Origin of the sequence: Stappia sp. P2PMeth1, assembly GCF_900185735.1 — a bacterium.
Taxonomy (GTDB): Bacteria; Pseudomonadota; Alphaproteobacteria; order Rhizobiales; family Stappiaceae; genus Stappia.
Map to the genome: position 1 here is coordinate 281,913 of NZ_FYAW01000009.1, position 55,338 is coordinate 337,250.

General features: G+C 68.7%; 55 protein-coding genes (2 of these 55 running past the window's edge). 39 read left to right on the forward strand and 16 right to left on the reverse strand.

Features of this window, described 5'->3' with window-relative positions:
- The 3 genes in view from P2PM1_RS04315 to P2PM1_RS04325 are tightly spaced (at most 25 nt apart) and all read left to right on the forward strand, a layout consistent with a single transcriptional unit that may run on beyond the window.
- Positions 1–544, forward strand: partial view of a gluconate 2-dehydrogenase subunit 3 family protein gene (locus P2PM1_RS04315; protein ID WP_186398248.1) — the 3' portion only. 191 nt of this gene lie to the left of the window's left edge; only the last 544 of its 735 coding nucleotides appear in the window; its start codon lies beyond the left edge, outside the window; its stop codon occupies positions 542–544.
- A 25-nt stretch (positions 545–569) separates the two neighbouring features.
- Positions 570–2,330, forward strand: a complete 1,761-nt coding sequence (locus P2PM1_RS04320; RefSeq protein WP_186398249.1) for a GMC family oxidoreductase — start codon at positions 570–572, stop codon at positions 2,328–2,330.
- A complete protein-coding gene (locus P2PM1_RS04325) occupies positions 2,327–3,568 on the forward strand; it encodes a cytochrome c (protein WP_186398250.1) in 1,242 nt (413 codons plus the stop codon). Before P2PM1_RS04320 ends, P2PM1_RS04325 begins: the two co-directional genes overlap by 4 nt.
- Before the next feature lie 98 nt (positions 3,569–3,666).
- On the opposite strand, the gene P2PM1_RS04330 is transcribed toward P2PM1_RS04325, so the two are convergent.
- From P2PM1_RS04330 to P2PM1_RS04340, 3 genes are all read right to left on the reverse strand, one after another.
- Positions 3,667–3,876: a hypothetical protein gene (locus P2PM1_RS04330; RefSeq protein ID WP_186396692.1), complete on the reverse strand. Its 210-nt coding sequence runs from the start codon at positions 3,874–3,876 to the stop codon at positions 3,667–3,669.
- Between the two features lie 284 nt (positions 3,877–4,160).
- Positions 4,161–5,531 (reverse strand): trehalose-6-phosphate synthase, encoded by a 1,371-nt coding sequence (locus P2PM1_RS04335; RefSeq protein ID WP_186398251.1) that lies wholly within the window; start codon positions 5,529–5,531, stop codon positions 4,161–4,163.
- A 127-nt stretch (positions 5,532–5,658) separates the two neighbouring features.
- Entirely contained in the window at positions 5,659–5,895 is a 237-nt protein-coding gene (locus P2PM1_RS04340; protein WP_186388204.1) for a hypothetical protein, read from the reverse strand.
- Positions 5,896–6,214: 319 nt separating this feature from the next.
- Here P2PM1_RS04340 and P2PM1_RS04345 point away from each other — a divergent pair, with 319 nt between their 5' ends.
- Positions 6,215–6,481: a hypothetical protein gene (locus P2PM1_RS04345; protein WP_186398252.1), complete on the forward strand. Its 267-nt coding sequence runs from the start codon at positions 6,215–6,217 to the stop codon at positions 6,479–6,481.
- 115 nt (positions 6,482–6,596) lie between these two features.
- On the opposite strand, the gene P2PM1_RS04350 is transcribed toward P2PM1_RS04345, so the two are convergent.
- Positions 6,597–6,875 carry a BON domain-containing protein gene (locus P2PM1_RS04350; protein WP_186398253.1) on the reverse strand — a complete coding sequence of 93 codons (279 nt, stop codon included), beginning with the start codon at positions 6,873–6,875 and terminating at the stop codon, positions 6,597–6,599.
- A gap of 12 nt (positions 6,876–6,887) precedes the next feature.
- Positions 6,888–7,082, reverse strand: a complete 195-nt coding sequence (locus P2PM1_RS04355) for a DUF3008 family protein (RefSeq protein WP_186398254.1) — start codon at positions 7,080–7,082, stop codon at positions 6,888–6,890.
- 221 nt (positions 7,083–7,303) lie between these two features.
- On the opposite strand from P2PM1_RS04355, the gene P2PM1_RS04360 reads away from it, so the two are divergent.
- The 4 genes from P2PM1_RS04360 to P2PM1_RS04375 all read left to right on the forward strand — a co-directional run bounded on the left by P2PM1_RS04360 (position 7,304) and on the right by P2PM1_RS04375 (position 10,232).
- Positions 7,304–8,413, forward strand: a complete 1,110-nt coding sequence (locus P2PM1_RS04360; protein WP_244301401.1) for an AI-2E family transporter — start codon at positions 7,304–7,306, stop codon at positions 8,411–8,413.
- Positions 8,410–8,898, forward strand: coding sequence for a hypothetical protein (locus P2PM1_RS04365; RefSeq protein WP_186398392.1), 489 nt, complete (start codon positions 8,410–8,412; stop codon positions 8,896–8,898). The genes P2PM1_RS04360 and P2PM1_RS04365 overlap by 4 nt, the downstream gene beginning before the upstream one ends.
- 111 nt (positions 8,899–9,009) lie before the next feature.
- Positions 9,010–9,738 (forward strand): cytochrome c oxidase assembly protein, encoded by a 729-nt coding sequence (locus P2PM1_RS04370; protein ID WP_186398255.1) that lies wholly within the window; start codon positions 9,010–9,012, stop codon positions 9,736–9,738.
- Entirely contained in the window at positions 9,738–10,232 is a 495-nt protein-coding gene (locus tag P2PM1_RS04375; protein WP_244301402.1) for a CopD family protein, read from the forward strand. The genes P2PM1_RS04370 and P2PM1_RS04375 overlap by 1 nt, the downstream gene beginning before the upstream one ends.
- Here P2PM1_RS04375 and P2PM1_RS04380 read toward each other — a convergent pair.
- A complete protein-coding gene (locus tag P2PM1_RS04380) occupies positions 10,213–10,704 on the reverse strand; it encodes a DUF2231 domain-containing protein (RefSeq protein ID WP_244293109.1) in 492 nt (163 codons plus the stop codon). The two genes, P2PM1_RS04375 and P2PM1_RS04380, sit on opposite strands and share 20 nt — an antisense overlap.
- A 72-nt stretch (positions 10,705–10,776) precedes the next feature.
- Between P2PM1_RS04380 and coxB the strand changes: the two genes are divergently transcribed.
- The 7 genes from coxB (at position 10,777) to P2PM1_RS04415 (ending at position 16,886) form a co-directional block, all read left to right on the forward strand.
- Positions 10,777–11,445 (forward strand): cytochrome c oxidase subunit II, encoded by a 669-nt coding sequence (gene coxB, locus P2PM1_RS04385; protein WP_244301403.1) that lies wholly within the window; start codon positions 10,777–10,779, stop codon positions 11,443–11,445.
- Positions 11,442–13,964 carry a cytochrome c oxidase subunit I gene (gene ctaD, locus P2PM1_RS04390; protein ID WP_186398257.1) on the forward strand — a complete coding sequence of 841 codons (2,523 nt, stop codon included), beginning with the start codon at positions 11,442–11,444 and terminating at the stop codon, positions 13,962–13,964. Before coxB ends, ctaD begins: the two co-directional genes overlap by 4 nt.
- On the forward strand, positions 13,961–14,290 hold the full coding sequence (locus P2PM1_RS04395) for a hypothetical protein (RefSeq protein ID WP_186398258.1): 330 nt from the start codon (positions 13,961–13,963) through the stop codon (positions 14,288–14,290). The genes ctaD and P2PM1_RS04395 overlap by 4 nt, the downstream gene beginning before the upstream one ends.
- Before the next feature lie 18 nt (positions 14,291–14,308).
- Entirely contained in the window at positions 14,309–14,485 is a 177-nt protein-coding gene (locus P2PM1_RS04400) for a hypothetical protein (RefSeq protein WP_186398259.1), read from the forward strand.
- Positions 14,486–14,566: 81 nt separating this feature from the next.
- Positions 14,567–14,986 carry a hypothetical protein gene (locus tag P2PM1_RS04405; protein WP_186398260.1) on the forward strand — a complete coding sequence of 140 codons (420 nt, stop codon included), beginning with the start codon at positions 14,567–14,569 and terminating at the stop codon, positions 14,984–14,986.
- Positions 14,987–15,039: 53 nt separating this feature from the next.
- Positions 15,040–16,161, forward strand: coding sequence for a DUF3182 family protein (locus P2PM1_RS04410; RefSeq protein WP_186398261.1), 1,122 nt, complete (start codon positions 15,040–15,042; stop codon positions 16,159–16,161).
- Positions 16,158–16,886 (forward strand): S9 family peptidase, encoded by a 729-nt coding sequence (locus P2PM1_RS04415; protein ID WP_186388192.1) that lies wholly within the window; start codon positions 16,158–16,160, stop codon positions 16,884–16,886. The genes P2PM1_RS04410 and P2PM1_RS04415 overlap by 4 nt, the downstream gene beginning before the upstream one ends.
- Positions 16,887–16,916: 30 nt before the next feature.
- Here the strand turns inward: P2PM1_RS04415 and P2PM1_RS04420 are convergent, their stop codons facing one another.
- Entirely contained in the window at positions 16,917–17,216 is a 300-nt protein-coding gene (locus P2PM1_RS04420; RefSeq protein ID WP_186398262.1) for a hypothetical protein, read from the reverse strand.
- A 149-nt stretch (positions 17,217–17,365) separates the two neighbouring features.
- On the opposite strand from P2PM1_RS04420, the gene P2PM1_RS04425 reads away from it, so the two are divergent.
- From P2PM1_RS04425 to P2PM1_RS04445, 5 genes are all read left to right on the forward strand, one after another.
- The gene (locus P2PM1_RS04425; RefSeq protein WP_186398263.1) at positions 17,366–17,911 is read left to right on the forward strand and encodes a superoxide dismutase family protein; all 546 of its coding nucleotides are present in this window, start codon (positions 17,366–17,368) and stop codon (positions 17,909–17,911) included.
- Positions 17,912–18,319: 408 nt separating this feature from the next.
- The gene (locus P2PM1_RS04430) at positions 18,320–18,898 is read left to right on the forward strand and encodes a sigma-70 family RNA polymerase sigma factor (RefSeq protein ID WP_244301404.1); all 579 of its coding nucleotides are present in this window, start codon (positions 18,320–18,322) and stop codon (positions 18,896–18,898) included.
- Positions 18,899–19,072: 174 nt separating this feature from the next.
- Positions 19,073–19,294, forward strand: a complete 222-nt coding sequence (locus P2PM1_RS04435; protein ID WP_186398264.1) for a hypothetical protein — start codon at positions 19,073–19,075, stop codon at positions 19,292–19,294.
- Positions 19,291–20,838 carry a phospholipase D-like domain-containing protein gene (locus tag P2PM1_RS04440; protein WP_186398265.1) on the forward strand — a complete coding sequence of 516 codons (1,548 nt, stop codon included), beginning with the start codon at positions 19,291–19,293 and terminating at the stop codon, positions 20,836–20,838. Before P2PM1_RS04435 ends, P2PM1_RS04440 begins: the two co-directional genes overlap by 4 nt.
- A 5-nt stretch (positions 20,839–20,843) precedes the next feature.
- On the forward strand, positions 20,844–21,602 hold the full coding sequence (locus P2PM1_RS04445) for an endonuclease/exonuclease/phosphatase family protein (protein ID WP_186398266.1): 759 nt from the start codon (positions 20,844–20,846) through the stop codon (positions 21,600–21,602).
- Positions 21,603–21,667: 65 nt separating this feature from the next.
- Here the strand turns inward: P2PM1_RS04445 and P2PM1_RS04450 are convergent, their stop codons facing one another.
- Positions 21,668–22,357: a BON domain-containing protein gene (locus P2PM1_RS04450; protein WP_244301405.1), complete on the reverse strand. Its 690-nt coding sequence runs from the start codon at positions 22,355–22,357 to the stop codon at positions 21,668–21,670.
- Positions 22,358–22,643: 286 nt separating this feature from the next.
- On the opposite strand from P2PM1_RS04450, the gene P2PM1_RS04455 reads away from it, so the two are divergent.
- Positions 22,644–23,078, forward strand: a complete 435-nt coding sequence (locus tag P2PM1_RS04455; RefSeq protein WP_186388187.1) for a CBS domain-containing protein — start codon at positions 22,644–22,646, stop codon at positions 23,076–23,078.
- 158 nt (positions 23,079–23,236) lie between these two features.
- On the opposite strand, the gene P2PM1_RS04460 is transcribed toward P2PM1_RS04455, so the two are convergent.
- Complete coding sequence (locus P2PM1_RS04460; protein WP_186398267.1) at positions 23,237–24,202, reverse strand: SDR family oxidoreductase; 966 nt, start codon at positions 24,200–24,202, stop codon at positions 23,237–23,239.
- Positions 24,203–24,500: 298 nt separating this feature from the next.
- Between P2PM1_RS04460 and P2PM1_RS04465 the strand changes: the two genes are divergently transcribed.
- Complete coding sequence (locus tag P2PM1_RS04465; protein ID WP_186398268.1) at positions 24,501–26,144, forward strand: sensor histidine kinase; 1,644 nt, start codon at positions 24,501–24,503, stop codon at positions 26,142–26,144.
- Between the two features lie 51 nt (positions 26,145–26,195).
- Here the strand turns inward: P2PM1_RS04465 and P2PM1_RS04470 are convergent, their stop codons facing one another.
- The 5 genes from P2PM1_RS04470 to P2PM1_RS04490 all read right to left on the reverse strand — a co-directional run bounded on the left by P2PM1_RS04470 (position 26,196) and on the right by P2PM1_RS04490 (position 31,478).
- The gene (locus tag P2PM1_RS04470) at positions 26,196–26,384 is read right to left on the reverse strand and encodes a hypothetical protein (RefSeq protein ID WP_186388184.1); all 189 of its coding nucleotides are present in this window, start codon (positions 26,382–26,384) and stop codon (positions 26,196–26,198) included.
- Between the two features lie 255 nt (positions 26,385–26,639).
- Complete coding sequence (locus P2PM1_RS04475) at positions 26,640–28,328, reverse strand: ABC transporter permease subunit (protein ID WP_186388183.1); 1,689 nt, start codon at positions 28,326–28,328, stop codon at positions 26,640–26,642.
- Complete coding sequence (locus tag P2PM1_RS04480; protein ID WP_186398269.1) at positions 28,325–29,377, reverse strand: putative 2-aminoethylphosphonate ABC transporter ATP-binding protein; 1,053 nt, start codon at positions 29,375–29,377, stop codon at positions 28,325–28,327. The genes P2PM1_RS04475 and P2PM1_RS04480 overlap by 4 nt, the downstream gene beginning before the upstream one ends.
- A 183-nt stretch (positions 29,378–29,560) precedes the next feature.
- The gene (locus P2PM1_RS04485) at positions 29,561–30,568 is read right to left on the reverse strand and encodes an ABC transporter substrate-binding protein (RefSeq protein ID WP_186398270.1); all 1,008 of its coding nucleotides are present in this window, start codon (positions 30,566–30,568) and stop codon (positions 29,561–29,563) included.
- A 136-nt stretch (positions 30,569–30,704) separates the two neighbouring features.
- Complete coding sequence (locus P2PM1_RS04490) at positions 30,705–31,478, reverse strand: DeoR/GlpR family DNA-binding transcription regulator (protein ID WP_186388180.1); 774 nt, start codon at positions 31,476–31,478, stop codon at positions 30,705–30,707.
- 380 nt (positions 31,479–31,858) lie between these two features.
- On the opposite strand from P2PM1_RS04490, the gene P2PM1_RS04495 reads away from it, so the two are divergent.
- From P2PM1_RS04495 to P2PM1_RS04550, 12 genes are all read left to right on the forward strand, one after another.
- Entirely contained in the window at positions 31,859–33,262 is a 1,404-nt protein-coding gene (locus P2PM1_RS04495; RefSeq protein ID WP_186398271.1) for an ABC transporter substrate-binding protein, read from the forward strand.
- 8 nt (positions 33,263–33,270) lie between these two features.
- The gene (locus P2PM1_RS04500; RefSeq protein ID WP_186398272.1) at positions 33,271–35,379 is read left to right on the forward strand and encodes an ATP-binding protein; all 2,109 of its coding nucleotides are present in this window, start codon (positions 33,271–33,273) and stop codon (positions 35,377–35,379) included.
- A complete protein-coding gene (locus tag P2PM1_RS04505) occupies positions 35,366–36,733 on the forward strand; it encodes a sigma-54 dependent transcriptional regulator (protein WP_186398273.1) in 1,368 nt (455 codons plus the stop codon). The genes P2PM1_RS04500 and P2PM1_RS04505 overlap by 14 nt, the downstream gene beginning before the upstream one ends.
- Before the next feature lie 200 nt (positions 36,734–36,933).
- Complete coding sequence (locus P2PM1_RS04510; protein ID WP_186398274.1) at positions 36,934–38,277, forward strand: ABC transporter substrate-binding protein; 1,344 nt, start codon at positions 36,934–36,936, stop codon at positions 38,275–38,277.
- Between the two features lie 94 nt (positions 38,278–38,371).
- A complete protein-coding gene (locus tag P2PM1_RS04515; protein WP_186388175.1) occupies positions 38,372–40,102 on the forward strand; it encodes an iron ABC transporter permease in 1,731 nt (576 codons plus the stop codon).
- A gap of 14 nt (positions 40,103–40,116) precedes the next feature.
- Positions 40,117–41,214, forward strand: a complete 1,098-nt coding sequence (locus P2PM1_RS04520; RefSeq protein ID WP_208985175.1) for an ABC transporter ATP-binding protein — start codon at positions 40,117–40,119, stop codon at positions 41,212–41,214.
- 323 nt (positions 41,215–41,537) lie between these two features.
- Positions 41,538–42,602, forward strand: a complete 1,065-nt coding sequence (locus tag P2PM1_RS04525) for a LacI family DNA-binding transcriptional regulator (RefSeq protein WP_186398275.1) — start codon at positions 41,538–41,540, stop codon at positions 42,600–42,602.
- Between the two features lie 64 nt (positions 42,603–42,666).
- Complete coding sequence (locus P2PM1_RS04530) at positions 42,667–43,629, forward strand: ABC transporter substrate-binding protein (RefSeq protein WP_186398276.1); 963 nt, start codon at positions 42,667–42,669, stop codon at positions 43,627–43,629.
- Positions 43,630–43,733: 104 nt separating this feature from the next.
- The gene (locus tag P2PM1_RS04535; RefSeq protein ID WP_186398277.1) at positions 43,734–44,537 is read left to right on the forward strand and encodes an ABC transporter permease; all 804 of its coding nucleotides are present in this window, start codon (positions 43,734–43,736) and stop codon (positions 44,535–44,537) included.
- Between the two features lie 4 nt (positions 44,538–44,541).
- Positions 44,542–45,333: an ABC transporter permease gene (locus P2PM1_RS04540; protein ID WP_186398278.1), complete on the forward strand. Its 792-nt coding sequence runs from the start codon at positions 44,542–44,544 to the stop codon at positions 45,331–45,333.
- Positions 45,330–46,358 carry an ABC transporter ATP-binding protein gene (locus P2PM1_RS04545; RefSeq protein ID WP_186398279.1) on the forward strand — a complete coding sequence of 343 codons (1,029 nt, stop codon included), beginning with the start codon at positions 45,330–45,332 and terminating at the stop codon, positions 46,356–46,358. Before P2PM1_RS04540 ends, P2PM1_RS04545 begins: the two co-directional genes overlap by 4 nt.
- 27 nt (positions 46,359–46,385) lie before the next feature.
- The gene (locus P2PM1_RS04550; protein ID WP_186398280.1) at positions 46,386–47,195 is read left to right on the forward strand and encodes a phosphodiesterase; all 810 of its coding nucleotides are present in this window, start codon (positions 46,386–46,388) and stop codon (positions 47,193–47,195) included.
- A gap of 10 nt (positions 47,196–47,205) precedes the next feature.
- Here the strand turns inward: P2PM1_RS04550 and P2PM1_RS04555 are convergent, their stop codons facing one another.
- Both P2PM1_RS04555 and P2PM1_RS04560 read right to left on the reverse strand, forming a co-directional pair.
- Positions 47,206–48,693, reverse strand: coding sequence for an aldehyde dehydrogenase family protein (locus P2PM1_RS04555; RefSeq protein ID WP_186398281.1), 1,488 nt, complete (start codon positions 48,691–48,693; stop codon positions 47,206–47,208).
- 2 nt (positions 48,694–48,695) lie between these two features.
- Entirely contained in the window at positions 48,696–49,802 is a 1,107-nt protein-coding gene (locus P2PM1_RS04560; RefSeq protein WP_186388167.1) for a mandelate racemase/muconate lactonizing enzyme family protein, read from the reverse strand.
- A gap of 153 nt (positions 49,803–49,955) precedes the next feature.
- On the opposite strand from P2PM1_RS04560, the gene P2PM1_RS04565 reads away from it, so the two are divergent.
- From P2PM1_RS04565 to P2PM1_RS04585, 5 genes are all read left to right on the forward strand, one after another.
- Positions 49,956–51,434 (forward strand): PLP-dependent aminotransferase family protein, encoded by a 1,479-nt coding sequence (locus tag P2PM1_RS04565; RefSeq protein ID WP_186398282.1) that lies wholly within the window; start codon positions 49,956–49,958, stop codon positions 51,432–51,434.
- 145 nt (positions 51,435–51,579) lie between these two features.
- Entirely contained in the window at positions 51,580–52,650 is a 1,071-nt protein-coding gene (locus P2PM1_RS04570) for an extracellular solute-binding protein (RefSeq protein WP_186398283.1), read from the forward strand.
- 187 nt (positions 52,651–52,837) lie between these two features.
- Positions 52,838–54,001 (forward strand): ABC transporter ATP-binding protein, encoded by a 1,164-nt coding sequence (locus tag P2PM1_RS04575; RefSeq protein WP_186398284.1) that lies wholly within the window; start codon positions 52,838–52,840, stop codon positions 53,999–54,001.
- Positions 53,998–54,870: an ABC transporter permease gene (locus tag P2PM1_RS04580; protein WP_186396730.1), complete on the forward strand. Its 873-nt coding sequence runs from the start codon at positions 53,998–54,000 to the stop codon at positions 54,868–54,870. The genes P2PM1_RS04575 and P2PM1_RS04580 overlap by 4 nt, the downstream gene beginning before the upstream one ends.
- 4 nt (positions 54,871–54,874) lie before the next feature.
- Positions 54,875–55,338, forward strand: partial view of an ABC transporter permease gene (locus P2PM1_RS04585; protein WP_186396731.1) — the 5' portion only. It continues 397 nt past the right edge of the window; 464 of the gene's 861 nt are visible here — the first part of the coding sequence; it begins with the start codon at positions 54,875–54,877; its stop codon lies off the right edge, out of view.

Consider the following 55,338-nt stretch of genomic DNA (forward strand, 5'->3'; position numbering starts at 1 on the left):
GGCGGCCATCTGTGCCCGCCTCATTCCCAGCGACGAGGACGGGGCCGGGGCGGCGGAAGCCGATGTCGTCACCTTCATCGACCGGCAACTGGCCGGCTTCTACGGCCGCGGCCAGAACTGGTACATGAAGGGCCCCTTCGGCGAGGGGACCTCGACGCAAGGCTATCAGAGCGAGCATCCGCCGGCGATGCTCTACCGCCTGACGCTGGCGGAGCTCGATGCCTACTGCCGGGCGGAGCATGGCGCGCCCTTCGCGGAGCTCGGCGCCGACGACCAGGACGCCATCCTCGCCGGCCTGGAGGACGAGGAGATCGAGTTCGATCGCGTCTCGGCCAAGACGTTCTTCGACCTCATCCTTGAAAACGCGATCGAGGGCTTCTTCGCCGATCCGATCTATGGCGGCAACCGCGACATGGTTGGCTGGCGCTATGTCGGCTTTCCGGGCACCCGCTACGACTACCGCGATTTCATCAACCACAACGGGGCGGCCATCGTGCTGGAACCGGTCGGCCTTTCGGGGCGGCCCGGCTGGTCCGGTCCGTAGATGCGCGCCCGGCAGAGGGAGACCCATGACCAAGCAACGTCCACGCGTCGATGTGGTGCTGATCGGCTTCGGCTGGACCGGCGCGATGTATGCCGAAAAGCTGACGGCCGCGGGGCTTGAGGTGCTGGCGCTCGAACGCGGACCCTGGCGCGACACCCACAGCGATTTCGCCACCACCTTCGCCCAGGACGAGCTGCGCTACTACTGGCGTCACGCCATGTTCCAGGAGGCCTCGCAGGAGACGCTGACGTTCCGCAACAACAGCGCCCAGACGGCGCTGCCGATGCGGCGCTGGGGCTCGTTCCTGCCCGGCAACGGGGTGGGCGGCGCCGGCGTCCACTGGAACGGCCAGACCTATCGCTTCCTGCCGTCCGACTTCGTCGCCCGCAGCCATAACGAGGAACGCTACGGCCCCCTGCCGCCGGACATGACGGTGCAGGACTACGGCGTCACCTATGACGAGATCGAGCCGCATTTCGACCATTTCGACAAGATCTGCGGCATCGGCGGTCAGGCGGGAAACCTGCGCGGCGAGATCCTCCCCGGCGGCAATCCCTTCGAGGGCCCGCGCAGCGATCACTATCCGAACCCGCCGATGCAGATGACCTTCTCGCAGGACCGGTTCGGCGAGGCGGCGCGGCAGCTCGGCCTGAGCCCGTTTCCGGTGCCGTCGGCGAACATGTCGCGCGCCTATGTCAATCCGCTCGGCATGCAGCTCGCCCCTTGCACCTATTGCGGCTACTGCGAGAAATACGGCTGCGGCAACTACTCCAAGGCCTCGCCCCAGACCACCATCCTTCCCGCCCTGATGCAGCGCAGGAACTTCTCCCTGCGCACCAACTCGGAAGTGCTGTCGGTGGAGAAGACGGCCGACGGCTCGCGCGCCTCCGGCGTCACCTATGTCGACACCAGCGGCGAGGTGATCTTCCAGCCCGCCGAGATCGTCGTCCTGTGTGCCTATCCCCTGCAGAACACGCGGCTGCTGCTGCTGTCGGAGATCGGCACGCCGTACGATCCGCGCAGCGGCGAGGGCGTCGTCGGCAAGAACTACTGCTATCAGGTGATGTCGTCGGTCACCGTCTTCTTCGAGGAGGAGCACACCAACGGCTTCGTCGGAGCCGGCGCGCTGGGCATGGCTGTCGACGACTACAACGGCGACAATTTCGACCATTCCGGCCTCGGCTTCATCGGCGGTGGCTACATCGCCTGCAACACCACCAATGCGCGCCCGATCGAGAGCCATCCGGTGCCCGACGGCGTGCCGAACTGGGGCTCGCGCTGGAAGCGGGCGGTGCGCGAGAACTTCCTCAAGACGGCCGATGTCGGGGTGCATGGCGCCTCCATGGCGCATCGCGGCAACCATCTCGATCTCGATCCGACCTATACGGATGCGCGCGGGCGGCCGCTGCTGCGCATGACCTACGATTTCACGCTGAACGACCGGCGGCTGACCGCGCATCTGACGCCGGTTGCCGAGGAGATCGCCCGCGGCATGGGCGGGCGCGAGATCAAGGTCAACGCCCGCCGCGGCTCCTACGACACGATGCCCTATCAGACCACGCACAACACGGGAGGCACCATCATGGGGACCGATCCGGCGACGAGCGTCGTCAACCGCTATTGCCAGAGCTGGGACCTGCCGAACCTGTTCGTCAGCGGCGCCGGGCTCTTCCCGCAGAACGCCGGATACAACCCGACAGCAACCGTGGCGGCGCTGGCCTACTGGTCGGCCGAGGCCATCGTCAGCCGCTATCTCCCCGATCCGGGACCCTTGGTGCGGACATGAGGCGGCTGCGCGACATGCTGCTGGCGAGCACGCTCGCCGGCGGGCTCGGCCTTGGTGCCGTCCCGCCCGCGCCGGCGCAGGAACTCGCCTTCTCGCAGGTGGAGCGCGGCCGCTATCTGGCGACCGCCGCCGATTGCATGGCCTGCCACACCAATATCGAGGAGGATGGCGAAGCCTATGCCGGTGGCCGCGGCCTGGAGACGCCGTTCGGCGTCATCTATTCGGCGAACCTGACGCCGGACGAGACCACGGGCATCGGCCGCTGGTCGCGCGACGAGTTCCACCGCGCCCTCAACGAGGGCGTCGGCCGGGACGGGGAGCATCTCTACCCGGCGATGCCCTATACCCATTTCACCTTGATCTCGCGCGCGGATGCCGATGCGATCTACGACTATCTCTTCACCCTCGAGCCGGTGAGGAACGAGCGGCCGGAGAACGAGTTGCCGTTTCCGCTGACCCTTCGCCAGACGCTTGCCGGCTGGAAGATGCTGTTCTTCGAGCAGCGCGAATTCGCCGTCGATCCGGACCGCCCGCAGGAGTGGAACCGCGGCCGCTATCTCGTCGATGCCCTTGCCCATTGCGGCGCCTGCCACACCGGCAAGAACGTGCTGGGGGCGGACAAGGACGACGAGTATCTGAGGGGCGGCACGCTGGAGAACTGGTTCGCGCCCAACATTCGCGGCGGCGTCAACGGCGGCATCGCCGACTGGGAGGTGGAGGACATCGTGCGCTTCCTGCGCGACGGACGCGCCCGCCACACCGCGCCGATGCAGCGCATGGGCGAGGTCGTCGGCCTGTCGACCCAGCACCTGGCGGAGGACGACCTGCGGGCGATGGCGGTCTATCTGAAGAGCCTCGACGACCGGCCGCGAGAGGCGCCGGAGGCACCGGACCAGGCGCGGCTGGAGATCGGCGCGGCGATCTATTTCGACAATTGTGCCGCCTGTCACGCGGCCGATCGGGCGGGGGTGCCCTATATCTTCGCGCCGCTCGGCAGCTCCAACAAGGTCGCGGCCGAGGACCCCTCCACCGCCATCCGCATCATCCTTGGCGGCGCCCGCGCGGAGGCGACCAGGGCCGCCCCGAGCCAGCTCGCCATGCCTCCCTTCGCCTGGAAGCTGAGCGACCGGCAGGTCGCCGATGTTCTCACCTACCTGCGCCATGCCGGCGAGCGGAAGGCGGGGCCGGTCTCGGCCTCGCAGGTGGAGGACATGCGCCGCTATCTGGAAGAGAAGTGAGGGACCCCATGACGTCTTGGCCGTCTTGCGGAACTGACGCTGCAACATTGCAAGGAGGCGGGGCTGGTCCCCTGACGGAGCCGGCGACAGGTCCCGGATCATTCGTCGCCGAGCAGGGCCAGTCCCGTGCCCACCGCTCCCATGCCGGTGCTGGCGGCAAAGCTCCACAGCAGCATCGCCGCCGCGAGCGGCTCGCGAAACAGCAGGCCGACATCGCCGATCCAGTGCAGATAGGCGGCGCCGACCAGCACCCCGACCAGCATGCCTGTCGCCAGGTTGACGAGAACAAAGCGCGAGATGCGGTTCATCCCTTTCGAAGGGCGAGATCGGCGGTCTGGTTTTCGCGGGTCAGGCATTGCCTCCTCCTGTGGGTGGGGCGTTGCGATCGACCGGGGGCCGGTCGGCCGGAGGCGGAACGACCTCGCCCTTTATCGGAGGGCGTGGAGAGGCACGCCGGCGCCGCAGCGCCCGTTTCCGTGCCCAGCCGGGCAGCAGTTCGCTCATGAGACCCTGAAGCCTGTTCCACATGGCGCGTCGCCTCCTTGAAGGCCCAACACGCGGGCGGTGCGTCTGTTCCCTGGGGCCCGGCGGTTTAGCGCCGGTGCGCGAGCGCGCTCAGGAAGGCATCGAGCCAGGCTTTCGAATCGTGCCGCAAAACCTGCTCCAGCAGGGCCGCATGGCGCTGCCGCCGTTCGGCCAGCGGCATGGTCAGGGCGCGGTGGAGGCTTCGGGCCATCTCGTCGATGTCATAGGGGTTGACCAGCAGCGCCTCGTCCATCTGCTCGGCGGCGCCGGCGAAGCGCGACAGGACGAGGACGCCGGGGTCTTCCGGATCCTGCGCCGCGACATATTCCTTGGCGACGAGGTTCATGCCGTCGCGCAAGGGGGTGACGAAGCCGACCTGGCTGCCGCGCATCAGGGGGGCCAGCTTGCTGCGGTCGACGCTGCGGTGGATGTAGCGGATCGGCGTCCAGTTGAAGTCGGCGAGCCGGCCGTTGATCGCGCCGACCAGCGCCTCCAGCTCGGCGCGGATGTCGCCATAGGCGCCGACCTCCTCGCGGGTCGGCGGGGCGACCTGCAGATAGGTCACCGATTTCTCCAGCTCCGGGTGCTGCGCCATCAGCCGGTCGAAGGCCTTCAGCCGCTCGGGCAGGCCCTTGGAATAGTCGAGCCGGTCGACGCCGATGATCTGGCGGCGGCCCAACACCCGCCGGCGCATCAGGTCGATCTGCACCTCGTCGTCGGCCTGCCGGGTCATGGCCGCGAAGCCGCGCGCGTCGATGCCGATCGGGAAGCAGTCGATCGTGACGCTGCGGCCGCCGACCTGGAAGCGGGTGTCGCCGAGCTGCACCGCCGACAGGCGCTCGCCGAGATAGGCCTTGAGATTGCCCGCGTCGGTGTGGGTCTGGAAACCGACGACATCATAGTCCAGCAAGGCGTCGACCAGTTCCGCATGATTGGGCGAGGCGACGAGAATGTCGGGCGGAGGAAAGGGAATGTGGAGGAAGAAGCCGATCCGCTGGCGGCAGCCGAGCTTGCGCAGGCACCGGGCGAGCGGGATCAGGTGATAGTCGTGCACCCAGATCAGGTCGTCGGCCTTGAGCAGCGGCGCGAGCTGCCGCGCGAAGGTCTCGTTGACCCGCTGGTAGCTCTCGAAAAACGCCGGCCGGTAGTCGACGAGGTCGAGCCGGTAGTGGAACAGCGGCCACAGCACGCTGTTGGCATAGCCGAGATAGTAATTGGCGATGTCCTCGGGCGACAGGGGAACCGTCACCTGCTCGGCGCGGCCGACCCTTTCCACCTGCGCTTCGCCGCCGGTCACCCCGTCGGCGGCGCCGTTCCAGCCGAACCAGATGCCCTCCCGCTGCTTCAGCGTGTCCGCCAGCCCGACGGCGAGGCCGCCGGCCTGGTTGGTGCTGCGCAGGTTGGCGACGCGGTTGGAGACGACCACCAGTCTGCTCATGGCCTCGTCCTCGCGGGCGCTCGCAAATCGTGGCGGCGCAGGCCCCGTCATCGGCGGAGCAGGCCGTGCCGCACTGGGCTGCGGGCCCCGTGGGTCGGCCATGTCGGGCGCCATGTCGGGCGCCATGTCAGGGGGCCCGGTCGGCGAGCTGCGTCGCGCCTTCCCGGGCGGCGCAATGGGCACAGCAATAGATGGTGCCGCCCGCCTCGACGCCGTGGCCGATCACCCTGCAGCCGCAATGGGGGCAGGACGGCGCCAGCGCCTGGATGGCGCATTCGAAGCTGTCGAAGACATAGGTCGAGCCCGCCATCGTCACCTCGAAGGCCTTGTCGTAGTCGTTGCCGCATTGGTGGCACGTGCCCATGGGTCTCTCCTTTCGCGTTTCTCCCCGAACCCGCGGCGCGCGCCGAGGTTCCGACCGGCGTCCGGAAAAATCGCCGGCACCGGGAACCATCGCGGCGCGTGCGGGTTGGAGGGACGTGGAGGGCGAAACCCGGATGGCGAGACATCCTGACGGAGCATGGCCCTTTCACGACGCAGCCCGACCGGCATCGCTCGTCGGGCTGATCGTCGTCGTCCCGGCCATCCTGTCCTTGCTGGGATCCGGATTGGCCTTGGGACCGCGCGGCCCGCAGGGGTCGCCGCGACGATCTTGCCGCCAATTTTCATGGGAAGGACGCAGGATGAACGACAAACGGGACACCAGGGACGAACCGGTCGAACTGCCGCCCGGCAAGGCAAGACAGGGGACGGGGTCGCCCCGCATCCTGATCCTGCTCGTGGTCTCGCTGCTGCTGGCGCTGGTCTACTGGTGGGGCGTCGACCTCTATCGCGGGATCGCGCTGGCGCCGGACGAACCGGCGCAGGAACCCGCCACGACCCAGCAGCCGGACTATCCGCCGTCTTCGCCGGTCCTGCCGGACGAGTCCCTGCAGAGGAGCCCCGACTAAGCAATTCCAGGAAAAGCGGGAACCGGTTTTCCGTCCGGAATTGCGTGAAAAAAACCGATGAAGCTTTTCCGCGGTCGAGGGAACATGAAACGCCCCAGCGGGTCCTCCGCGGGGGCTACATCTTCGAGCCCCAGACGCCGATGACGTTGCGAACGCTGCCAACGCCGTCCACCCGCAGCGCGATCCGCGAGCATCGCCCGATTTCCTCGGTCCGCGTGACCGTGCCGGACAGGGTGATCTCATCCCCGCTGGCGGTGACGGCAACGTCGGAGGCATCGACCTCGCCGTCATCGGCAAGGGCGCAGGCTACCTGTGCCTCGAGTTCGGCGGCGGGGGCGCGGGGCGCCCGGTGCTCGGCGGGGGCGCCGAAGAAGCGCCGGTCTTTCAGAACCATCGGGATGCCCTCCTAGGATTTCGACTTGGACACGTGGTCCGGTTTGCCCTTGCGGGAGGTGGAGGCCATCTCCTCGAGCTGCTCCTCGCTCATCGAGTCCAGCATCTGCCTCGATGCGCCTTTCAGATCGCTCTTCTTCGTCTCGCCCCGTTTCGCCGACAGGGCCGCGCCGGCGGCCTTCTGCTGGGACCTGGATTTCGCGGGCATCGCGCGTCTCCGATTCTGGTGGTGCTTCGCGTTCAACTGCGCGCGCGGGCGGATGTTCCCTGCCGGGATCGCAGGGGTTCTCGGGAAGAGGCGGCGAACAAACGGCGCGTTCGGCAGTTGGGCTGCGACGAGAAGCAGACCGGAGACGCTTGCATGCGCGCCACCGACATCCCGTTTTGCGATCCCGCCGCGACGCGCGGTCGCCTGATCCGGCGCCGCGGATGAACGGCTCGATCTCTCCGCCCGCTCTCGGCCCCTTCGCGCAGCGGCTGCTGGCCGTTGCCTTCGTCGTGATTGCGGCGCTGGCGCTGTGGTGCCTGCGGCACCTGCTGCTGCTGGTCTTCGCGGCGATCCTGCTCGCCGTGGCCCTGCGCGGCCTCGCCTCCCTCGTCTCCCGGGTCACCGGCACCGGCAACGGCTGGTCGTTCGCGGTGGCGAGCCTCGCCGCGGCCCTGGCGATCGTCCTGTTCTTCGCCATTCTCGGGTCCCAGCTTCAGGCACAGCTCCTGCAGTTGCGCGACCAACTGCCGGAGCTGCTGGCGCCGCTCGAACACTGGCTCGGCGGCGGCAATCTCGGCGACTGGCTGGTCGAGCGGGCGGAAGCCATGATGTCCGAAGTGGACGTGATGAGCCGGATCGCCGGCCTGTCGGGATGGGCCCTGACGCTGCTGGCGAACGGGGTTCTGGTCATCGTCGCGGGGCTCTATATGGGCTCCCAGCCGGGCCTCTACCTCCATGGCTTTCTGCTCATGTTTCCGCGCCGGTTGCGGGCCGGTGCCGCCAGCACCCTCGATGCGCTGGGCACTGCGCTGCAGCGCTGGCTGATGGGCCAGATCGCCTCGATGCTGGTGGTCGGCACGCTCACTTTCCTTGGCCTGTGGGCGCTGGGCATCGAGGCGGCGCTGGCGCTCGGCTTCATCGCCGGCATCCTCGAATTCGTCCCCTTTGTCGGGCCGGTGCTGGCGACCGTTCCCGCGCTCGCCATCGCGCTGTCCGTCGATACCGCCACGGCGGTCTGGGTCCTGCTGCTGTATCTGGCGATCCAGCAGATGGAGGGAAACCTGCTCAACCCGCTGATCCAGCAGCAGACCGTCGCCCTGCCGCCGGCGGTGACGCTGTTCGCGCTGCTGGCTTTCGGCATTCTCTTCGGCCCGCTGGGGATCCTGCTGGCAACGCCGCTGGCGGTCGTCTGTCTCGTTGCGATCAAGCAGGTCTGGCTGCGCGGGACGCTGGGCGAAGCCGTTCCGCTGCCGGGAAAGGGGACCGGCTCCGATCTTGCGGAACACGGCGGCACCGGACGGGGTTTGCGGCAAAAGGAGACCTTGCCATGACCACGCCCCGTCCTCTTCCCGACCCGGACACGCCGCCGCTGCCGTTGCCGTTTCCCCCGCAGCCGGTGCGCGAGCCCGATCCCGAACGGCTCCCCGACGAGGAGCCGCTGCCCAACCCGGACGAGCAGGACAACCCGCCGCAGCAGGCGAGGAGGGCGGTCCGCCCCGTCTCGCCCTGGTCGGTCTGTCCGGGCGGGTGGGACACCGTCGGATCCGGCGATGCGGATCCGCCTCGGCCCGGCATCGGGATCGAGGCACGGACAGCGACACGTAACGAGAAAGCCACGGTGACAGGAATGCAGGACACGGATGATCCCCGCAAGGAGCGCCGGCGCGCTCGCAGGGGCGACTATCGCAGCCTGCTCCGGCAGGTCGAGAGCGAGCCGGTGCCGGAGCGTCTTCTCGACCTTGCCCGCAAGCTGGAGAGCGCGCTCGCCGAGCAGCGCCGGCGGCAGCACGGCGACGGCGGTCCGGCCGACAGGTAGAGGCCTTGCCGCCGCCTGCCGGGGCAGGGGCGCGAGCGCGGCGAAGGGCGGCGGGAGGGGAACTTTTGCCGGGGCGGGGCGTTACGGTCCCGATCGCGAGGGGGAACCGTCATGCCCGAATTCTACTGTGGGGCGGCGCCGGAGCCGCAGAACTTGGCCCTTGCCTGGAATGTCGATCCGGTGGCGATCGCCCTGTGCGTCGCCCTCGTCGCCATCCATGCAAGGGTCGGCCGCCGGCGTGGCCGGCCGGCGCTGCTGGCGGGCACCGGCCTTCTGCTGCTGCTGTTCGTCTCGCCGCTCTGTGCGCTGACGGTCGCGCTGTTCTCCGCGCGGGTTGCCCATCACACCCTGTTGATCGGCGTCGCGGCGCCGTTGCTGGCCCTGGCCTTTCGCGAGGTGCGGATCCCCGGCCCCGCGCTGCCGCTGAGTGTCCTTGTCGCCGTCAACGCGGCGATCCTGTGGTTCTGGCATGTCCCGCAGGTCTATGAGGTCGCGATTGTCGGGGCGCTGCCTTACTGGGCGATGCAGGCCAGCCTGCTGGCGGCCGCCTTTCTCCTGTGGCGCGGCGTCCTGGCGCGCGAAACGCATCCGGGGCTCGCCCTGTTCGCCCTGCTTGCGACCATGGTGCAGATGGGCATGCTCGGCGCGCTGCTGACCTTTGCCCGCCGGCCGCTCTACACGCCGCACTTCGCCTCGACCGAGCCCTACGGATTGTCGCCGCTTGCCGACCAGCAGCTTGCCGGGCTGATCATGTGGGTGCCGGCCTCGCTGCCCTATCTCGCCGCGGCGGTGCTGCTGCTGGCGGCATGGGGGGCGCCTGCGTCGCGGCCGGTCCCCTGATGCTCTGGGTGAAAGGCCTGCATCTTGCCGCCATTGCCGTCTGGGTCGCCGGGCTCGTCTGCCTGCCGGGGCTCTATCTCCGCCGCACGCGGGTCCGCGACCGCGACAGCTTCCACCGGCTGCATGCCCTCGTGCGCTTTCTCTATGTCGGGATCGTCTCGCCGGCCGCCTTCCTCGCCATCGCCAGCGGCACGGCGCTGGTGTTCCTGCAGCAGACATTCGACGTCTGGTTCTTTCTCAAGCTCGCCTTCGTCGCCGTGCTGGTGGTGCTGCATGTGCTCGCCGGCACGGTCATCGTCAGCCTGTTCAGACGGGGGCGCACCTATCCGCTGTGGCGCAGGATAGTCGCCGTGACGGCGGTCCTGCTGGCGTCCGGCGCGATCCTGCTGCTGGTGCTGGCCAAGCCCGATCTTGCTGGCCTGCTCCCCGCCATCCTTTACGAGCCGGGCGGGCTGCGACGCCTTGCCGGCGCTCTCAATCTTCTTCCGAGATGATGAGGCCGATGCCGTGATCGAACACCAGTTTGCCGCCATGCCAGCCTGCCAGCCCGGTGAAGATGCTCGCCAGCAGCGACAGCATCAGGCCGTAGGGCAGCACGGCAGCCGGGTCCGTCAGGCGCAGGCCCCAGTTGGTTCCCGCGATGGCGATCAGCATCATCGCGGCAACCGCATGGGTCCAGCTCGCCACCCGGATGCGGATGCCGGCGACCAGGAGGAGTTCGGCCGTGCCGACCAGTCCCGCGCCGACGCCGGCCAGAAAGGCGATGCCGGCCGACCACAGGCCGGCGCGCAGCCAGAACGGGTCCCCCGTCCACCACAGCAGCAGGTCGCAGCCGAGCGTGGCGACGACCAGGGCAATCGGAAAATGCACGCTCATCGCATGCAGCGGGTGCCCGGCAACGGCGACGGCGGAGGCGACGGATTCTTCCGCGACCTTCTCGATGACCGGACTGTCGCTGGGTTTCATTTCGTTCATCGTGCGGCTCCCTTCTGGCAGGAAAGGCCCGGCCCCGGCGTTTGGTTCCGATCGGCCGGCGTTTTGGCCGGCTGCCTGGTCCTGTCCGCCTGTTCGGGGCCGCTGTCGGTGCTGGAGCCGGAGAGTGCGTCGGCGCGCAACGCCACGACGCTGTGGTGGGTCATGGCCTATGCCGGCACGGGGATCTTCATGGCCACCGCCTCGGTGCTGGTGCTGGCCGTCGTCCGCCCCGCCTGGCTGCGCGCCTTCGGCGAGGCGCGGCTGATCCTGTGGGGCGGGCTCGTCATCCCCCTCGTCCTGCTGGCGGGTCTGGTGGCGGCCGCCTTCGCGCTGGGGGAGCGGGGCATCGCCGCGGCGCGGGAGCCGGCGGCGCTGCGCATCGAGGCGGTGGCGCGCCAATGGGTCTGGCAGTTCCGCTATCCCGGCGGCCATGTCACGACCAATCTGCTGCATCTGCCCGCCGGGCGCGATGTCGATATCGTGCTGACCAGCGAGGACGTCATCCATTCGTTCTGGGTGCCGCGCCTCGCCGGCAAGCTCGACGCCATTCCCGGGCACACCAACATCCTGCGGCTGCATGCCGACAGGGCCGGAAAATACGGCGGCGTCTGCACTGAGTATTGCGGCATCGGCCACGCGCCGATGCGCTTCGACGTTGAGGTGCACGAGGAGGAGGCCTTCCGCCGGATCCTCGCCTCCGAAGCGGCGACGGCCGGGGAGGGCGGAGAATGAGCACCACCCCGCCCCCCGCCAACCCGCTCCGCCTCCACCGGGAGCTTGCGGCGCTGTGGGACACGCCGGCCGGCTGGCGCCGGCTGTCGGCGGTCAACCACACGGTGCTCGGCAAGCGCTTCATTCTCGCCGCCTTCTTCTTCTTCGCCGTCGGCGGGCTGCTCGCCATGCTGATCCGCGTGCAGCTCGCGACCTCGGGCACGGCCTTTGTCGGGCCGGAGGTCTACGGCCAGATCTTCACCATGCACGGCACGGTGATGATGTTCCTGTTCGCGATCCCGATGTTCGAGGGCTTTGCGATCTACCTGCTGCCGAAGCTGCTGGGCGCGCGCGATCTCGCCTTCCCGCGCCTCACCGCCTATGGCTTCTGGTGCTACATCTTCGGCGCCTCGATCCTGCTTCTCGCGATGGTCGCCGGCGTTGCCCCCGACAGCGGCTGGTTCATGTACACGCCGCTGTCCTCCTCGACCTATTCGCCCGGCATCAATGCCGATGTCTGGCTGCTCGGCATCACCTTTGTGGAAATCTCGGCGCTGTCGGCGGCGATCGAGATCACCGTCTCGGTGCTGAAGGTGCGCGCGCCCGGCATGAGCCTTGCCCGCATGCCGATCATGGCCTGGTACCTGCTCGTCACCGCCCTGATGATGCTGTTCGGCTTCCCGCCGCTGATCCTCGGTTCGATCCTGCTGGAGCTGGAGCGCGCCGCCGACCTGCCGTTCTTCGATCCGCTGCGCGGCGGCGACTCGCTGCTGTGGCAGCACCTTTTCTGGCTGTTCGGCCATCCGGAGGTCTACATCATCTTCCTGCCGGCGGCCGGGGCGATCTCGATGATGATCCCGACCTTCGCCCGGCACGAGCTGATCGGCTACCGCGCCATCATCGTCGCGGTGATCGCCATGGCCTTCCTGTCCTTCGGCCTGTGGGTCCACCACATGTTCACCGTCGGCATCCCGCACTTGGCGCTGGCGTTCTTCTCCGCCGCCAGCGGGCTGGTGGCGATCCCCACGGCGGTGCAGATCTTCGCCTGGATCGCGACGCTGGCGGCCGGGCGGCCGCGCTTCGACGTGCCGATGCTCTATCTCGGCGGCTTCTTCTTCATTTTCGTGATCGGCGGGCTGACCGGCGTCATGCTGGCGATGGTGCCGTTCAACTGGCAGGCGCATGACACGCATTTCGTCGTCGCGCATCTGCATTATGTGCTGGTCGGCGGCTTCGTCTTCCCGATGATGGCGGCGGCCTATTACTGGCTGCCGCATTTCACCGGCCGCCGTGCCGAGCACCGGCTGTCGAAGCCCGCCTTCTGGGCGATCTTCCTCGGCTTCAACCTCACCTTCTTCCACATGCATCTGACGGGCCTGCGCGGCATGCCGCGCCGGGTCGACACCTATCCGGTGGAGGCGCGGCTCGACTGGCTCAATCTCCTGTCCTCGGTCGGCTCCTTCGTGATGATCATCGGCTTTGCCCTCTTCGTCATCGATCTCGTCGTGCAGATGCGCTTCGGCCAAAGGTTCCGGCGCAATCCCTGGGCCGCGCGCACCCTGGAATGGGCGATGCCGACGCCGCCGACCTCCTATGGCTTTGCCTCGCTGCCGCATGTCACCGAGCGCGGCGACCGGCTTTCGCCCGACGCGGAAGGGGCCCGGCTTGCCGGCGGGCACGGCTATCTCGGCTTCACCCGCAACGGCTGGATGGAGACGCTCGGCGTCGACATGACCAGCGGCCGGCCGGACCAGCTCATCGTCCTGCCGCGCCAGTCCTTCCTGCCGCTGTGGAGCGGGCTCCTCACCGCCGCCTTCGTGCTGTGCCTGCTCGCCAAGCTCTACTGGCTGTCGCTCTTCGCCTTCGCCGCCATCGTCGTCTCGCTGCTGGCCTGGACCGGCGGCATGGGCGCGCGGCGTGACATCGGCGCGCTGCCGATCGGCAACGGCGCCTCCGCCCGTCCGCATTGGGAGACCGCCGCCCCGCCCTCGTGGTGGGCGATGGTGCTTGCCTGCGCCGCCGAGGCGACGCTGTTCTCCTCGCTGCTGTTCGGCGGGCTGTTCCTGTGGCTGGTGGCGCCGGCCTGGCCGCCGCCGCAGCCGGCGATGCCCGATCCGCTGCTCGCCGCGGCCTGTCTTGTCCTCATGCTGCTGGCGGCACTGCTTGGCCGGGATGCGGTGCGGGCGCTGACGCGTGGCGGTCCGCCCGCCCTGCGCCTTGCCCTTTGCGCGCTCGCCCATGCCGGGGCGGCGCTTCTGCTTGCGGTGATGGCCGCACGCGTGCCGGTGCCGACCACCCATGCCCATAACGCGACAGCCCTCGTGCTCTTTGTCCTGTGCGGCCTGCGGGCCGGTTTCGGTGCGCTGCTCGCCGCTTTCGGACTTTGGCGGGAGCGGGCCGGCTACCTGTCGCCGATCCGCAGCCTTGACCTTCGCATCGGCCGGATCTGGCACGACTATGCCGCCGCCACCGGGATCGTCGGGATCGGTGCCGCTTTCGTCTTCGCCTGGCTGGCGTCATCCGGGGGGGCGGCGCCATGAGACCGCGCTCGCTCCTCCTTCTCGGCGCCGGCTTCACCATCTGGGCCTCGGCCTTCGTCGCGCTCTACGCCATGCTGTCGGTCGGCTGCCGCTTCGGCTGGCACGAGGTGGCGCTCGTCGGGGCCGGCGGCCTGTCGCTGCAACGCTTGCAGCTCGTCGCGATCTTCCTGGTGCATCTGGCCGCGGGAGTTGCGCTGGTCGCGCTGCTGCGGCGGTGGCGGGACCGGGGCTTCCTCTACCCGCTCGCCTATTTCGCGGCGATCGCGGCGCTCAGTGCCAGCGTCTTTTCCTTCGGCGCCGTCTTCTTCCTGTCCACCTGCGCCTGAACCGAGAGGTAACGCACGATGCCGAAGGCCCCCGCCATCCCGGCCAGACCGCATGTCGTCATCGTCGGCGGCGGCTTCGCCGGCCTTGCCTGCGCCCGCGCCCTGGGTGGCGCGGAGATCGACGAGCCGGTGGATCTTGCGCCGCCTGCCGATCCGAAGAGCCGCCAGACGGACCGGCACGAGAACGGCGGGTGATTTGCGCGGCAGCGCGGCCCGCCGGGGAACATAACCGCCTCCCGCGGGTTGGCAGGCGTCAACAAACCAGGAGGACTGTTCATGACCTGCCACAAATTGCTTCTCGCCGCCTCGCTGTCCCTCGGCCTCGCCACGGGGGCAGTCGCCCAGACCAGCACCGATCCCGCCATCGGCGGTGCCGGCAATCTGCCGATGGGCTGGGACGGCGCCATCGGCGATGCCTTCTTCAGCGACACGCAGACCGGCACGCTGCGCTCGGAAGACGAAGCCCGGGCCAACTGGGATACCCTGTCCAGCGAGCAGCAGGCCCAGGTCCGCTCCCATTGCGTCAGCGTCGACACGGCGGGCGCCACCACCCTGCCGGACACCGGCAGCGACGTGACCGGGTCGACCGGCGCCACCGGCGACCAGCCGCCGGCCGGGACGGACCTGCCGGGTGCGGGTGCCGGCGCCGACTACACGGCGTCGATTCAGCAGGTCTGTCGCTGGATCGAGCAGTAACCGCTGCCGGCCGGACCGGCCGGCCCTGTCTCCGGCGCCGGGAGTGATGGTCCATGGGATCCGGTTGCGACGTTGACGGCGCCTCGAGCCGTGGCCCGCTGGTCACCTGGGGCTGCGAGGACATGCCCGGCCATGCGCTGCACACCCATGTGGCGCTGGCCCGGCATGCGGCCGACCTGCTCCAGTGCCGCTATGACGGGCGGCTGGAGGACTTTTGCGGCGAAGAGCTGCCCTACTGCATTCCGCGCGGCACCCTGTGCGGCGCGGAGTGCCGTCAGGTGTTCGCAAGCGCGCGCCCCGACCCGCGCCGGTTCCTCGGCGGATGGGTGCCCGCGCGCCTGCTCGCGACCAAGGCCATCGTCCATCCGCTGGCGCCGGGGGAAGAGCCGCCGGACGGCTGGCCCACGGGCTTTGCCGAGGCGGCGCGCGACATCGTCCTCGACGGGGCGACCGCGTTCACGGCCGAGGGGGCGGCCCGGGCGGGAGAGGGTCTGCTCGCCAAGGGGCCGGTGCGGGTCAAGGCGGTTGGGGCGAGCGGCGGCAGCGGGCAGTTCGTGGCGAGGTCGGCGGAGGACCTCGACCAGGTTCTGGCGCGGGCGCAGGACGACGGGCTCATCGCGGGCGGCCTCGTCCTGGAGGAGCACCTGGAGGACGCGAAGACCTACAGCGTCGGCGAGATCGTGCTCGGCGATCTCAGCGCCGCCTATGTCGGCCTGCAGGAAACGACCGACAACAACCACGGCGAGCGGGTCTATGGCGGTTCGCGGCTGTTTCTCGTCAGGGGCAGGTCTCCGCAATTGCTGAAACTGGTTTCGCCGGAGGTGGCGACCCTGTGCCTGACCGGGCTGAAGTTCGACCAGCTTGCCGAGCGCGAGTTCGGGCTGGTCGCCTCGCGGCGCAACTACGACGTGATCGTCGGCACGGACCACGGCGGGCGGCGGCGCTGCGCCGTGCTCGAACAGTCCTGGCGGGTCGGCGGGGCCAGCCCGGCGGAACTGGTGGCGCTGGAGGCCTTCGCGAAGGATCCGGCCCGCCGGCATGCCGTCGCCGCCTCGGTGGAACGATACGGCGCGACGGCGGTTCCCCCGGAAGGGGCGAGACTCTATTTCCACGGCACCGATGCCGCTGTCGGGCCGATGCTGAAATATGCCGTGGTGCAGGGCGAAGAGCGTTGAGAAAGACCGATACCCGGATCGAGGTGGCCGGTGTCCGGCTTGCCGGCCACATCTTCGAACCGCGCACCGGCTGGCCGGGCGTGCTCTTCGTGCACGGCTGGGCCGGCAGCCAGACGCGCGACGAGAAACGCTCGCGGGCGATCTCCCGGCTCGGCTGCATCTGCCTGACCTTCGACATGCGCGGCCATGGCGCGACGGATCTCGACCAGGCGCGGGTCAGCCGCGCCGACAATCTCGCCGATATCTGCGCCGCCTATGATGTCCTCGCCGCGCATCCCTCCGTCGATGCGTCATCGATCGCCGTCATCGCCAGCAGCTACGGTGCCTATCTCAGCACGTTCCTGATCTCCTCGCGCCCGGTGCGCTGGCTGGCCCTGCGCGTTCCCGCGCTCTATCGCGACGAGGACTGGGACACGCCCAAGCGGTCGCTGGACCGGCGCGACTTGCAGGATTATCGCAGCCGGCAGGTGCCGCGCCACGCCAACCGGGCCTTGCGCCACTGCCAGGACTTCGCCGGCGACGTCTTGATCGTGGAATCGGAGAACGATCACCTGGTGCCGCATCCGACCATCGCCAGCTATCTGGCGGCCTTCGGCAATGCCTGCTCGATCACCCACCGGATCATCAAGGGGGCCGACCACGCCCTGTCCGACGCCGAAAGCCGGCGCTCCTATGACGAACTCCTGATCCGCTGGATCCGGGAGATGGTGCTGAGCGCGCGCTGACCGGCCTCGGCAAGGCCGCCCCGCGGCGCGTCAGTCGGCGTCCTGCTGGTCCGGCAGGCGCTCGGGCGGGATCACCGGCGTTTCTCCGATGTCGGGCGGCGGCTGGATGATCTCGGCATCGCCGGTGGGCGGCGGCTCGAGCACGCCGTCGCAGGCGCCGAGACGGTCCGACAGGGTCTTCTCGCCCTCGCCGGGCACCAGCCGGCAGCGCTCCTCGTTCTGAGCCTGCGCCTGCGTCTCCGGCTTCGGTTTCGGCTGGCCGCTCGCCGGCATGGCGAAGGCCAGAAGCAGCGCCAGGCCGAGGGCTGTCGCGGCTGTCCTGCAGGTCATGGCCGGTCTCCTTCGTGTCACGGCTTTTGCCCTTCCATCCTCCCAACGCCCCCCCTCCCAACGTCCCGCCGCCGCGCGGTGTTCCGCCGACCCGGAACAAGTCCGGCCGCCGGCGGTTGGGCGGCATCCCACCACCGCAGGAGATCCCGATGAAGACCCTCATGATAGCAAGCCTGCTTGCCGCGACGGCGCTGCCGGCCTTCGCCCAGGATCAGAACCAGAACCAGAACCAGAACCAGAACCAGGGTCAGGATCGGGCGCAGGCGAGCGCGACCTTCGTCAACCAGGCGGGCGAGGAAAACGGCAAGGCGACGCTGACCGAAACGCCCGGCGGCGTGCTCATCGAACTCGAGGTCACCGGCCTGCCGGCCGAGCAATGGGTGGCGTTCCATGTGCACGAGACCGGCACCTGCGATGCGCAGACCGGGCACGAGTCCGCCGGCGGCCACTTCAACCCCACCGACGCCAGTCACGGCTATCTCGCCGAAGGCGGACCCCATGCCGGGGACATGCCCAATCAGTGGGTGGATGCGGGCGGCACGCTGCGCGCCCAGGTCTTCAACGCCATGGTGAGCCTCGACGGCGACAACGCCATCCGCGGCAGGGCGCTGATGATCCATGGCGGCGAGGACGATTATATCAGCCAGCCGACCGGCGATGCCGGCGACCGTCAGGCCTGCGCCGTCATCGACTAGCCGGCCGGGGCGGGGCGGGCCTGTCGGGAGTGCGGAGGCCGAACGGAAATCGGGGGCGCGGGGAACCATGACCGCGGTGCCACGTTGGGTTGGGGAGGGCGTAAGGGGGCCAGCCAGCTAGGTCGTGAACTCATGATTGTGCCGGAAACGGCGTCTGGCCCGGCAAGGATATGCCAGGAGGAGCGCGATGGTCGGGGCAGGTCCCCCGGCCGAGCGGTCCGACGCCGCAGATCAAAGCCGGGCAGGCGCCCTTCGGGTCTGTGCGAACCCGTCGGCAACGGCGTCGGAAGCCCTTGAAAATCTGATGGTTTCCTGAGGTCTTGCTGCTTGTATCCAGACAGGTTCGCGCAGACCGTTTCTCGCCGGAATTATGAGTTCACGACCTCGTGCAGACGAGGAGGGAACCCGATGCCGGGGATGCCCAAGCGTGCCGGCCTGAGTGGTCCGCAAACCGAGATCGTTCACCTCATTCCCGCCTTGCGGGCCTTCGCCAGGACCTTCTACCGCGAACCCAGTCCCGCCGATGATCTCGTCCAGGAGACGCTGACGCGGGCGCTTGCCAGCATTCACCAGTTCAGGCCAGGGACGAGCATGAAGTCGTGGCTCTTCACGATCATGCGGAACACGTTCTACACCAAGATCAAGATCGAGACGCGCGAGGCGCCGGGCGCGGCCGACTGCGTGTCGCTGCGTCCGGCCGCCGATCCGACGCAGGAATGGTCCTGCCGGGGGCGCGAGATCGCTCAGGCGATCGAGCGCCTGCCGGAGCAGCAGCGGCAGGTGCTGGTGCTCATCGGCCTGCGCGGCGTCTCCTATGAAGAGGCGACGGCGATCTGCGGCTGCGCCATGGGAACGGTCAAGAGCCGGCTCAACCGCGCCCGCCACCGGCTTCTGGAAGAGCTGGGCGAGCGGTCGCCCAATTCCTCGCTCGAACACGACGCCAGCCATCCGGTCGCCTCTCTCGACGGCCTCTCGCGCCACGGCTGAGGCGGCGGAAGGGGACAGCCTCCGGCGGCAACAGCCGGCAATGGGCGCCGCGGCACAGGTCTGCCCTGGCTGCGCCGGAACCATTTTTCCTCCCGATGGTTGATCATAAGGGCTGGCGGCGGCGTGCCGCGAACCGGCCGCGACCGGTTCGCAGGAGAGAAGGGGAGAGACCCGATGGCAAACGCGAGCAGGAAGCACATGGGCGTCGGTGCCCAGGGCAAAGGCAGCGGCAGCGGCGCCCGCACGCTCACCGACAAGGATCGCCTCGGCGACAACATGGTCCTGTCGAACCGCGACAAGTCGCGCCACGCCAGGACCCGTGGTCTCGACAGCAAGCAGGTGCAGACCGACCAGCGGCATGACCACAAGGCCAACAGGATCGGCGGGGAGCCTTGAGAGCAGGAGAAGGCGGCCCCGGCCGCCGGCACGACGAACCGGAGCCCCTGGCGCGGACGGAAGCCTTTCGCGCTGCGCCGGCGCCGATCCTTGCCGAGGGGCGCAACGTCTGGCGCCGGGCGCAGGCGCGCCGGCTGGCCTTCCTGATCGATGGCGAGGCCTATTTCCGGTGGCTCGACGCCGCCTTGCGGGCCGCTCGTCGCTGTATCTGGATCGTCGGCTGGGACTTCGATCCCGAGATCCGCCTGCGCCCCTGCGACGAGGCGGCGGGCTCGCTCGGCAGCCGGCTGCGGTCATTGGCCGAGTCGGTTCCCGGGATCGAGATCCGCATCCTGGTCTGGGGCGAGGGGCCGGTCTATTCGAGCGGCCGGATCCCGCTGTTGCAGGAAACCGACTGGCACGAGCATCCCCGCATCGGCCTCGTCTACGACTTCTCCCATCCCCTTCGCGCCTCCCATCACCAGAAGCTGGTGGTCATCGACGACGAGATCGCCTTCGTTGGCGGCATCGACCTGACGGGAGGGCGCTGGGACACGCGCGCGCATCTGGCGAGCCACCCGTCCCGCCGCCGGCCCGACGGCACGCCGTATGGGCCGCTGCACGACATGCAGGTCGCGGTCGCGGGGGAGGCGGCCCGGCTGGTCGCGGAGGTGGCCTGCCGCAGGTGGCGCTCTGCCACCGGCACCGAGGTTGCGCCCGGCACGGCCGGCGCGTCCCTCTGGCCGGCGGATCTTGATCCGGATCTGCGTGACTGCGAGGTCGGCATCGCCCTGGCGGAGCCCGGCGACGGCGAGCGGGCGCGGCGGACCGATACCGTGCAACTGACCTGCGATGCCATCGATGCGGCGCGGCGGTTCATCTATATCGAGACGCAATATCTCGCCTCCTCGCGCGTCGTCCGTCACCTGTGCGCGCGCCTGCGCCAGCCCGATGGTCCGGAAGTGGTCATTCTGGTGACGCGCGACACGCGCGGCATTCTCGAGCAATGGACGATGGGCTACGGGCGCACTCTGGCGATCCGCCGGTTGCTCAGGGCGGGCGGCACCGAGCGGCTGCGCATCGGCTATGCCGTGGTGCCGGACGGGGAGGGGAAGGATAGCGAAGTCCTCATCCACGCCAAGCTGATCATCGTCGACGATCGCTTCGCCCGGGTGGGCTCGTCCAATCTCAACAACCGGTCGGGAGGGTTCGACACCGAATGCGACGTGGGCGTCGAGGCGCACGGCGAGGAGGCCCGGCGGGCCATCGCAAGGCTTCGCAACTCTCTGCTGGCGGAGCATCTGGATGCCGATCCGGACGTGGTCGAGGGCATCGTTGCGCGAACCGGGTCGGTCGTTGCCGTGATCGACGAACTCAACGTCAAGCCGCGCGGCCTGCGGCCCTATTTCGCCGATCCGCGCAAGCGGGCGGGCCTGCTGCATCTGGGATCGGGCATCCTTGATCCGAAGCGGCGCTACTGGCCGTTGCAGCGGGTCGGCGAGGTCGGGCGCTCGGCCGCCCTGCGGGTCGCCGGGGTGCTGAAGACCTGGTTCGGGATATCGTGATCGGCATGACCCGTCCCTTGCGCGTCCTCTCCTACAATGTGCATGGCTGCGTCGGCGGCGACCGCCGTCTCGATCCGGGGCGGGTGGCGGAGGTGATCGCCGAGGCCCGCCCGGACATCGTCGCCCTGCAGGAGCTCGATGTCGGCCGCTCCCGCAGCGGCGGCATCGATCAGGCCCACCATATCGCCGCCGCGCTGGAGATGACCTCGGTGTTCCATCCGGCGATGCATGTCGCCGAGGAAAAATACGGCGACGCCATCCTGACGGCGCTGCCGATGCGCATCGTCCGCACCGGTGGGCTGCCGTCGGTCGGCGAGCCGCGCGGCGCGATCTGGTGCGAGATCGAGGCCGGCGGGCGGTCGCTGTTCGTCTTCAACACTCATCTCGGGGTCCTGCGCCGCCAGCGGCGGCAGCAGGTGGCGACCCTTCTCGGCGAAGACTGGCTGGGCAATGCCGCCTGCGCCGGGCGGGACCTCATCGTGATGGGGGATTTCAATTCGATCCCCTCCTCGCCGGCCTTCGCGCGGCTGGCCTCGCGCCTGGACCTCGCGCGCCGGCCGGACGGCCGCCTGGCGGGGCCGACCTTTCCCGCCCGTCTGCCGCTGCTGCGGCTCGACCATATCTTCCTGTCCGGGGGGCTGCGCTGTCTCGACGTGGAGGTGCTGCGCACGCCGCTGGCGCGGATCGCCTCCGATCACCTGCCGCTGCTGGCGAGGCTGGAGAGTGTCGGAGAGGCGGGAGGAGAGGCCGGGGAAGACGTCTGAGAGCGGCCGGCGGCCTGAGACCGCCAGCCGTTTCCGTGATGCGCTTGCCGTCAGGCCACTTGCCGTCAGGCCACGTCGCTCTGCGCCGGCACCGGATGCGGGCGGACGCGCAGGTTGTTCTGGACATGGGTCACGCCGGAGACCGATTCCGCGCAGTCCTCGGCGCGGCGCTTGTCGTGGCGGTGATCGACGAGGCCGCTCAGCGTCACCTCGCGGTCGTTGACCTCGACGGCGATGTTGGTGGCGTCGAGATAGGGATCATCGCTCAGCCGGTCGTGGACGTCCTCGCTGATCCGGGCATCCGAGCGCTTGTAGCCGCGCGGGCCCTTGCCGCGATGCTTGTCCCTCTCGCGCCGCCGCTCGGCGTCCTCGTCGCCGAACCACGAGGCGACCTCGTCGGTCGCCCGCTCCAGGAAGGCGCGCCGGTCGCCCCGCTCGCGCGCGTCGTCGTCCCGGCCGCGCCCGTATCGGTATCCGCCGCCGCGCCAGGGATCGTCGCGCCGGTAGTCGTCATAGTCGCGGGCGTCATAGTCGCGATAGCGCGGATGCGGATAGAGCGCCTCGCCGATCAGCGGCGAGGGGCCATAGAGCGCGCCGATGCTCGGATACGGCACCCGGTCATCCCGCTCGTCGGTTCCCCAGACTTCCCTTGCCCAGTTGTCCTTGGCCCAGTTGTCCCTGGCCCAGTCGTCGCGGCGGGAGGGCCCACGCCACCTGACGTCCCGTCGCATGTCGCCATTGGGATAATACGGCATCCTTGCCTCCTTGGTTGCTGCGCGTTGGTTCGCGGATAGTGGAGAAACCCGCCAGGGCGGCGGATTGTTCCTGCGCGGCGCACGCAGAACAGGGCGTTCGGCAGCGCCGCCGGGTGCCCTCGGCTCGCCCCCCCTCTCCCGTCCTCCCGGGACCGATGGCCGCGCGGAGGCCGCGGAGCGGCCTTGCGGAACAATCGGCGCGCGCCGGCGGTTCGTGGGTAGGCGCAGCCGTGCTCCGCCTGGCTGCGGCCCTCCCTGTCACGGACCGACAACCCCGGAGAACGAGATGAAGATTTCAGAGATCATGACCAGCGACGTGGAAATCGCCAGCCCGGAGGACACGCTGGAACAGGTTGCCCGGCGGATGGCGAGCCAGGACATCGGCTTCCTGCCGGTCGGCGAAAACGATCAGCTCGTGGGAATGGTGACGGATCGCGACATCGCCGTGCGCGGCGTCGCCCGCGGTCTCGACGGGGGCGGGCGCGTGCGCGACGTCATGTCCCGCGACGTGAAATACTGTTTCGAGGACGACGAGATCGAGGACGTCATCATGAACATGGGCGACATCCAGGTCCGCCGCCTCGTCGTGCTGAACGCCGACAAGCGGCTGACCGGCGTGGTCTCGCTCGCCGATGCGGTGCGCCAGGATCAGGCGATCACCGGCATCGGTCTCAGCGGCGTCGTCCGCCCCGGCGGCTCGCACAACCAGGCGGCCAACTGACCGGCCTGAACCTGAAGCGGGGTGGGAACCGGGCGGGAACGGATCCGTCTTCGGCGCCGGCTCCCCCCAGGTCTCCCCCCAGTCTCCCCCCCCAGTCTCCCCCCAGGTCCCCTTAGCCCCCCCCAGTCCCGATATCCGGTCTCCCCCCCCCTCTTGCGTCAGCCGCCGACGACCGGAAGCACTTCCCCGGTGATGTAGCTGGAACAGTGCGGCGAGGCGAGGAACACATAGGCGGGGGCCAGTTCCTCCGGCTGCGCCGGCCGCTTCATCGGCACCGAGGCGCCGAACTCGGCGATCCTGTCCGCCGGCTGGTCCGACGGGTTGAGCGGCGTCCATACCGGGCCGGGGGCGACCGCGTTCACCCGGATGCCGCGCGGCAGGAGCTGGGCGGCCAGCGACTTGGTGAAGGCGTGGATGCCGCCCTTGGTGATGGCGTAGTCGAGCAGTTGCGCCTTGCCTTCCAGCCCGACCACCGAGCCGGTGTTGATGATCGCCGCGCCGGTCTTCATGTGCGGCACCGCCTCGCGGCACATGTGGAACATGCCGTGCAGGTTGGTCTGGATCGTCTCGTCGAAATGCCGGGTCGACAGGTCCTCGATCGCCTCGGCATGGATCTGGAACGCCGCGTTGTTGACGAGGATGTCGAGACGGCCGAACGTGTCGACGGTCTTTGCGACCAGTTGCGCGCAATAGTCGGGATCGCGGATGTCGCCCCGGCTCATCAGGCAGCGGCGGCCTTCCTTCTCCACCATCGCGGCGGTGTCCTTCGCGTCCCTGTCCTCCGTCAGATACGAAATGACCACATCGGCGCCTTCGCGGGCGAACAGAATGGCGACGGAGCGGCCGATGCCGGAGTCCCCGCCGGTGATGATCGCCACGCGGTCCTGCAGCTTGCGCGAGCCCTCGTAATAGGGGGCATCGCACATGGGGACCGGATCGAGCGCCCATTCGGCGCCGGGCTTGGGCTGGTGCTGTTCGGGCAGCGGCGGCTCGGGATAGCGCCTTGCGCCGGCCTGCATCGCCCCGTCGCGCCCTTCAGGCGTCGTGCCGCCCGGCTCGTCCTGGATTTCGCGCTGACGCTGCGCGGTTGCCTCGGTGGTGGTCCTGCGGTTCGGTGTCGCCATGTCGTGCTCCTGCGGATCGGGTGTTCACGACCTGGAACCGCAGGGTGTGGGCCGATGTTCCCTTGCTCGCCAGACTGGAAAACGAGCCTATGGAAAGAAGAGGATTCTGTAGTACATTTCAGCGGGGTTGGGGGGTGAACGTCCAGAGAGAGGGGTGCCGACTGCCGATCGCGCGGGCTGCAAGGCGCGCCTCGGCAGGCACTGGGATCGTTTGCGCAAGCTGTCTTCCGGATGGCCGTTTCGAATTCCGACGGCGTCGATCACGTCCTATCTGACGTTTCTGGCGGCGGCGATCGCCATGCCCTTGATCGCGTTCGCAGCGTTCCTGTTCACCGAAATCGAGACCAGCGACCGCGACGCGCTGCGCGCCAAGACCGCGGCCGACGCGCGCACCCTCGGGCGCATCGTCGAGCGCCACCTGCACGACATGACCTCGACACTGCGGCTGCTGGCCGTCTTCCCCGAGCTCGAGCAGGGCGACCTTGAGGGTTTCCAGAGCCGCACCCAGCACATTCTGTCCTCGCACTTCCTGTATCTGCTGCTGGTCGACGAGAGCGGCCAGCAGCTCCTCAACACCCGGGTGCCCTATGGCGCGCCGCTTGGCCCGATGTCGGACATGCTGTCGCTGGAAGCAGCGCTCGCCAACGGCCAGGTCTCCGTCTCCAACATGTTCTTCGGCCAGACCGGCCAGGAATGGGTGTTCAACGTCACCCTGCCGCTGCCCGAGACGTTGCGGCATGTCGGCGCTGCCCTGATCCTGACCCAGGGCACACAGCAGATTGAGGCCGTGCTGTCCCGGGAACTGATCCCGGCCGGGTGGAATGTGACCGTCGTCGACCAGAAGGGACTGGTCATCGCCTCCAGCGGAACGGATGGCCCGCCCTCCGCCACGCCCTTCCCGCACCATCCGCATGACGGCTTCCGGCGCTTCAGCGACGCGGTCGAGTACCGGCAGGACGGCGAGGTGATGGTGAGCGGCTATGCCCGGCTCACCGCCTTTCCCTGGGTGATCGTCCTGTCGGGGCCGCTTGCCGCCGTGCAGTCATCGGTCGTGACCTGGAAGCTGCTGGTCTTCGGCAGCATCGCCCTGATCGCGCTGAGCATGCTGATGGCCTATCTGGTGGCCCGGCATCTCGGCCGGTCGATCACCGGCCTGTCGCGGATGGCGGAGCGGATGGGGCGCGGCGAGGTCGTCGCGCCGCTGGAAACCCGGGTGATCGAGGTCAACCAGATCTCCATCGCGCTGTGCAACGCCTCCTTCGACCGCAGCGAGGCCGAGAGCCGCGTCCATCTGCTGCTGCGCGAACTCGTCCATCGCACCAAGAACGTGCTGACCCTGGTTCAGGCGATCCTGCGGCAGATCGCGCGCCAGTCCGCCACCAAGGAGGAGTTCCAGGAGGCGGCCGACAGCCGGCTGCAGGGGCTGGCCCAGTCGGTCGAGCTGCTGGCCCAGGAAAACTGGTACGGCGTGTCGCTGCGGGAACTGATCGACCAGCATCTGTCGACCGTCGGCGTCTCGCTTGAGCAACGGGCGATCGCGGGCGAGGATTTCGTCCTTGGCGTCAGCGCGGTTCAGAATCTCGGGCTGGTGCTGCACGAGCTTGCCACCAATTCCATCAAATACGGGGCGCTGCAGAGCCCGCAAGGGTGCATCCACATTTCCTGGTCCTGTGCCGGCAGCCGCAGGGACGAGCCGGCGGTGCTGCTGGAGTGGCGGGGGGGGGGCGGCCCGCCCGTCGCGCCGCCGCAGCGGAGCGGCTTCGGCTCGATCATCATCGAGCGCCACGCGGCGGCTGCCTTCTCCGCCGGGGTGACGCTGGAATACCGGCCGGAGGGCCTTTACTGGGCGCTGCATGCGCCCTGGTCGGCGCTGCGCAAGGAGGGGACCACCAATCCGCTCGACGCGGTAGCGGAGAACCTTGCCTCCAAGGCGGCCGAGTAGCGGCGGGGGGCTGAACCGGCCATCGCGCTCCTCCCGGCGAGCGTCTCCGACCTAATGCTCCGGCGGACGGGTCCGGTCGCCCTCGGTCGCGGACTTCTCATAGAGCTCCTGCGTCGCCTGGTCCCTCTCCCGGCGTTCGCCCCGCGACAGTCTGCGCCGGCGAAGCAGCACACGGATCAGAAGCGCTGCGATGATGACGGGTCCGCCCAGGACCACGAGAAGCCAGAGGGTTTCGGCCATATCGATCTCCACGGTGGAGCCGATCCAACCGGCGTCCGGTCGGAATGTTCCCTCGCATGGCGCCCGGAAGAGGGCGGCGCGGCGCGTTTGGCGCCGCCGTCGCAAAATTGGCGGAAATTGAGACGGGTTTTTGCAAAATCCGTCTCAATTTTTGCAAGCCGCCCAAAAGCCGCCGCGAGCTGTCTGCAGGCCGGAAAGGGTACCTCCCAGGGCGCCGGGCAGTCGAACTAACTTTTTGCTTTTGCTGATCTTTTCCTAGCGGATCAGCGTCACGTTCTTGGCGCCGGCGAGCCACAGGATGGTGCGCACGATCAACAGGCAGGCGACGACGATCGCCATGATGCAGACCGAAAACGCCGCCGCCTGGTTGAGCGCGCCGCGGTCGGAGAGCTGCAGAACCGAGACGGCGGCAAGTTGCGTCGACGGCGTGACCAGGAAGATCACTGCCGACAGCGAGACCATCGTTCGCATGAAATAGAAGACGCCGACGCCGAGCAAGGTCGGCCACAGAAGTGGCAGCGTCACCTTGCGCAAGGTTGTCAGAGTACTTCCGCCGAGCGTTGTCGAGGCCTCGTCGAAGACGGGGCCGATCTGTTTCAGGCTGGTCGAGGAGATCAGGAATGCATGGGCGTGATTGTAATAGACGCTGAGAATGACGATCAGCGCGAAGCTGCCATAGAGAATGTTCAGCGGATTTGCCGGGTCGTTGAAGGTCAGCACATATCCCAATCCGAGCACCATTCCGGGCACCGCCGCGGGCAGAATCGCCAGCATCGACAGCGGCCCGGTCAGCGGATTCCTGAACTTATGCACCACGATGGCGGTGAGGCCGGTGATCGCGACGCCGAGGATGGCGGTGGCCAGCGAGACGCCGACGCTGTTCCACAGCGGCGCGGTGCCGTTCTGGACGTCGAACTGGTAGTGCCTGAGGGTAAAGCTCATGTTGTAGGGCCACAGCCGGACGAAGCTGGCGAGGACGACGATGGCCAGGACGCTCAGGATGAGAGCAACGATCACATAGGCATAGACGGAAAAGGCGATGTCGCGGCCGCGCGACGGCTTGACCTCGAGCGGCTTCGACTGGGCGGTGACAAGGGCGTGCTGGCGGGCGGAAATCCGCTTCTCGATCAGCTTGGCGAGCACCGCCGGCACCAGCAGGACGATGCCGATCACCGCGCCGAGGCCGAACTGCGCCTGGCCGATCACCTGGTTGTAGACCTCGGTGGCAAGGACGCTGAAATCCCCGCCGATCACCATCGGGTTGCCGAAGTCGGTCATCACCAGGGTGAACACCACGAAGATCGCCGCGGCGAGGCCGAAGCGGGTCGCCGGCAGGGTGACGTCCCGGAAGATCCGCGCCGGTCCCGCGCCCAGCGTCTCGGCGCTCTCGTAGATGCGGGCATCGGCCACCGCCAGCGCCGCGGACAGGATCAGATAGGCGTAAGGGAAGGCGTAGAGCGCATTGGCGATGGTCGTGCCCCAGAAGCCATAGATATCAATGTCGAAGCCGAGGAAGCGGTTGAGCGCGCCGTTGCGGCCGAGCAGGAGGATAAGTCCCTGCGCCTGCACCAGCGAGGGGGCGAACAGCGGCGTCAGCACCGCGATCCGCAGGAAGGGTTTCAGCGGGATCGACGCCCGCTGCAGGGCATAGGCGTAGAAATAGGCAAGGCCGACGGCGATCAGCGTCGACGTCAGCGACATCGAGATGCTGTTGCCGACCAGCCGCCAGAAGCGGTCGGCGCCGAAGGTCTGGATGAAATTGCCGAGGCCGAAGCCGGCCGGCGTCTGGAATCCGCGCAGCAGGATGCCGGTCAGCGGCAGCAGCAGGAACAGCAGGATCGGGATCGCGGCGAGGATCGACAGGGCCAGGGTGATCGATCGGTCGCTGGCCCGGCCGGGCAGGTGTGCGGCCGGCCGCGATCCGCTCGCGGTCGTCACGCTCATGACAGAATCCTCAGATCCTCGGCAGAAATGTCGATATTAAGCCGCTCGCCAGGCTCGGGAACCCTCGCCATTCCATGCAGTTCGACCAGGATGCCGGTGCCGGGCCGGGCGTCGGGCTCGACCTCGATGCGGGTGATGTTGCCGAGGAAGGAGACGGTGCGCACGCTTGCCGGCAGGACGTTCGGACCGGTTGCGTCCAGCCCTTTCAGCGTGATCGCTTCCGGGCGGATGCCGAGCGCCGCCACGGGTTTGCCCGCTCCGCCGGCGGCGGTGCGCACCTCGAGCTGTGTGCCGGCGAAGCGGAAGCCGTCCTGCGGGCCCGGATCGAGCGGCAGCACGTTCATCCGGCCGATGAAGTCGGCGACGAAGGCGGTGGCCGGCTCGCGGTAGAGCTGCTGCGGCGTGCCGATCTGCTCGATGCGGCCCTTGCTCATGACGACGATCAGGTCGGCCATGGCGAGGGCCTCCTCCTGGTCGTGGGTGACCATGATGGTGGTGATGCCGAGCCGCTTCTGCACCGCGCGGATCTCGATGCGCAGCTCCTCGCGGACCTTGGCGTCGAGCGCCGACAGCGGCTCGTCGAGCAGCAGGGCGGAGGGGTCGGGCGCCAGCGCGCGGGCCAGCGCGATGCGCTGCTGCTGGCCGCCGGACATCTGCGAGGGCAGCTTCTCGGCCTGGTCGGCGAGATGCACCAGATCGAGCATCTCCTTGATTCGAGACTGCATTCTCGCCTTGTCCCAGCGCCGGCATTCGAGCCCGTAGCCAACATTGCGGGCCGCGGTCATGTTGGGAAACAGCGAGTAGGACTGGAACACGACGCCGAAATTGCGGTTGCGCGCCGGGATCGCCGAGAGATCCGAGCCGCCGAGCCGGATGCTGCCGCCGTCGGCCTCCTCCAGTCCGGCGATGACGCGCAGCAAGGTGGTCTTGCCGCAGCCCGAGGGGCCGAGGAAGCAGACGAAGGAGCCCTGGGCCACCTCCAGCGAGACATGGTCGAGCGCGGTGAGCTTGCCGAAGCGCTTGACGAGATCGTGGATCGAAAGGTCCATGGGGCTTTCCCTGCGGGCGCGATTTTTCAACAGGACTGGCGAGCAGACTGGAGAGCAGTCTGGCGGTGGGGCGGGCCGCACGAGGGCACGGCCCGCCCTACCGCGTCACGAGACCGGGGAGCGCCGGCACCCTCCCGTCGACGGGGGCGCCGGCACGTCCGCGAGACTGGGCTCAAGCCCTTCTCAACGCTCGTATTTTTCCTGCCACTTCTGGATGATCCGGCTGCGGTCGTCGGCCGCGGCCTTGAAGTCGACCGGGAACAGCACCTGCGACACGTCGTCCGGCAGGCCGGCGGAGGTGAAGCGCTCGGGCATCTTGCCGCCCGGCACGGTGACGATGGCCTTCCAGTCATAATAGACGTTGGCGGCCTCCGCGCTCAAGGTCCAGTCGAGGAAGCGCTTGGCCGCGTCCTTGTTCTTCGAGGCAGCGACCAGGGCATTGGCCTCCAGCTCGTTGCCGGCGCCTTCGGAGGGAACAACCAGCGTGATCGGGTAGCCTTCCTCGATGTTCTTGACGGCGCGCAGGGCGAAGGAGGCCCCGACCGTGTATTCGCCGGCCGAGGCGGCGTTGCAGGGCCGCGAACCGGACTTGATGTACTGGGCGACGTTCTGGTCGAGCTTGTCGAGGAACTCCCAGCCCTTCTCCTCGCCCATCATCTGCAGCAGCGAGTTGATCTGGATGTAGCCGGTGCCGGAGCTGGCCGGGTTCGGCATCACCACCTCGCCCTTGAAGGACGGGTCGGTGAGGTCGGCCCAGGAGGTCGGCATGGTCATGCCCCTGGCCTGCAGCCGCTCGTTGTTGACGCAGAGCGCCGCCATGTAGCCGGTGACCGCGAACCACTTGCCGTCCGCATCGCGGAAGCGCTCGGGCACCTGGTCGAGCCCGACCGGCTGATAGGCTTCCAGGCCCTCCAGGATCTCCGGATTGACCATCGAGGTCACGGCGAAGCCCCACAGCACGTCATGCTGCGGATTGGCCTTCTCGGCGATGATGCGCGCGGCGAGGTCGCCGGTCGACAGGCGCAGCAGGTTGACGTTGATGTCGGGCAGGGACTTCTTGGCCGCCTCAAGGAACGCCGCGGCCTCGTCCTCCTCATAGGCCGTATAGACCGTGATCGTGTTGGCCATCGCCGTGCCGGACAGCATCACGGCGGCAAGCGCGGCCAGGGCGGACCTCTTTGTCAGGTGCATCTCGGTTCTCCTCTGTTTGAAAGGCAACATTTTTCTTTTTCCGACATTTAATGCGCAAACAGGGCGGCTTCACAACAGTGTAAATGAAACGCGCCGGTTTTTTTAGCCGCCGAACCGGCCGGCCGGCAAATCCGGCTCAGGCAATGTGCAGCCTGACCGGGGAGGCGGCGAGAATCTGCTGCAGCGCCCCTTGCGGAGCGGCGTCGGTGACGAGGTCGGAAACCTCGGTGACGGAGCCGAGATGCACCAGGGCGGTGCGGTAGAACTTGCTGGAATCGCTGGCAAGCAGGGTCGAGCGGGCCTGGCCGGTGGCGGCGCGGACGATCGACACTTCGGTCTGGTCGTCGTCGCCCATGCCGCCGTCCTCGTCGATGCCGCTGACGGCGATGATCGCCACGTCGAAGCGGAAGCGGCGGATGAAGTCGGCGACGTCCTCGGCCATGACGCTGCCGGCGACATTCTTCACGAAGCCGCCGGGCACGGCGATGGTGAAGTCGGTGCGGTCGGTGAGGGTGACGGCGGCGCGCAGGCTGTAGGTGACGAGTTTGAGGCCGCGCCGCTCGCACAGCGCCTCGGCCACCGCCTCGCAGGTCGAGCCGGCGTCGAGGAACACCGAGGCGCCGTCCGGCACGAGTTCGGCGACGCGGCGGGCGATGCGGCGCTTGACGCTGGCCTGCTCGACCCGGCGCTGCCGGTAGGTCTGGGCGTCGATCGGGCTCGCCAGTGCGACGCCGCCGTGATAGCGCCGCACCCGGCCGCCGGCGGCCAGGTCGCCGATGTCGCGGCGGATCGTCTGCGAGGTCACGGCGAAGCGGGCGGTCAGCTCCTCGACCGAGGCATAGCCGGATTTCTCCAGAAGGCTCAGGACCTGCTGCTGGCGCAGGGTCTTCTTCTTGGTGGTCTCGTCCATCCGGGATCGCCCGCCTGCCTGCCGCCCGCCGTCGTCCGGCGGCGGTGTTCCTGTCGATCGCAGCCGGTCTCGTCATTTTGTTCGAAAACCGACATTTCTCCTTTCGAATAGGGCCATGGACGGGCCGCCAAGGCAAGCCTGGGCAGAAATCCCCAGGTTGCGGGCCATGGCATGGCGCCGAAAGCGGTCCATCTCCCGGCCGCCGGCGCGCCTTGAAGACTTAGCCGGCTTGTGACCAAATGGCCGCGATCGTGATCGCCGTGACCGGATCCCATGGGTGTGGAGGAGCATCCAGGTCGGGTCCGGACACAGGAAGGACAATGACACCCTTGCGTCGTGCAGTCCGGTCCGCCCCGGGAGGAGGGGGCGGCCGCCCGTGGATGGTCATCCCCGTGCGGGGCGCGCTGGCAGTGCTGGCGGTGCTGGCGCTCGCGCTGGCGCCGCGGCCGCTTGCCGCGCAGCAGGCCGTCTCCCCCGCTGGCGCGGTGGAGACTACGCCGCCCTCCGGCTCGACGCTCCCCGCCCCGCCCATCGTCGTTCTGACCTCCTATCCGGAACCCTTCGCCCAGGCGGTCGCGGCCGCCTATCTCCGGACCCGGCCCGGCGAGGACCTGCGCTTCCTGCACAAGTCGACCCATGCGCTGATCGAGCATGTGACGAGCGAGCGCCTGCCGCGGGCCGATGCGGTGTGGACGAGTTCGCCCATCGCCATCGCCGAGCTTGCCGATGCCGGGCTGCTGGAGCGTCCGGCGCGGGCCGGCCCGGAAGCGGCGGCCGGGGTGCGGCCGTCGCCGCCGCGCCTGCATGCCTTCGCCTATTCGCGGATCGGCATCATGTGGCGGCCGGACCTGATGCGCGCCAAGGGGCTGCCGCCGCCGGCCGACCTTGGATCGCTGCTGGCGCCGGACTATGCCGGCCTGATCGCGATGTCGGCGCCAGCGCGCTCGGGCACCACGCTGCTGTTCGTCGAACTGGTGCTGCAATCGCTCGGCTGGGACGAGGGCTGGGCCTATCTGCAGCAGCTTGCCGGCAATCTCGCCACGGTGACGGCCCGCTCCTTCGGCGTGCCGGAGGGGCTTGGCCACGGCCGCTTCCCGGTCGGCATCGGCGTCGGCTTCCTTGCCCGCACCCAGCCGACCAATGGCGAGCCGCTCGCCTTTGTCGCCGCGCCGGGCGACGTGCTGCTGCCGGCCGGGGTTGCGGCGCTGACCAACGCGCGCAACGGCCAGGGCGCGCGCCGCTTCGTCGCCTTCCTGCAAGGAGAGGAGGGCCAGGCGCTGCTGGCCGACCCGCAGGTGGCGCGGATCCCGCTTGCCGAGGCGCGGGAGGCGGCGCCGTTCGAGGAGCGGTTCGACTATCTGCTCGCCTCGACCCGGCGCGACGTGGTGGTGGCGCTGTTCGACCAGTTGGTGACCTATCAGCTCGACGAGCACCGGCGCTTCTGGCGGCGCTGGCGCGAGGTCGAGGCGGGGCTGGCGGATGCGGGAGAGGCGGCGGGAGAGACGACAGGGGAAGCGGTGGGGGAGGCGCGGGCGCTGCTCGACCAAGCCTATCGCCGGGCGACCGGCGTGCCGGTGCGCGCCTTCATGGCGCATGACCCGGCCTTGGTGCGGGTGTTCTCGCCGACCGCGCCGGAGCGGCTGGAAAACCGCGCCTTCCGCGAGCGGCTGCTGGAGAGCTGGCACCGGGAGACGCGCGAGCGGCTGGCCGAGGCCGGGGCCTTGGTCGAGCAGGCGCAGCGGCGCCTCGCTGCTGCCGTGCTCGCCCTGCCCGGGGCGCGGTGAGGGCGGCCATGCAGGACGATGCGCCCCGGGCGTCGAAACGGCTTCATTCCTTCATCGGCGTCCGGCTGATCGCGGCGCTGACGGTCATCGCGACGGTCGGCCTCGGCACGGCGGGCCTGTCGGTCTATGTGTTTTCCAGCTATGGCGAGACGGTCAGCGACCTCGTCGCCATCGAGACCGGGCGGCAGGCGGACATTTCCCGCTTCACCGAGGTGGCGACCGGCATTCGCGCCGACATGCCGCGTCTCGTCTTCGCCCGGTCCAACGAGGCCCGGCAGGCCAGCCGGGAGCGGCTGGAGGGGGCGGTCGCAAGTCTCGCCGGACTGCTGGAGCGCATCGGCCGGACGCTGCGCGACGACCTGCCGGAGAGCTTCGGCGACAGTGCCGACCTGCCGCAGGCGCTGGCCGCCGACATCGCCCGCATCGACGGCAATGTCGCCCGCCACCTTGCGATCCGTCAGCAGGTGGATGCGCTGGTGGTGCGGCTCAACCGGCTGCATGACGAGGCGCTGCGCGAGATCGAGCCGCTGATCGTCGACACCGACTTCAACATTCGCGTGGCGCTGGAGGCGCTGGAGGCGGCGGGGCCGGCAATGGCCGGCGCGGCGCCGCAGACCGGGCTGCTGCAGCGGGAGCTGCGCTTCGCCGAGACGCTGTGGAGCGCCAATGCCCATGTCAACCTGTTGATCGGCAAGCTGCTGCGCGTCGCGCAGGCGCAGGACCGCGACGTGATCGAGCTGCTGCGCCAGGATGTCGGCGAGGCGGTCGCCGGCACCGGCGACATGGTGAGCCTGCTGGCGCAGGCGGCGAGCACCGTGACCCTGCGCCAGGCGCTGTCCGACATCGCCCGGCTCGGCGCGCCGCGCGGCGCCTTGTTCGAGCTGAAGTTCAGCGAGACGGCGCTGGCCGGAGAGAGCGCGGTGATCGTCGAGGAGGCGGGCGACAAGCTCGACCGGCTGTCGCGGCTGGTCAGCGGCGCGGTCGCCTCGGCGGGGCGCCGCTCGGTGGACGTGGCGGCGGCGGCGCGCGAGGCGCTGGGGCGCGGCACGGTGCTGCTGCTCGCCCTCGGCGGGTTGCTGGCGGTGGTGGCGCTGGTGGTCGGCTGGCTGACGGTCGGCCGGCAGTTCATTCCGCGCCTGTCCAGCCTGCTGAAATCCATGCGCGCCATCGCCGACGGCGAACTCGACGCGCCGGTCAAGGTCACCGGCCAGGACGAGATGGGCCAGCTCGCCGACGCGCTGCGCACCTTGCAGGGGCGCAGCCAGCTCGCCCGGCGGCGGCGGCTGGAGCTCGGGGAGATCAACGAGCGGCTGACCCGCGAAATCGACGAGCGCCGGCAGGTGGAGGGCAAGCTGCTGCAGACCCAGGAAGAGCTGGTGCAGGCGGGCAAGATGGCCGCGCTCGGCCAGTTGTCGGCGGGTATCGCCCATGAGTTCAACCAGCCGCTCGCCGCCATGCGCTCCTATCTGCACAACGCCCGGCGCTATCTCGACCAGTCCAACACCGGCAAGGTGCGCGAGAAGCTGGAGCAGGTGTCCGGCCTGGTGCTGCGGCTGGCCGACACCTCGAACCACCTGAAGACGCTGGCTCGGCGCCACACCCGCGAGGCGGCAAGCTGCGATCCGGTGCCGATCGTCCTGCGCGCGGCGGAACTGTTCCGTGTGCAGCCGCAGGCCGCGCGCATCGCTTTCGATCTGCCGCGGGAGGGCGACGGGGCACCCGTGCGCGCCGACGCCAACCGGCTGGAACAGGTGCTGATCAACCTGATCGGCAATGCCGTCGATGCGGTCGAGGAGCGCAAGGCGCCGCGCGTCGCAGTCAGCGTACGCGCGGCCGGAGAGAGGGTGGTGATCGAGGTCGCCGACAATGGCTGCGGCATTCCGGACGATGTGCTCGGCAAGGTGTTCGATCCGTTCTTCACCACCAAGGAGCCGGGCCGGGGGCTTGGTCTCGGCCTGTCGATCTCCTACAACATCGTCCGCGATTTCGACGGCAGCCTGCGCTTTGCTCCGGCCGAGGGCGGCGGCACGCGGGCGATCCTCGAGTTGCACCGGGTGGATGAGGAACGGGTGGACGAGGGGCGGGAGGTACGAGGCGCAGCGCATGGCGGAGGTTAGGACGAAGGGCGGGACGGTCGTTCTGGTCGATGACGATCCGGCCGTGCTGGAGGCGATGCGCGAAACCCTGGTGCTGGAAGGCCACCAGGTGCGCGCGCATGGCGAGCCGCTGGCGGCGCTCTGCGGCCTCGACGCCCGGTTTGAGGGCGTCGTGATCTCCGATCTGCGGATGCCGGAGATGGACGGGCTGGAGCTGATGGCGCGGGTGCATGGCATCGATCCGGCGATCCCCGTCATCCTGGTGACCGGCCATGGCGACGTGCCGCGCGCCGTCGAGGCGATGCGCGCCGGCGCCTTCGACTTCCTGGAAAAACCGGCCGACCCCGACTACCTCATCGCGCTGACCGCCAATGCCCTGCGGCTGCGGGCGCTGGAGCTGGACAACCGGCGCCTGCGCGGCGAGCGGGAAGCGGGCCACGAGATTTCCGGCATCCTGATCGGCATTTCGCGGGCGATGGCCTTGCTGCGCGACGAGGTGCTGGCGGTGGCCGCGGCCGATGTCGACACGCTGATCCATGGCGAGACCGGCACCGGCAAGGAGCTGGTGGCGCGCTGCCTGCACCGCTTCAGCCCGCGCGGGCAAGGCCCCTTCGTCGCGATCAATTGCGGCGCGCTCCCCGAGACCCTGATCGCCAGCGAGCTGTTCGGCCACGAGGCCGGCGCCTTCACCGGCGCGGTGAAGCGGCGGATCGGCCGTTTCGAGCACGCCTCCGGCGGCACGCTGTTTCTCGACGAGATCGAGAGCATGCCGCTGCACCTGCAGACGCAATTGCTGCGGGCGCTGCAGGAGCGCGCGATCGAGCGGGTCGGCAGCAACGAGCCGGTGCCGATCGACGTCAAGGTGGTGGCGGCGACCAAGGTCGACCTGCGCGAGGCGGCGGATGCGGGTTCCTTCCGCGAGGATCTGTTCTACCGGCTCAACATGGCGGAGATCCGGATTCCGCCGCTGCGCCGGCGGGCGGAGGACATCCCCATCCTGTTCCGCCATTTCGTCGGCGAGGCCGCTGCGGCGCGCCGGCGCGACTGCCCGGCGATCGCGCCGGCGGTGATGGCCGGACTGATCGGCGAGCGCTGGCGCGGCAATGTGCGCGAGCTGCGCAACCGGGCGGAGCGGCTGGCGCTCGGCCTCGGCTCGCGGCCGGCGGAAGGGGGCGCGGACGGAGAGGCGGGAGCGGGGGCGAGCCTGCCGGAGCGGCTCGACAGGTTCGAGGAAGCGGCGATCCGCGAGGCGATCGAGGCCGCGTCGGGCAATCTCTCGGCGGCGGCGCGCCGGCTCGGCATCCCGCGCAAGAAGCTCTATCTCAGGATGGAGAGGCACGGCATCGCGCTGCCCGAGCGCGGCGCCGCGGAGTGAGTCGATTTCGACTCACCTTGACATGACGGGGTGAGTCGGTTCCGGCACAGGCGCGCCTGTCGCCGTTCGCGCGACGATCCCGCATTCCCTTGAAATCGCTCATTGAATGATTTTCTCGGCCGGATTTTCCGATCTGGCACGGCATTTGACAGGGGAGAGGGCACCGGCTGCCAAGGCCGGAACCATTGGGAGGAATACAAGTGAGCTCTTTTGCCCTGAAAGCTGCCGCGGGGGCGGCCGCTCTGTTCGCGTCCGTGTCCCTGACCACGCTCGCGATCGCCAGCGACAAGCTGACCATCGTCACGTCCTATCCGGCCGATGTCACCGACGTCTACAAGACCGCCTTCGAGCAGGCCCATCCGGGCGTCACCGTCGAGGTCGTCAACAAGGCCACCAGCGCGGGCGTCAAGTTCCTCAAGGAAACCACGTCGAACAACTCGTCCGACATCTTCTGGGCCTCGGCGCCGGATGCCTTCGAGGTGCTGAAGGCCGACGGTCTGCTGGAGAAGTACAGCCCGGCGGTCGAGGGCCTGCCGGAGAAGATCGGCGCCTATCCGATCAACGATCCGGACGGCTTCTACACCGGCTTCGCGCTGTCGGGCTACGGCATCATGTGGAACACCCGCTATGCCCAGTCCTATGGCCTGGAGCCGGCCCGGCAGTGGTCGGACCTGACCAAGGCCGAGTATTTCGGCCATGTCGGCATTTCCTCGCCCTCGCGCTCCGGCACCACGCATCTGACGATCGAGACGATCCTGCAGGGTGAGGGCTGGGAGAAGGGCTGGGAGCAGATCAAGTGGATCAGCGGCAACTCCTACACCATCACCGAGCGCTCGTTCGGCGTGCCGGACGGCGTCAACACCGGCTCCTTCGGCTTCGGCGTCGTCATCGACTTCTTCGGCTTCTCCTCGCGCTCCTCGGGCTTTCCGGTCGACTTCGTCTATCCGGACGTGACCGCCCTGGTGCCGGCCAATGTCGGCATCGTCACCAACGCGCCGAACGGGGACAATGCCAGGAAATTCGTCGACTTCCTGCTGTCGACCAAGGGCCAGGAACTGCTGCTCGACCCGAAGATCATGCGCCTGCCGGTCAATCCGGAAGCCTATGCGCACGCCCCCGAGGGCTTCCCGAACCCGTTCGTCGGCGACACGATCAAGGCCAGCGTCAGCTTCGACAGCGAAGCGTCGAAGGCGCATTACAACGCGGTCAACGCGCTGTTCGACAGCATGATCACCTATCGCCACAAGGAGCTGACCGCGGCGGTGAAGGCCATCCACGAGGCCGAGGCGGCCGTCGGCGAGGGCGGCTCGCAGGAGGCGAAGGACCTGATCAAAGAGGCCCGCGCCCTGGTCGCCTGGACCCCGGTCGACCTGGAGACGGCAAACGATTCGGCCTTCGCCGCGATCTTCACGACCAAGCGCCAGACCGCCGACGACAAGGCGACCGGCCGCCAGGCCGAGGTCGAGCAGGAATGGGACTCCCGCATCGTCGCGAATTACGCGAAGGCGGTGGAACTTGCCGGCAAGGCGAAATCCATGAAGTGACGCCGGACGGCGTCGGCGGGCGGCCCGGGCTCCGGGGCGCCCGCCCTCACGTCACTTGTTCCCATAATCCGCTCGTTGATGAGGAGGACCGCGCATGGCCGCGCTGTCGACCGCCCTTCCGCGTGCAAGTTTCGGGCAGCGCATATCCTGGGGGCCGCTGACGGCGGCGCTCGGTATCCTGCTCTTCCTTGTCGCTTTCCTGATCCTGCCGGTGGCGATGGTGATCTATGTCGCCTTCACCGATCCGGGCAGCGGCGAGCTGACGCTCGCCAATTTCATGGACTTCTTCCGCAGCGCCCTGTTCCGGGAAGCCTTCTACAATTCCTTCTACGTGGCGGCGATGTCGGTGGTGCTCGCCACCGTCTTCGCGCTGCCGCTCGCCTATATCACCTCGCGCTTCAACTTCCGCGGCGCGGTGCTGATCCAGACGCTCGGCTTCGTGCCGCTGATCATGCCGCCCTTCATCGGCGCGGTGGCGATGCAGTTGCTGTTCGGCGCCAATGGCAGCGTCAACCTGCTGCTGCGCGACTGGTTCGGCATCACCATCCCCTTCATGGAGGGGCTGAACGGGGTGATCCTCGTCCAGTCGATCCACTACTTTCCCTTCATCCTGATCAACCTGTCGGCGAGCCTGCGCAACATCGACCGGTCGATGGAGGAATCCGCGCAGATGCTCGGCTCGCACGGAATGCGGCTGTTCCGCCGCATCGTCCTGCCGCTGGCGATGCCCGGCTATATCGCCGGCGCCTCGCTGGTCTTCGTCAAGGTGTTCGACGATCTCGGCACGCCCTTGCTGCTCAACGTCAACACCATGCTGGCGCCGCAGGCTTATCTGCGCATCTCCTCGGTCGGCATCTCCGATCCGATGGGCTACGTGATCTCGGTGATCCTCATCGTCTGTTCGATCTTCGCCATGTGGGTGTCGATCAGCGCGATGCGCGGCAAGGACTATTCCACCACCCAGAAGGGCGGCGGCGGCCTGTCCAAGCGGGATCTCGGGGCGCTGGAGACGGCGGGCTGCTATCTCGTGGTGCTGGCGCTGCTGGCCATCGTGCTGGCGCCGCATATCGGCCTGCTGCTGCTGTCGCTCGGCACGGTGTGGTCGTTCTCGGTGCTGCCGGACGGCTTCACCACCGAGCATTACGTGGTGGCGGTCAACAAGGCCTGGCCCTTCATCAAGAACACCCTGATCTATGCCGGCATCGCCGCGCTGATCGACGTGCTGCTCGGCACCGCCATTGCCTATCTCGCCGCGCGCACGACGCTGATCGGGCGCAAGTGGCTGGACTATATCGCCATGGCGGCGCTGGCGGTTCCCGGCGTCGTGCTCGGCATCGGCTATCTGCGCCTGTTCTACAGCGTCGACATGCCGTTCACCGGCGCGCCGCTCGCCACCTGGTGGGGCATCATCGTCATCGCGCTGGCGACACGGCGGCTGCCATACGCGCTGCGCTCTTGTTCGGCGGCGCTGCAACAGGTGAGCCCGTCGCTGGAGGAAGCCTCGGAAAACCTCGGCGCCCCGAAGGTGCGCACGGTGCGCAGGATCGTGCTGCCGCTGATGGCGGCCGGCCTCGTCGCCGGCTTCGTCACCAGCTTCGCCACCGCCGCCGTCGAACTGTCGGCGACGATCATGCTGGTGGCGCGGGAAAGCGACGCGCCGCTCGCCTACGGTCTTTACCTGTTCATGCAGTCGGCGGCGGGACGCGGTCCCGGTGCCGCCCTCGGCGTGATCACGGTCGTGATCGTCGGCCTTGCCACCTACTTCGCCCAACACCTCGTTGAGAAGGCGCGACGGGAGCAATCCGCGTCCGCCGGCTCGCACTGACAGGGAGCACAGCCATGCTTCAAGCGATTGAAACCAGCGGTCAGCCCCTTGCGATGGGCGAGGCGACGCCGATCCGCATCCGCAACCTGACCCTGTCCTTCGGCACCACCAAGGTGCTGAAGGGCATCGACCTCGACATCGGCGCCGGCGAGTTCTTCGCCTTCCTCGGCCCCTCCGGCTCCGGCAAGTCGACGCTGCTGCGGGCGATCGCCGGCTTCGGGCCACGGCCCAGCGGCGAGATCCTGCTCGGCGAGCGCAACGTCATCGGCTTGCAGCCGTGGAAGCGCGACGTCGGCATGGTGTTCCAGAGCTATGCGCTCTGGCCGCATATGACGGTGCGCCAGAACGTCGCCTACGGGCTGGAGGAGCGGCGGCGCCCGGCGGAGGAGATCCGCCGCCGGGTGCGCGAGGCGCTGGAACTGGTCGGGCTCGATGCCTATGCCGACCGCTATCCGTCCCAGCTTTCGGGCGGCCAGCAGCAGCGCGTGGCGCTGGCCCGCACCGTGGTGATCGAGCCGAAGGTGCTGCTGCTCGACGAGCCGCTGTCCAATCTCGACGCCAACCTGCGCGTCCAGATGCGCCAGGACCTGCTGGCGCTGCAGCGGCGGCTCGGCATCACCACGATCTTCGTCACCCACGACCAGGAGGAAGCCAACACGATCTGCGACCGGATCGCGGTTCTGTCGGACGGGGTGGTGCAACAGGTCGGCGAGCCGGACCATGTCTATGACCAGCCGGCCAACAGCTTCGTCGCCCGGTTCCTCGGCACCGCCAACATCCTCGACGGCCGGGTGATCGTGCAGGGCGGCGCCTGCCGCTTCGTGCTCGACGAGCGCTCGGCGATCCCCTTGCAGGGGTCGCATGGCGAGGGCGAGGCGAGTTTCGTGCTGCGGCCGCGCGGGCTGGAATTCGCCGATGACGGCGGCGGCGAGCTTGCCGGCACGATTGCCGGCAGCGAGTTCCTCGGCGACACGATCCGCTACTTCGTCGAGGTGGGCGGGCGGTCGCTGCTGGTCGACGAGGTGCACCGGCGCGGCGGCGATCGGCGCGCCGCCGGCACCGAGGTTGCCTTGCGCGTGGTGCCGGGCCAGGGGGTGGTTCTGACCCGCTGAGGCTCGGCGTCTTTCGCCGGACGACACTGACGACAGACCCGGATGATGGCGCCGTCCCCGGACGGCGCCATTTTTTTGGCGCCGCAGGCCAGGGTCCTGATCCTAGGCGGGCTCCGGCATCCGCCCTCCGGAAATCCGCCAAGGCCTTGATCGGGCAGGCGCCATCGCCGCGCGGGCGCTTGCCGCTTGGCGCCCTGCCTCTCCCTTGGGCAGGGGCTGCCTTCATCAAACTGACATCGACCCGGTGTAATAGAAAATGGAAACGTTTCCATTTTCGGATTTCGGCGGTATTCTACTGTCCGTAGCCGGCTTGGGAGGGACTGGTGAAAATTCGACCACCGACGATCAAGGATGTGGCAGAGCGCGCCGCTTGCGGCGTCGCGACGGCCAGCCGCGTCCTCAATGGTCGGGGGCCGGCCAGCGAGAAGACCCGCAAGAAGGTGCTTGCCGCCGCCGCCGAACTCGGCTTCGAGTTCAGCGATCTCGGGCGCTCGCTGCAGAGCAGCACCACCCGCACCCTCGGCTGCGTCGTGCCCTCGCTCGCCAATCCGGTCTTCGCCGATGTGGTGCAGGCGGCGCAGGCGGAGGCCAACCGCGCCGGCTATCAGCTCATCCTCGCCTGTTCCGACTACGATCCCGAGCTGGAGAGCCGGGCGATTCGCACCCTGCTCGCCAAGCAGGTCGACGGGCTGATCGTCACGGTCAGCAATGTCGAGGACAGCGAGGGGCTGGAGCAGGTGCGGGCGCGGGGCGTGCCCTGCGCGCTGGTCTACAACCGGGCCTGCCGGGGCTTTCCCGCCTGGTCGGTCGACAACCGGGCGGCGGCGGCGAGGGTCGCCGGCGAGTTCGCCGCCCTCGGGCACCGGCATACCGGTTTCCTGGCGCTGGAATTCGGCCGCTCGGACCGCTCGCGCGAGCGCTTCGAGGGCTTCGCCGAGGCCTGCGCGGCGCTCGGCATGGCGCAGCCGGTGCTCTTGGAGATCGCCGAGCAGGAGGGCCAGCTCCTGGAGCTGCTGCGCGCGCTCTTATCCGCCAACCGCGACATCACCGGCATTTTTGCCTCGAACGACTATCTGGCGCTCGCGGCCATGCAGGCGGCGCGCGGCCTTGGCAGGCGCATCCCGCAGGACCTGTCGATCGTCGGCTTCGACGGCATCGCGACCGGTCTGATGGTGGAGCCGAACCTGGCCACCGTGGTGACAGATCCGCGGGCGATGGGCGAGGGGGCGGCACGAACCGTCCTGGCGCGGCTTGCCGGCGAGACGCCGCCGGCGGGGCCGGATCCGGCCAGGGCTTTCAGTTTCCGGCGGGGCGGCAGTCTGGGGCCGCCGGCGCCGGAGAGCATGGACGGCGGAGAAGCGGCAACTTCTCCGCCGCCGAGACAGTAACCCGAGCTACGTAACCGCAGGAGTCACCACCGTGAAACATATGCTTGTTGCAACCGCAATGACAATGGCCGCCATTTTGCCGGCAAAGGCCGAGGACGCCGTCTGCTACAATTGTCCGCCGCAATGGGCCGACTGGGCCTCGATGCTGAAGGCGATCGACGAGAAGCTCGGCGTCAAGATGCCGCATGACAACAAGAACTCGGGCCAGGCCCTCAGCCAGTTGCTGGCGGAGCGGGCAAGCCCGGTCGCCGACGTCGCCTATTTCGGCGTCACCACCGGCATCAAGGCCGGCACCGAGGGCGTCGTCACGCCGTACAAGCCGGCCGGCTTCGACGAGATCCCCGACGGGCTGAAGGATCCGGAAGGGCACTGGTTCGCCGTCCACTACGGCACGCTCGGCCTTTTCGTCAATGTCGACGCACTGGCCGGCGCGCCGGTGCCGCAGTGCTTCGCCGACCTGAAGAAGCCGGAATATCGCGGCATGGTCGGCTATCTCGACCCGTCCTCGGCCTTTGTCGGCTATGCCGGCGCGGTGGCCGTGAACCTTGCCTTCGGCGGCGACCTGACGAATTTCGATCCGGCGATCGAGTTCTTCAAGGAGCTGGCGCAGAACGCGCCGATGGTCCCCAAGCAGACCTCCTTCGCCCGCGTCGTCTCCGGCGAGATCCCGATCCTGTTCGACTACGACTTCAACGCCTATCGCGGCAAATACGAGGAGGACGGCAATTTCGAGTTCGTCCTGCCCTGCGAGGGCTCGGTCCGCGTGCCTTACGTGATGGGCCTCGTCGCCGGCGCGCCGCATGAGGAGACGGGCAAGAAGGTGCTCGACTTCGTCCTCTCCGACGAAGGCCAGGCGATCTGGACCAACGCCTATCTGCAGCCGGCCCGTCCGGTCGAGCTGCCGGCCGAGGTCGCGGCGAAGTTCCTGCCCGCCTCCGATTACGAGCGGGCCGTCGCGGTCGACTATGCCGAGATGGAAAAGGCGCAGGCCACGTTCGGCGAGCGTTACCTGAACGAAGTCAAGTAACGCCGCCGTCCTCCGGGGGCGGGCGCGCCTCGCCGCGCGCCCGCCTTCGCCACAATGCCCAAGCCCCGCGGGACCACCCCCGACGAACATGACGAAGGATCGCCATGGCCAACCGGACCTTCATCGGCCTGTGCCTGCTGCCGCTTGCCGTCTTCTCGCTCGCCTTTCTCGCCCTGCCCCTGGTGCGGCTGGTGATGGCCTCGAGCGAGGGGACCGAGGGCTGGGGCATCTATCTGCAGATCCTGCAGACGCCGCGCTATCTCCAGACCCTGCTGCAGACGGTGCTCGTCTCGCTGGCGGTGAGCGTCGTGGCGCTCGCCATCTCGACGACGGCGGGGCTGTTCCTCGCCCGCAACCGCTTCCCCGGCCGCGGCGCGCTGCTGTCGGTGCTGACGCTGCCGCTCGCCTTTCCCGGTGTGGTGGTCGGCTTCCTGATCATCCTGCTGGGCGGCCGCCAGGGCCTGTTCAACACGCTGCTGCCGGGCCATGTGGTCTTCGCCTATTCGCTGCTCGGCCTGTTCCTCGGCTATCTCTACTTCTCGATCCCGCGCGTGCTGCTGACGGTGATGGCGGCGACGGAGAAGCTCGATCCGGCGCTCGAGGAGGCCGCGCGCACGCTCGGCGCCTCGCCCTACCGGGTCGTCTTCGACGTGATCCTGCCGGGCCTTGCGCCCTCGCTGGTCGCCGCCGGGGCGATCGCCTTCGCCACCGCCATGGGCGCCTTCGGCACCGCCTTCACGCTGGCGACCGATATCGACGTGCTGCCGATGGTGATCTACACCGAGTTCACCCTGTCGGCGAACATCGCCATGGCCTCGGCCCTGTCGGTGCTGCTCGGCCTTGCCACCTGGGTGCTCTTGCTGCTTGCGCGCAGTTTCGCCGGTACCACCGTCGCGGCGGGGGGCTGATGCGATGCGCCTGACCCTTCCCCGCCTGCTGCAGCTTGCCGTCACACTGCTGACGGCGGCCTTCCTCATCGTTCCGGCGATCCAGTCGATCCTTGCCGGTCTCACCGTCAACTATTTCCGCGGCCTGTCCTCGGGCTTCACCCTGCGCTGGGTCGGCGAGGTCTGGCGGCTCTATGCCGACAGCATCCTGCTGTCGATGGGGCTCGCCGTCGCCTGCCTTGGCGTGACGCTGGTGATCGGCGTGCCGGCGGCCTATGCGCTGGCCAAGAACCCCGGCCGCCTGTCGCGCGTGCTGGAGGAGTTCATCTCGCTGCCGCTGGCGGTGCCGGGCCTTGCCCTGGCGCTGGCGCTTTTGCAGCTCTACGGCTCGATGACCGGCTTCCGCACCTCCTGGACCTTCATCCTGGTCGGCCATGTGCTCTACACGCTGCCCTTCATGGTGCGCTCGGTGCTGGCGGTGCTGATGGCGATGGACCTGAAATCGCTGGAGGAGAGCGCGGCGACGCTCGGCGCCTCGGCGGTGACGCGCTTTCGCACCATCGTCGTGCCCAATGCCATGCCGGGTATTCTCGCCGGCGCGCTGACCGTGGTCACGCTGTCGATCGGCGAGTTCAACCTGACCTGGATGCTGCACACCCCCTATCTGAAGACGCTGCCCGTGGGCCTTGCCGACAGCTACGCCTCGATGCGCCTGGAGATCGCCTCGGCCTACACGCTGGTCTTCTTCGTGATGATCGTGCCGCTGCTGATGGCGATGCAGTGGGCCACCGACAGGGCACAGAGGATTTCCCGATGACGCTGACCATCCGCAACGCCAGCAAGACCTATCCCGACGGCACCCGCGCCCTGCTGCCGACCGATCTCACCGTCGGCGAAGGCGAGATCCTGTCGCTGCTCGGCCCCTCGGGCTGCGGCAAGACCACGCTGCTGCGCATCATCGCCGGGCTGGAGACGCCGGACGCCGGCACGCAAGTGCGCTTCGACGACGAGGACGTGACCCGTCTTGCCGTCGAGCGCCGCAATGTCGGCATGGTGTTCCAGTCCTACGCCCTGTTCCCCAACATGTCGGTCCGGGCCAATATCGGCTACGGGCTCAAGGTGCGGAAGGTGCCGAGGGCCGAGCGCGAGCAGCGTGTCGACGAGGTGCTGGCCCTGTGCCGGCTCGGCGACTATGCCGAGCGGGCGGTCACCGCGCTGTCCGGCGGCCAGCGGCAGCGCGTCGCGCTCGCCCGTGCCATGGCGCCGCGCCCGCGCATCCTGCTGCTCGACGAGCCGCTGTCGGCGCTGGATGCGGCGCTGCGCGACAGCCTGCGCGACGAACTCGCCGCCATGCTGCGCCAGTTCCGCATCACCGCCGTCTTCGTCACCCACGACCAGGCCGAGGCGCTGGCGATTGCCGACCGCATCGCCGTCATGTCGCAGGGGGTGATGCAGCAGGTCGGCCGGCCGGAGGAGCTTTACCGCCAGCCGGTCTCGTCCTTCGTCGCCCGCTTCATCGGCAGTGCGATGCCGCTTGCCGGCACCATCGCCGACGGCCACCTGATCCTGCCCGGCGGCCGCCTGCCGCTTGCGGCCGGCACCTCCGACGCCGAGGTCTTCGTGCGCGCCGAGGACGTGCATCTCGACGAGGCCGGCCCGCTGTCGGGCACGGTCGAGACCGTCGCCTTTTCCGGCGGTCACTACCGCATCGGCCTTGCCGGCGTCACGGGCGAGACGCTGTTCGCCACCCATCCGGGCCGGCAGGCGCCGCGTCCGGGCGACAGCGTGCGCCTGCGCATCGATGCCGGCGACCTTCTCGTCCTGCCCCAGGACCGCTCGTAACTCCCAGCTCAGGGCCTTGTTTTTCGCATGACCAAGATCATCCAGATTTCAGACATCCATATCGTTCCGGAAGGCCAGCTCGCCTATGAGAAGGTCGACACCGCCGCAGCGCTCGCCGAGACGGTCGCGACCATCAACCGCTGGCTGCCGGCCATCGGCCCGGTCGACATGGTCATCGTCACCGGCGACGTGACCGAGCACGGCACGGGTGAGGAGTACCGCCGCTTCCTGGAGATCATGGCGCCGCTGCACCTGCCCTGGCGCGCGGTGCCGGGCAATCACGATGCCCGCGAGCCGATGCGCGAGAGCCTTACCGCCAGCGGCTGGATGCCGGAAAGCGGGCCCATCGACTGGGAGGCCGAGTTCGACGATCTCGCGGTGATCTGCCTCGACACGCTGGTCGAGGGCCGGCCGCATGGCGAGCTGGCGGCGGAGAGCCTCGCCCGCCTGTCGGCGCGTCTCGCCGTCCTCGGCGACAAGCCGGTACTGCTCGGCCTGCATCATCCGCCCATCGCCTCGGGGATTGCCGCGATGGACGCCAACAACCTGCACAATGCGCGCGAGTTGCGGGACGTGATCGCCGGCTATCGCGGCGAGGTCCGCATCGTCTGCGGCCACCTGCACCGGTCCATCGCCGGTCTTGTCGACGGGCGCATCTGCCAGGTCTGCCCCGGCACCTCGCATGCGGTGACGCTGGACCAGCGCGCCGATGCCGGCAACAGCCTGACGGTGGAGCCGGGCGCGATGATGCTGCACGAGCTGCGCGGCGGCGTGCTGCTCAGCCACTGGATCCCGGTCGGCCGCTTCGACGGACCCTACCCGTTCCTCGGCGTCTGAGCTGCAAGGTTCACAGCCTCGCGGCGACGCTCTTGGTCCGGCAATAGCCGAGGAGGCCTTCCAGCCCCTTCTCGCGGCCGAAGCCGGAGAGCTTGGTGCCGCCGAACGGCACCTCGATGCCTCCGGCGAAATACTCGTTGATATAGACCTGGCCCGCGTCGAGCCGGCGGGCCAGACGATGCGCCGTGCCGTGGTCGCGGGTGTAGAGGCCGGCGACGAGGCCGAAGGGCGTGCCGTTGGCGAGCTCCAGCGCGTGGTCGGCGTCGTCGGCAAGCTGAACCGTGAGCACCGGGCCGAAGATCTCCTCCTGCACCAGTTCGTCGGCGGCGGGGCGGTCCGCGACGATGGTCGGCTCGAAGAACCAGCCCTTGCCGGTCTGCGGATCGGTGGCGGTGCGGCCGCCGGTCAGGATCTCGGCTCCGCGCGCCCGTGCCCGGTCGAGGAAACCGGCGATCTTGGCAAGGTGCTCGGCCGAGTTGACCGGCCCCATGTCCGGGTTGCGCAAGCCGTGGCCCAGCGTCAGCCGCCGCGCCCGCGCGACGAGCTCCTCCAGGAAGCCGTCGGCGATGCCGCGCTGGATCACGAGGCGCGAGCCGGCCGAACAGATCTGTCCGGCATTCTCGAAGATCGCGCCCATCACCCCGTCCAGCGCCTGCTCCCGGTCGCAGTCGTCCAGCACGATCACCGGCGATTTGCCGCCGAGTTCCAGCACCACCCGGGTGACGTGATCGGCGGCCGATTTCATCACGCGTCTGCCGGTCGCGACCGAGCCGGTGAAGGTGATGTGATCGACCAGCGGGTGGGCGACCAGCGGCGCCCCGGCCTCCGCGCCGGTGCCGGTGACGACGTTGCACACGCCGGCGGGCAGGCCGGCGCGGGTCAGGATATCGGCCAGCATCAGCGCGGTGAAGGGCGTCTGCTCCGCCGGCTTGGCGACCACCGTGCAACCGGCGGCAAGGGCGGGGGCGAGCCCGCGCGCGGCCGTCGACAGCGGATAGTTCCAGGGGATGATATGGGCGGCGACGCCGACCGGCTCGGCCAGCGAATAGCCGAGATAGTCGGGCCCGAGCGGGAAGCTGCGCCCCTCCAGCTTGTCGCAGGCGCCGGCGTAATATTCGAAGGCGCGTGCGGCCCCGCGCACGTCGCCCTCGGCCTCGCTGAGCCGCTTGCCGCTGTCGAGGCATTCGGCGATGGCGAGCCGTTCGCCCTCGGCGAGGATCATCTGCGCGGCGCGCGCCAGGATGCGGCCGCGCGCGGCCGGGGCGGTGTCGCGCCACACGCTCTTGAAGGCGTGGGCGGCGCTTGCCACCGCCGCCTCGACATCCGCCGCATCGCCCCTTGCGAACTCGGCGAAGGCCTCGCCGGTGCCCGGATCGAAGCTCTCCATCCGCCGGCCTGCGCGCGCGGCCTGAAAGCTGCCGTCGAGATAGAGCCCGTCCGGCAGGCCGGGTAGGGTGCCGGTGCGCTTCACCTCGCCGAGAAGGTCGCTTGTGGTCATCGTCATGTCTCCAGCCGGCTGTCCTGATAGCTGCTTTTCGCCAGCCATTCGGGAGAGATGTCCGCGCCCCAGCCGGGCGCGTCGGTCACTTCCGCATGGCCCTCGGTGATCGTATAGGGCGAGGCGACGAACAGCCCCTCCTGCCAGGGATAATAGTCCTCGCCCTCGATGGAGAACTCCAGATAGGGGCCGGCATTGGGGATCGCCCGCAGCATATGCATGGTGAACAGCGTGACGAGCGAAAGGTTCGCCGCATGCGGCGTGCAGGGGATGCCGTTCACGGCGGCGATCTCGGCCACTTTCAGCGTGCGCAGCAGCCCACCGAGATAGCAGATGTCCGGCTGGATGACGTCGACCACATGGCCCTCGATCATCCGCCGCCAGTCGACCAGCGAGCAGTCCTGTTCGCCGCCCGTCACGTCGAGATCCAGCGCCTCGCGCACCTGGCGGGTCTGCTCGTAGTTCCAATAGGGGCAGGGCTCCTCGTAATGGACGACGCCGTTGTCCTGCAGCATGTGGCCGACCTCGATGGCGCGCGCCGGCGAGAAGCCGGAATTGGCATCGACCAGCAGCGTCGCCCCGTCGCCGAGCGCCTTGCGGATCGTCGGCACGATCTCCTCGGTGCGGCCCGGCCATTCGTCGATGTCGCGGCCGCATTCGGCGCCGACGCGGAACTTGAAGGCATCGAAGCCGAAACGGTCGCGCAGCCGCAGGAACCGCTCGGCCTCGTCGGCGGGGGTGATGTCGCGCTTCATCGACGAGGCATAGGTGCGGATGCGGCCCGGCGTGCCGCCGATCAGCGCGCAGACCGGCTTGCCCTCCAGCTTGCCGCGCAGGTCCCACAGTGCGGTGTCGAGCCCGCCGATGGCGCGCGAGACATAGGAGCCGGGAAACTTGTGCTCGCGCTCGGGGATGATGTCGACGAGGCCGGCAATGTCGAGCGCATCCGCTCCCAGCGCATGCGGGGCGACCTGCCGGTGCAACACCTGCGCGGTGATGTCGGCATTGTAGGGGGCGACCTGACCCCAGCCGCTGGCGCCGCTGTCCGTCGTCACCCGCACGAAGCAGACGAAACGGTCGGTGAAACTCTCGATCCTGGCAATCTTCATGGAAGTCCTCGGGGAACGGCGGCCGGCAGGCGGTCTGTTGCGCCTCGCACTTTATTGTCGATTGGCTTGGAGATAAGGTCCATTTTGAGGATTTGGCCGGTCCAATTTGGCGAGCACGCGCTCGCGGATCGGGTCGCGGAAGAGGGGCAGGGCATGAAGACACAGGCGGGAGCGCTGCTCTCCTCCATCCGCATCGACCGCTCGGCCGGGCGCGGGATCAGCGTCCAGCTCTACATGGCGCTGCGCGACATCATCCTCACCGGCGGGGTCAAGGCGGGGGAGCGGCTGCCGGCGAGCCGGACGCTGGCCGCCGAACTCGACCTGTCGCGCACCACGGTGAGCAATGCCATCGACCGGCTGATCGCCGAGGGCCTGCTGGAGGCGCGGGTGGGGGCGGGCACCTATGTGGCGACCGCGCTGCAGGGCCAGCGCGTCGCCCGGCCGGCGGGGAGCGACGAGCGCGGCATCGTCGCGCAGCCGCGCCTGTCCCATGCCAGCCGCCATGCCACCCGGCATTTCGCCCCGCGCGGCCGCCTGCCGCATCGCATGCTGCCCTTCGTCACGGCGCTGCCGGCGCTTGACGCCTTCCCGATGGCGCATTGGGCGCGGCTGTCGGCCCGCCACTGGCGCGCCGAGCGGCAGGAGGTGATGGGCTATGGCGACCCGTTCGGCCTGCCGCGGCTGCGCGCGGCGATCGCCACCCATCTCAACGCGCTGCGCGGCATCAAATGCGATCCGGAGCAGATCTTCGTGGTCGGCGGCGCGCAGCAGGCCTTCTCGCTGATCAGCAGCCTGCTGCTCAATCCGGGCGACCGGGTGTGGTTCGAGAATCCCGGCGCCATCGGCGCGCGCAACGCCCTCGTTGCCAACGGCGCGGATCTGGTGCCGGTCGCCGTCGACGACCAGGGGCTGGTGGTCGCCGACGGGCTCGACCGCGCCCCGCATTTCCGCCTCGCCTTCGTCACCCCCTCGCACCAGCAGCCGCTCGGCCATGTGATGAGCCTTGCCCGCCGGCTGGAGCTGCTGCAGGCGGCGGAGGACAGCGACGCGCTGATCGTCGAGGACGATTACGACGGCGAGTTCACCTATTCCAATCCGCCGCAGCCGCCGCTCAAGAGCATCGACACCCAGGAGCGGGTGATCTATGTCGGCACCTTCTCCAAGTCGCTGTTTCCCTCGCTGCGCGTCGGCTTCATCCTGTCGCCGAAGGGGCTGGTCGAGACCTTCTCGCAGATGAGCGTCTCCTGGCTCAGCGGCGTGCCGACGGCGCCGCAGGCGATCATCGCCGACTTCATGGAGGAGGGGCTGTTCGCCACGCATATCCGGGCGATGCGGCAGGTCTACGAGGAGCGGCACACGGCGCTGGTCACAGCCTTCGCGCCGTTTGCCGGCCGGCTCGACGTGCAGCCGACCTCCGGCGGCTTCCACACCATCGGCCTGCTGCCGCCGGGCGCCAGCGAGGAGCGGGCGGTGGCCTTCGCGGGCGCGCGCGGCGTCGTCATGGCGCCGATCGGCCGCTATTGCCTGACGCCGATCGCCGCGCGCGGGGTGGTGCTCGGCTTCGGCAGCGCCACGCCGCTGGAGATCCGCCGCGCGGTCGAGGCGCTGTCGGGGTTTCCGGGCGCCGGATGAGGCGGAGGCGGGTCGGTAAATTGGACCTCTCCAAAACTCGATAATGGATATATGACACAGGCCAATACCTCTCTAAGCTTTTTGCCGGTGGCCGAAAAACAGAGGCGGCCTCCGCACCACGCGGTTTCAACGGGAGGTCCTGGACATGCGTTTGAAAGCAACACTGGCGGGGGCGCTGGTCGCCACCCTCGTCTCGGGGGCGGCCAGCGCCGAGACGCTGCGCCTGCTGACCTGGGGGTCCTACGCGCCGGAAGAGGTGATCCGGCTGTTCGAGGAGAAGTATCCGGACATCAAGGTCGAGGTGACCTTCTCCAACAATGAGGAGATGATCGCCAAGCTGCGGGCGACCGGCGGCGCCGGCTTCGATCTCGCCCAGCCGAGCCATGACCGCATCTATGCGGTGCAGATGGAATACGACATCTACAAGCCGCTTGATCTGTCGAAGATCGACACGTCGAACATGGAGCCGAAGCTGCTCGACGGCGTCAAGGCCAACACCACCATCGACGGCAATGTCTATGCGGTGCCGCATCAGTGGGGCACTTCGGGCCTGATGGTCGACAAGACCAAGGCGCCGGACCTGAAGAGCTGGGCCGACCTGTGCGACCCGCAATACAAGGGCCGGACCTCGATGCGGCTGCGCCGCACGATCCTGCTCGGCACCGCCTTCGCCATGGGCGAGGACCCGTTCGCGACCTATGCGGATCTCGGCAAGTACCAGGAACTGCTCGACAAGGTCGCCGACAAGCTGATCACCTGCAAGGACAACATCAAGGCCTATTGGAAGGGCGGCGACGACCTCTCGGCGATGATGCTGTCGGGCGAGATCGTCGCCTCGGAGACCTGGGACTCGACCGCCTTCAAGCTCTACAGCGAGAACCAGAACATCGTCTTCGTGCCGCCGGAGACCGGCGCGCTCGCCTGGATCGACACGTTCGCGATCCCGCGCAAGGGCGCGGCGGACGAGGCCGCCTACAAGTGGATCAACTTCGTGCTGCAGCCGGAGATCGTGACGATGATGTCGGCCAGCACCGGCGCGCTCGCCTCGATCAAGGGGGCGCAGGAGCTGCTGCCGGCGGACAAGCAGGCGGCGGTGAAGGCGGCGTTCACGCCGGCCGACATCGACAACCTCAAGTTCTTCGCCAACATTCCTCCCGGCGTCGAGGACATGGAAGGCAAGACCCTGGAGAAGATCCAGGCGGCGACGTCCAACTGACGGGGCGCCCTCCGGCTTGAGGGACCCGGCCGACGACCGCGATCCGGCGCGCCCGCCGCGCCGGATCCTGCCGGGCCGCGCCGAAACGCCTTGCCGGGCCGGTCCCGCCGATCCACCCTGCCGATGATCCGTGGTGCCGCCCCCATGCGGGTGGCCCGCCCGAGCCCCCGCGAGCGAGCCCCGCGCAATGACAGCCATTCATGATCTCGCCGTCAACGACCCTGCCACCAACGATTTGGAATGTCTCGGCGTCTCCAAGTCCTACGGCTCGGTGCGCGCGGTGCGCGACGTCAGCTTCGAGATCCCCTCGGGCTGCTTCTTCTCGATCCTCGGGCCGTCGGGCTGCGGCAAGACGACGTTGATGCGCATGATCGCCGGCTTCGAGGAACCGTCCGCCGGCGACATCCGCATCAAGGGCAAGTCGGTGCTGAAGACGCCGCCGAACCGGCGCAACGTCAAGATGGTGTTCCAGCACCTGGCGCTGTTCCCGATGATGAATGTCTATGAGAACATCGCCTATGGCCTGCGCTGCCAGCGGGTGGGTAAGGCCGAGATCGACCGCAAGGTCAAGGACGTGCTCCAGCGCATCGCCCTGCCGGACGTGGCGAACCGCGAGATCCACCAGCTTTCCGGCGGCCAGAAGCAGCGCATCGCCATCGCCCGCTGCATGGTGCTCGACCCGGACGTGCTGCTGCTCGACGAGCCGCTCGGCGCGCTCGATCTGAAGCTGCGCGAGGCGATGAAGATCGAGCTGAAGCTGCTGCAGCACCAGTTCAACACCACCTTCATCTACATCACCCACGACCAGTCCGAGGCGCTGGTGATGTCGGACTATGTGGCGATCATGAACAATGGCCGCTTCGACCAGATCGGCACGCCGCAGGCGCTTTACCACAACCCCGACACCGCCTTCGTCGCCGGCTTCGTCGGCGACAGCAACCGCTGGTCCGCCCGCGTGCTGTCGCGCTCCGGCGACGAGGTCAAGGTGGAGACCGGCGACGGGCTGGTGCTGGTCGGCACGGTGGCGGGCCGCGCGCCTCTCGCCGACCATGGCCGGGTGGAGCTTTTCGTGCGGCCCGAATTCGTCCATGCCGAGCGGCTGGCGCAGGCGGGATCGGCCGCGCCGGAGGGCGGCGACAATGTGCTTGAGGGCGCGGTCGACAGCCTGCTGTTCAACGGCGCCAACAGCCGGGTGCTGGTGCGCGGGCCGCGGGACTGCCTGATCGAGGCGGACGTGACCTTGACCGGCGGGGCCGGGGACCTGCGCCCCGGCGAGGCGGTGCGGCTCACCTGGCCGCGCGCCCAGACCCGCTGCTTTGCCGCGGAAGTCGCGGCCGGGGCCTCGGCATGAGCAGCGGCCGCGACATCCGGCGCCTGTCGCTGATCCTGCTGTTCGCGCCCTTCACCCTGTGGATCGTGCTGCTGATCGCGCTGCCGCATCTGGGCATGATCGTCATGTCGCTGCGCGAGAAGGTGGCGCCGCGCGTCTACGAATACGGGCTTGGCAACTACATCGCCTTCGCCCAGGAGCCGATCTACTGGAACACGTTGATGCGCACCGGCTCGATGTCGCTGCTGGTCACCGTGCTGGCGCTGCTGATCGGCTTTCCGGTCGCCTATTACATCGCCAAGATCGCCGGCCACCGCACCCGCGGCGCGCTGTTCCTGATCATCCTCATTCCGCTGTGGGTCAGCGACCTGATCCGCGCCTTCGGCTGGATCCTGCTGCTGCGCGAGACCGGCGTCGTCTCGACGCTGCTGCAATGGAGCGGGCTGGCCGGCGGGCCGGTGGAGTTCCTCTACACCGACGCCACCGTGGTGATGGGCCTCGTCTATACGGTGATCCTGTTCATGATCGTGCCGCTGGTCTCCACCCTCGACGGCATGGACAACGCGATGATCGAGGCCGGCTACAATCTCGGCGGCAGCGGCTTCACCGTGCTGCGGCGGATCATCATCCCTTACGCGATGCCGGGCATCGTCTCGGGCTGCATCGTCACCTTCATGCTGACGGCCGGCAGCTACCTGACGCCGATCCTCTTGGGCGGCAAGAATTCGAGCTGGTTCACCGAGCAGATCTACGACCAGTTCATCACCCGCTACAACTGGGAGTCGGGCGCCGCCTTCGGCTTCCTGCTGCTCGCCTTCACCTCGCTTGTCGTGTGGATCGGGTTGAAGCTCTCCGGCCAGACCCTGGCCAGCACCGTGGCGCGGAGCTGAGACGATGATCGACACCTCCCGCTCCGGCCTGTTCCTGATCGGCTACCGGCTGTATCTTGCGGCCTTCTTCGTCTTCCTCGCCGCGCCGCTGGTCGCCGCCGGCACCTTCGCCTTCAACGATTCCCTGTTTCCCGCGCTCCCCTGGCAGGGCTTCACGCTGGACTGGTTCTTCTCCGACAGCGAGCCGAAGCTCGGCATGTTCCACGACCGCCGGCTGCTGCGCGGGCTCTACTATTCCTTCGTCATCGCCTCGTTCGTGTCGCTGCTGTCGGTCTTCGTCGGCACCTGCAACGCCTTCCTGTTCGTGCGCGGCAACTTCCGGGGCAAGAACGCGCTCTATATCGTCATGGTGCTGCCGCTGGTCATTCCCGGCGTCATCCTCGGCATCTCGATCCTGGTTCTGGCGAGCACGGTCGCCAATTCCATCGAGCGGTCGACCGGCATCGAGCTCTCCATCCTGCGGCCGGG

Coding starts and splice junctions, on each gene's coding strand:
- P2PM1_RS04460 (WP_186398267.1), bottom strand. CDS start 24,202: ATGGCGACACCGAACCGCAGGACCACCACCGAGGCAACCGCGCAGCGT.
- P2PM1_RS04375 (WP_244301402.1), top strand. CDS start 9,738: ATGCTCTGGGTGAAAGGCCTGCATCTTGCCGCCATTGCCGTCTGGGTC.
- P2PM1_RS04545 (WP_186398279.1), top strand. CDS start 45,330: ATGACGCTGACCATCCGCAACGCCAGCAAGACCTATCCCGACGGCACC.
- P2PM1_RS04530 (WP_186398276.1), top strand. CDS start 42,667: ATGGCCGCCATTTTGCCGGCAAAGGCCGAGGACGCCGTCTGCTACAAT.
- P2PM1_RS04430 (WP_244301404.1), top strand. CDS start 18,320: ATGCCGGGGATGCCCAAGCGTGCCGGCCTGAGTGGTCCGCAAACCGAG.
- P2PM1_RS04550 (WP_186398280.1), top strand. CDS start 46,386: ATGACCAAGATCATCCAGATTTCAGACATCCATATCGTTCCGGAAGGC.
- P2PM1_RS04470 (WP_186388184.1), bottom strand. CDS start 26,384: ATGGCCGAAACCCTCTGGCTTCTCGTGGTCCTGGGCGGACCCGTCATC.
- P2PM1_RS04335 (WP_186398251.1), bottom strand. CDS start 5,531: ATGAGCAGACTGGTGGTCGTCTCCAACCGCGTCGCCAACCTGCGCAGC.
- P2PM1_RS04405 (WP_186398260.1), top strand. CDS start 14,567: ATGACCTGCCACAAATTGCTTCTCGCCGCCTCGCTGTCCCTCGGCCTC.
- P2PM1_RS04540 (WP_186398278.1), top strand. CDS start 44,542: ATGCGCCTGACCCTTCCCCGCCTGCTGCAGCTTGCCGTCACACTGCTG.
- P2PM1_RS04420 (WP_186398262.1), bottom strand. CDS start 17,216: ATGACCTGCAGGACAGCCGCGACAGCCCTCGGCCTGGCGCTGCTTCTG.
- P2PM1_RS04575 (WP_186398284.1), top strand. CDS start 52,838: ATGACAGCCATTCATGATCTCGCCGTCAACGACCCTGCCACCAACGAT.
- P2PM1_RS04555 (WP_186398281.1), bottom strand. CDS start 48,693: ATGACCACAAGCGACCTTCTCGGCGAGGTGAAGCGCACCGGCACCCTA.
- P2PM1_RS04395 (WP_186398258.1), top strand. CDS start 13,961: ATGAGACCGCGCTCGCTCCTCCTTCTCGGCGCCGGCTTCACCATCTGG.
- P2PM1_RS04485 (WP_186398270.1), bottom strand. CDS start 30,568: ATGCACCTGACAAAGAGGTCCGCCCTGGCCGCGCTTGCCGCCGTGATG.
- P2PM1_RS04580 (WP_186396730.1), top strand. CDS start 53,998: ATGAGCAGCGGCCGCGACATCCGGCGCCTGTCGCTGATCCTGCTGTTC.
- P2PM1_RS04350 (WP_186398253.1), bottom strand. CDS start 6,875: ATGGTTCTGAAAGACCGGCGCTTCTTCGGCGCCCCCGCCGAGCACCGG.
- P2PM1_RS04365 (WP_186398392.1), top strand. CDS start 8,410: ATGACCACGCCCCGTCCTCTTCCCGACCCGGACACGCCGCCGCTGCCG.
- P2PM1_RS04515 (WP_186388175.1), top strand. CDS start 38,372: ATGGCCGCGCTGTCGACCGCCCTTCCGCGTGCAAGTTTCGGGCAGCGC.
- P2PM1_RS04360 (WP_244301401.1), top strand. CDS start 7,304: ATGAACGGCTCGATCTCTCCGCCCGCTCTCGGCCCCTTCGCGCAGCGG.
- P2PM1_RS04340 (WP_186388204.1), bottom strand. CDS start 5,895: ATGGGCACGTGCCACCAATGCGGCAACGACTACGACAAGGCCTTCGAG.
- P2PM1_RS04400 (WP_186398259.1), top strand. CDS start 14,309: ATGCCGAAGGCCCCCGCCATCCCGGCCAGACCGCATGTCGTCATCGTC.
- P2PM1_RS04325 (WP_186398250.1), top strand. CDS start 2,327: ATGAGGCGGCTGCGCGACATGCTGCTGGCGAGCACGCTCGCCGGCGGG.
- P2PM1_RS04560 (WP_186388167.1), bottom strand. CDS start 49,802: ATGAAGATTGCCAGGATCGAGAGTTTCACCGACCGTTTCGTCTGCTTC.
- P2PM1_RS04475 (WP_186388183.1), bottom strand. CDS start 28,328: ATGAGCGTGACGACCGCGAGCGGATCGCGGCCGGCCGCACACCTGCCC.
- P2PM1_RS04520 (WP_208985175.1), top strand. CDS start 40,117: ATGCTTCAAGCGATTGAAACCAGCGGTCAGCCCCTTGCGATGGGCGAG.
- P2PM1_RS04505 (WP_186398273.1), top strand. CDS start 35,366: ATGGCGGAGGTTAGGACGAAGGGCGGGACGGTCGTTCTGGTCGATGAC.
- P2PM1_RS04500 (WP_186398272.1), top strand. CDS start 33,271: ATGCAGGACGATGCGCCCCGGGCGTCGAAACGGCTTCATTCCTTCATC.
- P2PM1_RS04445 (WP_186398266.1), top strand. CDS start 20,844: ATGACCCGTCCCTTGCGCGTCCTCTCCTACAATGTGCATGGCTGCGTC.
- P2PM1_RS04425 (WP_186398263.1), top strand. CDS start 17,366: ATGAAGACCCTCATGATAGCAAGCCTGCTTGCCGCGACGGCGCTGCCG.
- P2PM1_RS04435 (WP_186398264.1), top strand. CDS start 19,073: ATGGCAAACGCGAGCAGGAAGCACATGGGCGTCGGTGCCCAGGGCAAA.
- P2PM1_RS04490 (WP_186388180.1), bottom strand. CDS start 31,478: ATGGACGAGACCACCAAGAAGAAGACCCTGCGCCAGCAGCAGGTCCTG.
- P2PM1_RS04345 (WP_186398252.1), top strand. CDS start 6,215: ATGAACGACAAACGGGACACCAGGGACGAACCGGTCGAACTGCCGCCC.
- P2PM1_RS04355 (WP_186398254.1), bottom strand. CDS start 7,082: ATGCCCGCGAAATCCAGGTCCCAGCAGAAGGCCGCCGGCGCGGCCCTG.
- P2PM1_RS04410 (WP_186398261.1), top strand. CDS start 15,040: ATGGGATCCGGTTGCGACGTTGACGGCGCCTCGAGCCGTGGCCCGCTG.
- P2PM1_RS04465 (WP_186398268.1), top strand. CDS start 24,501: ATGCCCTTGATCGCGTTCGCAGCGTTCCTGTTCACCGAAATCGAGACC.
- P2PM1_RS04480 (WP_186398269.1), bottom strand. CDS start 29,377: ATGGACCTTTCGATCCACGATCTCGTCAAGCGCTTCGGCAAGCTCACC.
- P2PM1_RS04565 (WP_186398282.1), top strand. CDS start 49,956: ATGAAGACACAGGCGGGAGCGCTGCTCTCCTCCATCCGCATCGACCGC.
- P2PM1_RS04330 (WP_186396692.1), bottom strand. CDS start 3,876: ATGAACCGCATCTCGCGCTTTGTTCTCGTCAACCTGGCGACAGGCATG.
- P2PM1_RS04570 (WP_186398283.1), top strand. CDS start 51,580: ATGCGTTTGAAAGCAACACTGGCGGGGGCGCTGGTCGCCACCCTCGTC.
- P2PM1_RS04370 (WP_186398255.1), top strand. CDS start 9,010: ATGCCCGAATTCTACTGTGGGGCGGCGCCGGAGCCGCAGAACTTGGCC.
- ctaD (WP_186398257.1), top strand. CDS start 11,442: ATGAGCACCACCCCGCCCCCCGCCAACCCGCTCCGCCTCCACCGGGAG.
- P2PM1_RS04450 (WP_244301405.1), bottom strand. CDS start 22,357: ATGCCGTATTATCCCAATGGCGACATGCGACGGGACGTCAGGTGGCGT.
- P2PM1_RS04455 (WP_186388187.1), top strand. CDS start 22,644: ATGAAGATTTCAGAGATCATGACCAGCGACGTGGAAATCGCCAGCCCG.
- P2PM1_RS04495 (WP_186398271.1), top strand. CDS start 31,859: ATGGTCATCCCCGTGCGGGGCGCGCTGGCAGTGCTGGCGGTGCTGGCG.
- P2PM1_RS04380 (WP_244293109.1), bottom strand. CDS start 10,704: ATGAAACCCAGCGACAGTCCGGTCATCGAGAAGGTCGCGGAAGAATCC.
- P2PM1_RS04320 (WP_186398249.1), top strand. CDS start 570: ATGACCAAGCAACGTCCACGCGTCGATGTGGTGCTGATCGGCTTCGGC.
- P2PM1_RS04535 (WP_186398277.1), top strand. CDS start 43,734: ATGGCCAACCGGACCTTCATCGGCCTGTGCCTGCTGCCGCTTGCCGTC.